At 37.7% G+C, this 41,806-nt stretch carries 41 protein-coding genes and 2 riboswitches; of the genes, 6 read left to right on the top strand and 35 right to left on the bottom strand.

Going from position 1 to position 41,806, the window contains the following annotated elements; genetic code table 11:
* From cpaB to AC4BHP_RS18335, 9 genes are all read right to left on the bottom strand, one after another.
* Positions 1-701, bottom strand: a 701-nt coding sequence (cpaB, locus tag AC4BHP_RS18375) for a Flp pilus assembly protein CpaB (RefSeq protein ID WP_490553691.1), incomplete at its 3' end; no start/stop codon positions are given.
* A 522-nt stretch (positions 702-1,223) separates the two neighbouring features.
* On the bottom strand, positions 1,224-2,102 hold the full coding sequence (locus AC4BHP_RS18370) for an ROK family protein (RefSeq protein WP_490553689.1): 879 nt from the start codon (positions 2,100-2,102) through the stop codon (positions 1,224-1,226).
* 17 nt (positions 2,103-2,119) lie between these two features.
* A complete protein-coding gene (locus AC4BHP_RS18365; protein ID WP_066109866.1) occupies positions 2,120-2,830 on the bottom strand; it encodes a GntR family transcriptional regulator in 711 nt (236 codons plus the stop codon).
* Between the two features lie 100 nt (positions 2,831-2,930).
* Complete coding sequence (locus tag AC4BHP_RS18360) at positions 2,931-4,316, bottom strand: glycoside hydrolase family 1 protein (protein WP_139063889.1); 1,386 nt, start codon at positions 4,314-4,316, stop codon at positions 2,931-2,933.
* Between the two features lie 134 nt (positions 4,317-4,450).
* Positions 4,451-5,761, bottom strand: a complete 1,311-nt coding sequence (gene celB / locus AC4BHP_RS18355) for a PTS cellobiose transporter subunit IIC (RefSeq protein WP_066109871.1) — start codon at positions 5,759-5,761, stop codon at positions 4,451-4,453.
* A 47-nt stretch (positions 5,762-5,808) separates the two neighbouring features.
* The gene (locus AC4BHP_RS18350; RefSeq protein ID WP_066109874.1) at positions 5,809-6,138 is read right to left on the bottom strand and encodes a PTS sugar transporter subunit IIA; all 330 of its coding nucleotides are present in this window, start codon (positions 6,136-6,138) and stop codon (positions 5,809-5,811) included.
* Positions 6,138-6,449, bottom strand: coding sequence for a PTS sugar transporter subunit IIB (locus AC4BHP_RS18345; protein WP_066109877.1), 312 nt, complete (start codon positions 6,447-6,449; stop codon positions 6,138-6,140). The genes AC4BHP_RS18350 and AC4BHP_RS18345 overlap by 1 nt, the downstream gene beginning before the upstream one ends.
* Positions 6,450-6,782: 333 nt before the next feature.
* Entirely contained in the window at positions 6,783-7,274 is a 492-nt protein-coding gene (locus AC4BHP_RS18340; protein WP_140462274.1) for a pyridoxamine 5'-phosphate oxidase family protein, read from the bottom strand.
* Between the two features lie 218 nt (positions 7,275-7,492).
* Positions 7,493-8,326 carry an MBL fold metallo-hydrolase gene (locus tag AC4BHP_RS18335; RefSeq protein ID WP_490553686.1) on the bottom strand — a complete coding sequence of 278 codons (834 nt, stop codon included), beginning with the start codon at positions 8,324-8,326 and terminating at the stop codon, positions 7,493-7,495.
* 283 nt (positions 8,327-8,609) lie between these two features.
* Between AC4BHP_RS18335 and AC4BHP_RS18330 the strand changes: the two genes are divergently transcribed.
* Positions 8,610-9,647: an NAD(P)/FAD-dependent oxidoreductase gene (locus AC4BHP_RS18330; RefSeq protein ID WP_140462272.1), complete on the top strand. Its 1,038-nt coding sequence runs from the start codon at positions 8,610-8,612 to the stop codon at positions 9,645-9,647.
* 515 nt (positions 9,648-10,162) lie between these two features.
* On the opposite strand, the gene AC4BHP_RS18325 is transcribed toward AC4BHP_RS18330, so the two are convergent.
* The 12 genes from AC4BHP_RS18325 to AC4BHP_RS18270 all read right to left on the bottom strand — a co-directional run bounded on the left by AC4BHP_RS18325 (position 10,163) and on the right by AC4BHP_RS18270 (position 22,526).
* Positions 10,163-11,170: a FecCD family ABC transporter permease gene (locus tag AC4BHP_RS18325; protein ID WP_490553684.1), complete on the bottom strand. Its 1,008-nt coding sequence runs from the start codon at positions 11,168-11,170 to the stop codon at positions 10,163-10,165.
* Positions 11,167-12,177, bottom strand: a complete 1,011-nt coding sequence (locus AC4BHP_RS18320; RefSeq protein WP_140462271.1) for a FecCD family ABC transporter permease — start codon at positions 12,175-12,177, stop codon at positions 11,167-11,169. Before AC4BHP_RS18320 ends, AC4BHP_RS18325 begins: the two co-directional genes overlap by 4 nt.
* 70 nt (positions 12,178-12,247) lie before the next feature.
* Positions 12,248-13,171, bottom strand: coding sequence for an iron-hydroxamate ABC transporter substrate-binding protein (locus AC4BHP_RS18315; protein WP_066109895.1), 924 nt, complete (start codon positions 13,169-13,171; stop codon positions 12,248-12,250).
* Positions 13,122-13,967 carry an ABC transporter ATP-binding protein gene (locus AC4BHP_RS18310; protein ID WP_066109900.1) on the bottom strand — a complete coding sequence of 282 codons (846 nt, stop codon included), beginning with the start codon at positions 13,965-13,967 and terminating at the stop codon, positions 13,122-13,124. The genes AC4BHP_RS18315 and AC4BHP_RS18310 overlap by 50 nt, the downstream gene beginning before the upstream one ends.
* A 418-nt stretch (positions 13,968-14,385) precedes the next feature.
* Positions 14,386-14,799 carry a CBS domain-containing protein gene (locus AC4BHP_RS18305; protein ID WP_066109903.1) on the bottom strand — a complete coding sequence of 138 codons (414 nt, stop codon included), beginning with the start codon at positions 14,797-14,799 and terminating at the stop codon, positions 14,386-14,388.
* Positions 14,800-14,892: 93 nt separating this feature from the next.
* On the bottom strand, positions 14,893-17,229 hold the full coding sequence (locus AC4BHP_RS18300; RefSeq protein ID WP_490553682.1) for a universal stress protein: 2,337 nt from the start codon (positions 17,227-17,229) through the stop codon (positions 14,893-14,895).
* Between the two features lie 73 nt (positions 17,230-17,302).
* Positions 17,303-17,860: a potassium-transporting ATPase subunit KdpC gene (gene kdpC, locus AC4BHP_RS18295; protein ID WP_140462269.1), complete on the bottom strand. Its 558-nt coding sequence runs from the start codon at positions 17,858-17,860 to the stop codon at positions 17,303-17,305.
* Between the two features lie 31 nt (positions 17,861-17,891).
* Positions 17,892-19,931 carry a potassium-transporting ATPase subunit KdpB gene (kdpB, locus tag AC4BHP_RS18290; protein ID WP_490553679.1) on the bottom strand — a complete coding sequence of 680 codons (2,040 nt, stop codon included), beginning with the start codon at positions 19,929-19,931 and terminating at the stop codon, positions 17,892-17,894.
* A gap of 31 nt (positions 19,932-19,962) precedes the next feature.
* Complete coding sequence (gene kdpA, locus AC4BHP_RS18285) at positions 19,963-21,636, bottom strand: potassium-transporting ATPase subunit KdpA (RefSeq protein ID WP_490553677.1); 1,674 nt, start codon at positions 21,634-21,636, stop codon at positions 19,963-19,965.
* A 29-nt stretch (positions 21,637-21,665) separates the two neighbouring features.
* A complete protein-coding gene (locus AC4BHP_RS18280; RefSeq protein WP_077248205.1) occupies positions 21,666-21,743 on the bottom strand; it encodes a potassium-transporting ATPase subunit F in 78 nt (25 codons plus the stop codon).
* A gap of 148 nt (positions 21,744-21,891) precedes the next feature.
* A complete protein-coding gene (locus tag AC4BHP_RS18275) occupies positions 21,892-22,278 on the bottom strand; it encodes a hypothetical protein (protein ID WP_148631273.1) in 387 nt (128 codons plus the stop codon).
* Between the two features lie 98 nt (positions 22,279-22,376).
* Positions 22,377-22,526 carry a hypothetical protein gene (locus AC4BHP_RS18270; protein ID WP_490553675.1) on the bottom strand — a complete coding sequence of 50 codons (150 nt, stop codon included), beginning with the start codon at positions 22,524-22,526 and terminating at the stop codon, positions 22,377-22,379.
* A 95-nt stretch (positions 22,527-22,621) separates the two neighbouring features.
* Positions 22,622-22,762, bottom strand: a riboswitch (cyclic di-AMP (ydaO/yuaA leader).
* An 85-nt stretch (positions 22,763-22,847) separates the two neighbouring features.
* A riboswitch (cyclic di-AMP (ydaO/yuaA leader) is annotated at positions 22,848-22,990 on the bottom strand.
* Between the two features lie 365 nt (positions 22,991-23,355).
* Here AC4BHP_RS18270 and AC4BHP_RS18265 point away from each other — a divergent pair.
* The gene (locus AC4BHP_RS18265; RefSeq protein ID WP_148631271.1) at positions 23,356-23,796 is read left to right on the top strand and encodes a general stress protein; all 441 of its coding nucleotides are present in this window, start codon (positions 23,356-23,358) and stop codon (positions 23,794-23,796) included.
* 156 nt (positions 23,797-23,952) lie between these two features.
* On the opposite strand, the gene AC4BHP_RS18260 is transcribed toward AC4BHP_RS18265, so the two are convergent.
* From AC4BHP_RS18260 to AC4BHP_RS18245, 4 genes are all read right to left on the bottom strand, one after another.
* Positions 23,953-24,330, bottom strand: coding sequence for an SLAP domain-containing protein (locus AC4BHP_RS18260; protein ID WP_490553673.1), 378 nt, complete (start codon positions 24,328-24,330; stop codon positions 23,953-23,955).
* Between the two features lie 265 nt (positions 24,331-24,595).
* On the bottom strand, positions 24,596-25,897 hold the full coding sequence (locus AC4BHP_RS18255) for an FtsW/RodA/SpoVE family cell cycle protein (protein WP_490553671.1): 1,302 nt from the start codon (positions 25,895-25,897) through the stop codon (positions 24,596-24,598).
* Between the two features lie 5 nt (positions 25,898-25,902).
* Positions 25,903-26,310 (bottom strand): PadR family transcriptional regulator, encoded by a 408-nt coding sequence (locus AC4BHP_RS18250; RefSeq protein WP_066109930.1) that lies wholly within the window; start codon positions 26,308-26,310, stop codon positions 25,903-25,905.
* On the bottom strand, positions 26,295-26,849 hold the full coding sequence (locus tag AC4BHP_RS18245; RefSeq protein WP_490553670.1) for a sigma-70 family RNA polymerase sigma factor: 555 nt from the start codon (positions 26,847-26,849) through the stop codon (positions 26,295-26,297). The genes AC4BHP_RS18250 and AC4BHP_RS18245 overlap by 16 nt, the downstream gene beginning before the upstream one ends.
* 353 nt (positions 26,850-27,202) lie before the next feature.
* Here AC4BHP_RS18245 and AC4BHP_RS18240 point away from each other — a divergent pair, with 353 nt between their 5' ends.
* A complete protein-coding gene (locus AC4BHP_RS18240) occupies positions 27,203-28,219 on the top strand; it encodes a zinc-dependent alcohol dehydrogenase (RefSeq protein ID WP_490553668.1) in 1,017 nt (338 codons plus the stop codon).
* A 150-nt stretch (positions 28,220-28,369) separates the two neighbouring features.
* Here the strand turns inward: AC4BHP_RS18240 and AC4BHP_RS18235 are convergent, their stop codons facing one another.
* The 6 genes from AC4BHP_RS18235 to AC4BHP_RS18210 form a co-directional block, all read right to left on the bottom strand.
* Positions 28,370-29,086, bottom strand: a complete 717-nt coding sequence (locus AC4BHP_RS18235) for a GntR family transcriptional regulator (protein ID WP_066109938.1) — start codon at positions 29,084-29,086, stop codon at positions 28,370-28,372.
* Between the two features lie 168 nt (positions 29,087-29,254).
* Positions 29,255-31,051: a glycoside hydrolase family 3 protein gene (locus AC4BHP_RS18230; RefSeq protein WP_217491089.1), complete on the bottom strand. Its 1,797-nt coding sequence runs from the start codon at positions 31,049-31,051 to the stop codon at positions 29,255-29,257.
* 93 nt (positions 31,052-31,144) lie between these two features.
* Positions 31,145-32,554, bottom strand: a complete 1,410-nt coding sequence (locus AC4BHP_RS18225) for an MFS transporter (protein WP_066109943.1) — start codon at positions 32,552-32,554, stop codon at positions 31,145-31,147.
* Between the two features lie 326 nt (positions 32,555-32,880).
* Entirely contained in the window at positions 32,881-33,804 is a 924-nt protein-coding gene (locus AC4BHP_RS18220; RefSeq protein WP_066109945.1) for an AraC family transcriptional regulator, read from the bottom strand.
* 434 nt (positions 33,805-34,238) lie between these two features.
* A complete protein-coding gene (locus tag AC4BHP_RS18215) occupies positions 34,239-35,006 on the bottom strand; it encodes an aspartate/glutamate racemase family protein (protein ID WP_490553665.1) in 768 nt (255 codons plus the stop codon).
* Positions 35,007-35,236: 230 nt separating this feature from the next.
* Positions 35,237-36,421, bottom strand: a complete 1,185-nt coding sequence (locus AC4BHP_RS18210) for a Bcr/CflA family efflux MFS transporter (RefSeq protein ID WP_490553663.1) — start codon at positions 36,419-36,421, stop codon at positions 35,237-35,239.
* Between the two features lie 440 nt (positions 36,422-36,861).
* Between AC4BHP_RS18210 and AC4BHP_RS18205 the strand changes: the two genes are divergently transcribed.
* Complete coding sequence (locus AC4BHP_RS18205) at positions 36,862-37,047, top strand: hypothetical protein (RefSeq protein WP_490553661.1); 186 nt, start codon at positions 36,862-36,864, stop codon at positions 37,045-37,047.
* A 287-nt stretch (positions 37,048-37,334) separates the two neighbouring features.
* Here AC4BHP_RS18205 and pth2 read toward each other — a convergent pair whose 3' ends face one another.
* The 3 genes from pth2 to groES all read right to left on the bottom strand — a co-directional run bounded on the left by pth2 (position 37,335) and on the right by groES (position 40,021).
* Positions 37,335-37,715, bottom strand: a complete 381-nt coding sequence (gene pth2 / locus AC4BHP_RS18200) for an aminoacyl-tRNA hydrolase (RefSeq protein ID WP_490553659.1) — start codon at positions 37,713-37,715, stop codon at positions 37,335-37,337.
* A 329-nt stretch (positions 37,716-38,044) separates the two neighbouring features.
* The gene (gene groL, locus AC4BHP_RS18195; protein ID WP_066109987.1) at positions 38,045-39,679 is read right to left on the bottom strand and encodes a chaperonin GroEL; all 1,635 of its coding nucleotides are present in this window, start codon (positions 39,677-39,679) and stop codon (positions 38,045-38,047) included.
* Positions 39,680-39,736: 57 nt separating this feature from the next.
* A complete protein-coding gene (gene groES, locus AC4BHP_RS18190; RefSeq protein ID WP_066109990.1) occupies positions 39,737-40,021 on the bottom strand; it encodes a co-chaperone GroES in 285 nt (94 codons plus the stop codon).
* A gap of 300 nt (positions 40,022-40,321) precedes the next feature.
* Between groES and AC4BHP_RS18185 the strand changes: the two genes are divergently transcribed.
* Positions 40,322-41,053, top strand: a complete 732-nt coding sequence (locus tag AC4BHP_RS18185; RefSeq protein WP_066109993.1) for a CPBP family intramembrane glutamic endopeptidase — start codon at positions 40,322-40,324, stop codon at positions 41,051-41,053.
* Positions 41,050-41,262, top strand: a complete 213-nt coding sequence (locus AC4BHP_RS18180; protein WP_066109994.1) for a YdiK family protein — start codon at positions 41,050-41,052, stop codon at positions 41,260-41,262. Before AC4BHP_RS18185 ends, AC4BHP_RS18180 begins: the two co-directional genes overlap by 4 nt.
* Before the next feature lie 36 nt (positions 41,263-41,298).
* Here AC4BHP_RS18180 and AC4BHP_RS18175 read toward each other — a convergent pair.
* Positions 41,299-41,806: redox-sensing transcriptional repressor Rex (locus AC4BHP_RS18175; RefSeq protein WP_490553656.1), on the bottom strand; the 508-nt coding region annotated here is incomplete at its 5' end.

The following is a 41,806-nucleotide window of genomic DNA, read 5'->3' as shown; positions in this document are numbered from 1 at the left end:
TCCTTCTTTTCTACCGGTTTTTGCTCAACTACTGCCTCTTCTGTTACCACCGGTTCATTTTTCTTTGCGGCTTCAGGAGTCTCCGTAGCCTGACCTACATTTGATTTAATAATCCGGACACTGTCTGCGTAATTCTGCATATGTATTAATTCCGGAGCCTTGTCCAATGGAATCTCCAGTTGAACACCATGAAACTTATTATCTTTTTTGGCTATACGGGCTACTTTTACGTCTTTCATAAATATTTTAGTTTGAGCCTTATTCCCTTCCAATTTATCTGAAACGATAATATCTACACGATCCAATGCTTCCAATGCCTCATCGAATAGGACTCTTTCATCCGACATCATCGAAATCAATCGATTATTTTCTTCTAATACTACAGAGGCTTGTTTAAGAATATTCTTAGAGATGACGTCCCCTTTACTTAGCGGAACGACTAATACCTTATTTTCTAAATCACTGACATTTGTAATATGGTATTCCTCCAAATACTTCTTTGGAATATCTTTTGTCGTAATCATAGTAGGCTTTAATTCCTGTCTTGAAGAAATATCTTCATTAGCTGCATAAACGGATACAACTGTCCCTAAATCATTGTTTAAAGCCTTTACCTTCTGCAATACAAAGAATCCGGCCAAAATAGCTAAAAATAAAGATAATAGCATGAATATAATAGCTTTCCTTTTTGACTCTAACATCGGTTCCCCTCAACCCCTCTTTCCTTTACATAAAATCACAAATATTCACTTTAATAGAAATTATTATAACTTTTTACATAAATTGCAAATAATTTAATAGAATAAGATGTTAATTGGTAAAAAAGTAATATATGACCCCCTCTTTCATATTTTTAAACCTAAATTTGATAATTTTGTGACATTTTTCGTTAAGATATTTTTAAATACCCTTACATTAATTGGATAAACTAGTGCATTTTTACTATTTATTAAAAATAGCATTTGTTTTTTATAGTTATTAAAGTCTAAAAAATTAGGGATTGAATTGTAAATATATTGGGGATTTAATAGCAATCACTTGAAGAGGAGAGCAGAGATATAAAGGTCGTTTACTAATAAAAATAAACAATTTTACCCTTTAATTTTTATATTCGAAAAATAAAACTAGATATGTTGACTCAATAATTTTAACTCAAACTTATTTTCAGCCAGGACTATAGAAGAATCAAAAAAAAGACGTGTCCAACCTGGACACATCTTCCTTTATTTACCTTGAATAGCTTGATCAGCAAGAAGGAGTGAGCCAACTACGCCTGCATTGTCACCCAATCCGGGAGAAACGATATAAGAATCGATGGCTGTATCCAGTTCAGGTAATACAACATATTGATTAAGTAATTTTTTTAAATGGATATAGATAATCGGGAATACATGCTTTTGCTTCATAACCCCGCCGCCTAAAATAATCTTCTTTGGAGATAGGATTAAAATATATTGCATAAGGGCTTGAGCGATATAAAACCCTTCCATCTCCCAAACTTCTTCCCGCCCTTCCAGGTTAACCGCTTTTTGGCCCCAGCGTGCTTCAATCGCGGGTCCCGCTGCTAATCCTTCAAGGCAGTCTTGATGGTATGGACATTTCCCTTCGTAGGTGTCCATTTCATGGCGTCGAACTAGGATATGCCCCATCTCCGGATGAGATAACCCCTGTAGTAACTTTCCGTGCACAACTGCTCCTGCACCAATTCCGGTACCCACCGTAATATACAAACAGCTGTCCAGTCCTTTGGCAGCACCTAAGGTGGCCTCCGCCAGTGCAGCAGCATTTACATCCGTATTAAAACCAATTGGAACAGATAACCGCTGCCTTAATTCCTTAACAATCGGATAATCTCTCCAGGCAAGTTTCGGTGTTGCGGTAATGGAGCCGTATGTAGGACTATCGATATTTACATCAATTGGACCAAAAGAACCTACACCAATTGCATTTAGCTCATACTTTTCAAAAAAAGCGAATACCCGAGGCATTGTTTCCTCAGGTGTAGTGGTAGGAATCGTTATACGTTCCAGAATAGTTCCTGCCGAGTCTCCTACTGCACAAACAAATTTTGTACCACCCGCTTCAATCCCACCTAATAACATGTGAGCACCTCCCATAATTATCTTACTGCTACTGATATGAATGTAAAACGGTCATAGCGATGCCTGGAAAACGAATACTCGAATGGAATACCAATATCTAGATGACCAATTTGTTCTACTTCTAGTATTGGATCATGTTCACCACAATGGAGATATTTTTGATCCAACTCATTAGATTTAGAGGCTCTTATCTTCCTGTGAGCTCCACCTATCTTTAAATTCAACTTATTTTCAATGTGATGATAAATAGAATCATGCAGTACTTCTTCATTGATATCAGGAATCAAGTTGGAGGGCATATACGTTTCTTCAAGCACATACGGCTCATCCTCCACTATTCGTAAACGGATAATATGATAAACAGGTGTATTCATGCTGACTGAAAGGTTTTTGGCGATTTCTTCAGAGGGGAACTGGATATTAAACTCAATTACTTTGCTGACTATTTTTCGATCCTTCATTAAATTGGATAACCCAACAGTCTCATCACTGAGGACATTTACATTGTGATTCTGCATAGAAGATTGGATGATAAATGTACCGTGGCCACGTTTCCGATAAATCATCCCTCCCTGTGCCAAGATATCTAATGCTCTTTTCATTGTCATTCTGCTGCAATTAAATTCGCGGCATAAACTATGCTCATCCGGCATCATTTTATCAACCGGATAATATCCACTTTTAATTCGCTCTCTAATTTCATCTGATATAGTAATATACTTGGACATGCTACACCCTTCTTTTTCTAAACTTGTCTTTTTATAACATTCTCTCTTTCATTATAAAAAGAAGAAGATAGCCAAACAAGACTATCTTCAACTATCTTACTTAAAAACCATTATTTTTAGCTACCTCTTTATACCAATATCCACTTTTCTTAATGGTTCTTTCACCATCTTTATCTAAGTTTACGGAAACAAAACCATAACGATTTTTATAGGCATTTGACCAGGACCAGTTATCCATGAACGTCCATAAATGATATCCTTTTACATTGGAGCCTTCCTGGATTGCAGCATGAACCCATTGAAGATGGCCCTTGATAAAATCAATTCGGTAATCATCCTCAATCATTCCGTCAGCATTACGGAATTTTTCTTCTCCCTCTACACCCATTCCATTTTCAGAAATGAAGCATTCGATATTACCGTAGTTATCTTTCAAATTAATTAGAATATCGTATATTCCTTTTTCATAGATTTCCCATCCACGATGAGGATTCATTTTACGTCCAGGCATAACATAATTATCAAAATAGTGATCCGGCATAAATGGACCATCAGGATTCGGCATATGTTCTTTTGCCTTCACACGGCGCGGCTGATAGTAATTGACTCCAAGCAAGGATACTGTATTATTCTTAATTAACTCCAAATCCCCTTCTTCAATGACTGGCATGAAATCTTTTTCCTTCAGAATTTCAACCAACTCTGCAGGGAATTCACCTTTAACTGTTGGATCAAGGAATGACCGGTTAAAGAATGCGTCACAAATAACAGAAGCTTTTACATCTGCTGGATGCTGACTTCTCGGATAGGATGGGGTCAAATTCAAAACGATCCCAACTTTTCCATCCAGACCAAGCTTCTTATAGGCTGCAATTGCTTTGGCATTTGAAAGAATGGTATGATATGCGACTTGTACAGCATTTCGAAAATTCACTTCATTAGGATAGTGGAAATCATACAGGTATCCGCCTTCTACAGGTACGATCGGCTCGTTATGCGTAAACCATTTCTTAACGCGATCACCAAATGTTTCGAAACAAGTAATTGCATATTGTTCATAAGCATCAACTACTTTCCGATTTGTCCATCCGCCAATCTCCTGCATAGCCATTGGCATATCAAAATGGAATAGCCCAACAAATGGCTCAATATCATTTGCAATCAGTTCATTAATAACATTGTTATAAAATTCTACTGCTTTTTCATTTACTTGGCCTGTCCCATTCGGAAACATTCGTGACCAGGAAATAGACATCCGGAAGGAGTTGTGCCCAATTTCTTTCATTAATGCGATATCTTCCTTATATTTATAATAAAATTGGGATGTCTTTTCAGGTCCAACTCCATTAAAGAAGCGATTTGGCTCAACTTCATACCAATGGTCCCAAATATTTTTACCTTTTCCATCTACATCAGCCGCACCTTCAGTTTGAGTAGCAGAAGCAGCTGACCCCCACCAGAATCCTTCAGGAAATTGATAGTCTATTTGATCGTTAGTAGTTTTCAAAAAAATCCATCCTCTCGTCTCAAAGTTGATTCGTCTGTGTAGCTTAATGAGTAAGGAGACTAGCAGTAAAAGATATCTCCCTTCACTACTAGTCTTCTATTCAATGATATTTTTTATTTTTGTGCAGATGCTGCCGCTTCCGCTTCTGCCTCTTGTTCTTTTTTCACGTTAACGCGGTCAATGACTTTCAGGAATGGAAGCCATATCGCAAATACAATAGCGAAGTTTACTAGCTGTAAAATAGAACCCGCAATCGAGTTAGTTGCTAAATATCCGCTGAATCCAATTGGTACAGTCCATGGAACCGTTACGCCTGTCGGCGGTGGTACAAGACCAGTACTCATGGCAAAATAGGTAACAGCTGTCACAATCATTGGTGCAAGAACCCAAGGGATTAAGATCAATGGATTCATAACAATTGGAAGACCGAAGATAATTGGTTCATTGACATTGAATACACCAGGCAAACCGCCTAATTTAGCTACCTGTTTCATTTGTTTGGATTTAACAAAGACGAGAATGGCCAATACTACTGCCAAGGTCATACCTGTTCCGCCCATCCCTACTGTAAACGTATCCATAAATGGCTTCGAAATAATATGCGGTAACTCTTTACCTGCATTAAATGCAGCTACATTCTCTAAAGCCAATGTATTCCAGATAGGATCCATGACGGAGTTCATGATAATTTGACCGTGGAGCCCAAAGAACCAAAGGATTTGAATAAAGAATACAACAACTAGGGTTGGAATAATGCCACTGCCTAAGCCAGTAAGTGGTTCTTGAATAATCTTATAAATAACATCATGAAGATTTGTATTAAATGCTAAAGTTACGATTCCTTGTATCGCTAGGAAGAAAGTTAATGTAATAAGTGCTGGAATCAATGCCGCAAAAGATTTGGCTACTGCCGGTGGTACACCTGCTGGCATTTTAATCGTAATATCTTTTTGAACAGCTTTTCGGTAAATTTCACCTGCTACAAAAGCAGAAATCATACCAAGGAACATTCCTTTTGCTCCAAGACGATCTAGTGAGAGAACGCCTGTAATTGTTTCTCCCCCTTGTGTTTCAACCACAAACGGAGTCAGGAATAAAAAGGATGCAAGAGCAACTACTCCTCCAAATACAGCCTCAACATCATAGCTTTTTGATAGATAATATCCGATACCGAATACAACAAACACAGACATAATATTCATGGTTGCACTGCTTGCCACACCAAAAGTATCGCGGAGTGTTGTAATCGTGCCGTCACTTAAAAATGAATCCAAGAATGGTAGGTTTAATAGAACGACTACGATGGAACCGAACACGGTCAGTGGAAACGCTAACATAAAAGCGTCACGTAGGACACCTAAGTACCGGTTGTTATTCAGTTTACCTGCGATTGGCATAAGAAATTGACTAATTTTTTCAAACACGGGTCTTCCCCCTCAATTTAGGAATAATAGTAATAACCTAAAACTTTTTAGCCTTTAGCCTTAAAAATTTCCAGTATTTCTTTTACTAACTCTTTCATCGTTAAAGTAGACATCAAATGATCTTCCGCATGCATTAACAGCATAGAGAATTTCGTTTTTTCTCCTGATGCTTCCTTTTGGACCATTTGGAAATGAATATCATGAGAGATACTAAGATCTGCCTCAGCCTGCTTTAATAAGTCATCCGCTTCTTCAACATTACCTTCCCGGTAAACCCTTAACGACTGAATAATCTTACTCCTTGCATTACCGCTGTGTAAGATAAGCTGAAAGCTAACCTGTTCTTCTGTTAGTTGTTCAATTTGCAATTTTTCCATTACTTATCACCTATAAGGGAAATCGCTTGTTCATATGCTTTTTTACCATCTGCCATTCCATACGCCATCATATCGATTACATCCACTCTAATGCCATGTTTGTCTGCTTCTTTTTGCAGGTCAGCTTTAAGGAAACTCATTTGAGGGCCAATTAATACGACGTCTGCATCTGCCATTTCAGCTTTTGCCTTATCCTGACCTACTGCCCAAATTTTTGCATCCTCACCAATTGATTTGGCATGCTGCTCCATTTTAGTAACCAGTAAACTAGTTGACATACCTGAACTGCAAGCTAATAAAATTTTTCTCATATTTAAAACTCCCTTTATAGTAATATGGTAAAACCGCTTACATTTACTATTATAGACAGTTAGATTTAAATGTCTAGTCATTTGATAAAAAATGAATAAATTTTATGAAATTTCTATACTACTAAATTCACAGAATGTTCACTCTGAATGATATAAGATGAGCTATTAATGAGTGAAAGTACCTGAATTAAAGTGCATATTGTTGAACAGCAATCTAATAAAATAACGAACATCGCCTTTAAGATTCCTTTACAATTATCCAAGAAAAAAGGTATAGAAAAAGGGCATACCTACTTTAGGCATGCCCTTTTTCTATGCAATATTTAGTATTTTCTATTTTAATTCAATTGTTTCATTTATATTCTCTGTATCTGATTCATTCTTTGTTAGCTTCTTATATAAATTAACAATGTTTTTAGTGAGATTTCCGGTTTCCCAATATTCTGCTGCTTCTGCTTCTACCTTAATTAAAATGATATTTGGGTCATCCACACTTGTTTCCAGTAGCTTTTCATAGGCTGCATTCCAGAGTTCTTTTTTCTTGTTAATGTCATTTACAATTTCAGCTTTACCTCGAATAGAAACATAGGATCTACCGGCATACGCTACATTGACTTCCGGACGTTCCAGCACCTCTTTATATTTATCTGTTTCTTTCTTTGTAAAAAACCATAGATCCCCATCAAATTCGACTTCCTGAGTTTTCATTGGACGAGAAATCAATCCTTCACTAGTCTGTGTGGTGAGCATTGCAGTATCTACATCTTTAATTAACTCTCTTAATTTCTCCAACTCTTGTTTGTTCTCATTTTGAACATTTGACATGAAATCACCTCTTTGGATTTTATAGGTATTTTACCCTTCCACTAACCTTTTAATCGTGATATTGGTATTTAACCTGTAATTTACCACCTATTAATGACTCTGGGTTTCAAATAGTTGATGGCAGGGCAATACATCATATCCTATAGAGGACTTACATTAAAAAATCCGAATCTGTGGAACTATGCTCAAGACCCCAGATTTATCTATGTTAAATTACTTTATTTTAAAGCGATATTTTCTTCATCATACTTTAAAAGAACCGAATTTATAATATGAATGGAATCCCATTCTCCTTGTGAAAATTTCGTAATAGGATAGTTTCTTGGGAACAGGGATTCTTTGATTTGATATGGTGTTTTCCCCTCTTTATACTGTGTAATCACTTTTTCCTGAATCTCCAACAAATAATCCAGTTTTCTTTGTAATGCGATACGCCCTTTCTTTAAAAAGCCTGAGTGACAGCAATACACCTCTTCAAAATCATAGGTTAAGACATGCTTTAATGAATGAATGATAGCCGGTACACTTTCCTCCCGTAACACAACCTTTGTCCGAGGCTGACAATATAAATCCCCTGTAAACAACTGTCCGGTTTGCCGATTTAAAAAAGATAGGTGATCCTTTGAATGGCCTGGAGTCTCAATCACGTCCCATATAGCATGACGAGAGGCAAATGTTTTACCGATTTCCGTACCCTCAAATGGTTTTCGTCTACCCCAAAAAAGTTTGCGATACAATGGATAATCTGCTTTTTTGCGGCAATAATCAATCATCATCTTATTCATAAGAATGGGTACTTGATACTTCTGCTGTAAAAAAGCTGCACAACCTGTATGGTCTTCATGATAATGTGTTACAACAACCTGATCTATCTCCAAATCATTAAAAAATGGCCAAAATTCCTTTTCAATTGATTGAGCACCCGTATCAATTAAAACTCCATCCACACAAAAAACATACACATTCATATGTACATTAAGTAACGAAATGGTTCCATTCCCCGTCTGCATTCCATTTACCATCTCTGTTGTAAAGCTCTTTTTAGCTATCATCCCACTCCTCCTTACCGCGATTATTCGTTAAATATTATCACATAATGAATCATTATTCATTATGTGATTTACATGTGAGGAAAAATGTTTATTAATTTTAGGATTCTATCTTCTGGCATAGGTGTAGGACAGCCATTGAATAGCTGCTTTCCTACTCCTCTAACTTCCCTGTCGTACATCTATGGCTTGATCAAATTATAAATTCTCATTGATAATGAGAATTATTGTCAATATAATGTACTTAACTACTAGTTCCATCTTTTGTAATAAAGGAGGGTTTTTAATGCCAGATATTTATGATGTAACGATTGTTGGCGGAGGACCAGCGGGTTTGTACAGTGCGTTTTACAGCGGTTTACGAACCATGAAAACAAAGATTATTGAATCTCAGACAATGCTGGGAGGAAAAGTTAATATCTATCCTGAAAAGATGATTTGGGATGTCGGGGGATTGCGTCCTATGCGTGGGGAGGAATTCGTTAAGGATTTGATATCACAAGGATTAACCTTTGAACCTACCGTATGTTTGAATACTAAAGTTGAATATATTACTAAAGAAAATGGATTATTTACTCTTATAACAGATAATGGCGAGAAGCATATATCAAAAACCGTTATTATGGCAAATGGCGGAGGAATTATCTCTCCACAAAAGCTGGATATAGAAGGTGCATCAAAGTACGAGCTTACTAATTTACACTACACCGTTCAGCGAATAGAGCGTTTTAAGGATAAGCATGTCTTAATTTCCGGTGGAGGAAATGCTGCTATTGATTGGGCTGCAGAATTACTGCATGTCGCAGAGAGTGTGACGGTTATTTACCGTAAAGATGAACTGACTGCACACGAGGCTCAAATCAAAAACTTGCAGGAGAACCATGTAGAAATCATCCTCAATGCTACCATTACTTCTTTAGTAGCAAATAAGGAAAACCATGCGATTGATCAAGTGATTTTAGAGATTAATGGTGATAATAGAGCGATTGCTGTTGATGAAGTTTTAATTAATCATGGCTATAATCGCGAAGCTTCTCTCGAATTTGAAGATGGCTTGCAGCCGGAGATGAAGGATGATTACTATTATATCGGTACACCCAAAGGCGTTCTTTCCACAGAAGGAATCTTTGCAGCCGGGGATATTATATCTTACGAAGGAAAAGTAAATTTATTGGTCGGTGCCTTCCAGGATGCTCTCAATGCTGTCAACAGTGCCAAAGTTTTTATTGAACCTTCAGCATACGATACTGCAATGGTCTCATCACATAATGAAGTATTCAAAGAACGGAACGAATTATTATTAAAAGAAGAGCTTGGAATTTAATACAGAATCTATTCTGGAATTTAACATTTAACCATACATAAAGCTGGTAAATACGTAATTTTATCGGCTTTATTTAGACTTTTATCAATATCCCCACCTAAAATGAGGATGACAATAGCCATCCCTTTTTTAAAACTAAATCATTGTATCAATTTTACATATATTCACTAAAGGCACAACAACACATCTATTTTTAGACATCATAATGATCGTTTCTGAATCAACTTCCGTAATCAAAACAGTAATGAGAGTAAATGTTCATTTGCTTTACATCCTACCAGTTCTTCTGACGAGTTAAACATCCAGTTAGTAGAGGAAAAGGGCATTTGGAATAACCAAATAAAAAGAAGCAAGAATGCCGTTAATTAGCATTCTTGATTCTTTTTGCTACAGGGAACAGTAGCTTTATTTTCTGAATTAATATTTACACACAGTTAATGAACGCTATCATTTCCATCCCGATAACAAAACAGTAGAAACCTTTGATAATAAGCAGATTCCCAAGGGATATTCGCTTATTTTTTCAATAATAAATACATAAAATAAGGGGCACCGATAAGGGCAACCATAATACCTGCCGGGAGTCCGTTAGGCTCAATTAGATTTCGGCCGATTGTATCAGCGAATAATAATAACCATCCCCCAATCAAAATGGCAAGTGGGATAAATAATTGGTTTCGTGGTCCTACTAGAGTTTTGGCTATATGCGGTGCCATTAAACCGATGAAGGAGATCCCCCCTGTAACCGAGACAGCGGAAGCAGCCAAGGCAACAGCTGTGATCAGTAAAATGATTCTTTCCTTCTCAATCGACACACCTACACTAATAGCTGCAGGTTCACTAATCCCGAGAAGGTTTAAACGATTGGCTTTGAATAAAGTAAACGGAATAAGGATGACTAACCAAGGGAGCAACGCCCAAATAAAAGGCCAATCTGTTCCCCATATATTCCCTGCTAACCATTGAGCAATAAAATCTACTTTTTCTCGTTCTGCCGATGAAATAAGGACAATCATGGCACCGGAGAGGGCCATCGAAAAACCTATGCCTACTAACACGAGCCTTACCGGCTCCAACCCTGAGTTTTTCGTATATGAAAATAAATAGATGAAACATACGGTGAGGATCGCACCGAAAAACGCGACAAGAGGCAGCATATAAACAAATGAACCTGGTTCAATCGGAAAAAATAGAAAGAAGATAGCTACAGCCACACCCGCTCCAGAATTAATCCCAATAATGCCAGGATCCGCTAAATCATTCCGTGTAATACCTTGTAAAATAGCACCCGATAATGCAAGCGCCATTCCAGCCAACACTGTAATCAGTATTCTTGGTAAACGAATCGAAAATAAAACAAACTCTTCTTTAAACGTGCCCTCTCCAAGTAGTGTTGGAATGAGCCGGTCATAAGATAAAGCAGCTGCTCCCATCCCCATGCTGACAACCGCTGTAGCAATAATGAGAGTCAATAAAACAACAAGAAATAGTCGTTGTTTTTTTAGTAAAGAAGGATGAATCATGAGAATGCTTTCCCTCCTTTACGAACAATTATCAAGAAAAATGGCAACCCTATTGTAGCTACAATAGCTGCTACCGGAGTTTCAAATGGTGCATTTATGGTCCGTCCAAGCGTATCCGCGAAAAGCATAAAAACAGCTCCTGCAATGGCAGACATTGGGATAATAAATCGGTAATCCGTTCCGACGATGGCCCGTACAATATGCGGGATCATTAAGCCAATAAAGGTCATATTCCCGACAAGGGCAACAGATGCACCCGCCAGAAGGATAATGACAACATAAAGGATGAATTTTACTTGTGCCGTGTTTTGCCCCAAGCCAACAGCAACTTCTTCATTTAAACTAAGAATCGTCAGCTGTCTTGCTAAAATGAGCGCCACTAGAATGCCAACTATAATAAAAGGAACAATGATCTGGAGCTGGTCCCAACTAGTTCCAACTAACCCTCCTGAAGTCCATGCTGAAACATTTTTAGATACCTTAAAGTAAATACTTACCCCATCCGCAACCGCATAAAGGAAAGCAGATACAGCAGCACCTGCTAATACGATTCGAAGCGGAGAAAACCCTCCTTTTTTCATAAACCCCATACTAAATACCATGATTGTACCAACAGCTGCTCCAATAAAACAGCCAATCATCAACCCAAAATAATTAATAGATGGGAAAACAACCAGCGTAATTGCCAGCGCCGCATTTGCGCCGGCAGTCAATCCTAGTAAACCTGGATCAGCAAGCGGATTTCTCGTCAACCCTTGCATAATAGCGCCGGCAACAGCTAAAGCTGCTCCTACAAAAATGGCTGCAACTTCTCTTGGAAAACGAATCTCTCGCAGAACAAGAGTTTCATCCGTTTTCACGTTAGAGGTAAGAGCGAGCCATACATCTTTGACAGTCGTATCTGCAGCACCAAAAACCATGGCCGCCACAAACATCCCAGCAAGAACAAGCAAACTGGCAATCATTTTATAGACAAAGGGGACAGAACGTTTCATTTCTTTTGTCATCAGTTACTCATCTTCTCTTTCGTCAGAATAGGGGAAAAGGGATTCCAATTAGAATCCCTCCACCCGAAAATTATTCACCAAGAAATGATTTCTTGAAAAAAGCTAAATGCTTCTCTAATGTAACTGGGTCACTAAAGGAAGCACCGTCTCCTTCCATTTCATATACATGTCCATTTTTAACGGCAGGTATATTTTTATAGGTTTCAGTTTCCTGGAATGATACATCAGCAGCTGCGTATTTACTTAAAATCACATAATCTCCTGCGTATTCAGAGAGTACTTCCGTAGAAAGAGTATAGTATCCATCCTTAGATGTCATCTCTTTTACTTTATCAGGCATTTTCAATTTCATAGCTTGGTAAAGGATTTCTGTTCCGCGTGCCCAATTATCACCGTATACATATAAATTTTTATCAAAAGCTTCTATTACAGATACTGTTGCATCCTCACCGATTTTGGCGCGAATCTCTTCTCCGGCTTCCGCAGCACGTGTTTGGAAGTCATCAACCCAGTCCTCTGCTTCTTTCTCTTTACCTAATAGTTTTCCAATTTCCACATGCTGAGCTAAGTAATCCAATTTGCCCCAAGTATAGGTTACAGTAGGAGCAATCTCCTTTAATTTATCAACGTTTTTAACAGTAGATAACGCAATAATGAGATCAGGATTCAATTCAATGATTTTTTCTAGATTATCCTCTGAAACTTCGGCAACATCCTTTAATTCCTTTTCAAAGGTAGGGTTTGTTTTAGACCAAACGTCAACACCAACTAAATTCACATCCAGTTCAATCACGTTCCCAGTGAATCCTGATAGCATGACAACACGCTGCGGATCTGTTGGTACTTCGACTGGCCCTGTTTCTGATTCATATGTAAATGTTTTTGGCGCTTCTTCTTTTTTTGTATCATTTTCCTTCTCTGTAGATGAACTATTGCTGCATGCACTAATAATTAACACTGAGAGCAGCATAAACGGGAATATCCATTTTTTCATGTTTGGGTTCTCCTTTTAATAAGTTATAAGTAAGGCACATTGGTTTATTTGTTCGTGGATCTCTCCCTATTTGGGCATCAATATGGAATACTTTTCTGAGTACAGCGGGAGTAATCACTTCCTCGCAGGACCCGGCTTTTACAACTCGGCCATCTTTTAAGGCAATCATATAATCAGCAAAACGTGCTGCCTGGTTTAAATCATGCAAGACCATCACAATGGTACGTGCTTGTTCTTGATTCAGTTTTTGTAAAAGCTCTAAGACCTCTAACTGATGAGCCATGTCTAAATAGGTGGTTGGCTCGTCGAGAAAGATGATTTCTGTCTCCTGGGCTAGTGCCATGGCAATCCAAACACGTTGGCGCTGACCGCCTGATAGGGCATCTACCGGACGAAACTTGTAATCTATCGTTCCAGTAACCTCAAGTGCCCAGTCAATTACCTCATAATCTTTTTTAGTTAAACGACCAAATCCCTTTTGATAAGGAAACCTTCCATAGGAAACTAGTTCACCTACTGTAAGTCCGCTTGCACTTTCTGGTGACTGAGGAAGGATGGCCATTTTTTGTGCAAGAATCTTTGTATTATTACTTAAGATACTTTTCCCATCCAAAACGACGTCGCCTGATTGATGAGATATAATGCGTGTAATGGCTTTCAATAAAGTTGATTTCCCACACCCATTAGAGCCAATGATTGTCGTTATTTTCCGGTCAGGTATTTCTACACTGAGATCCTTTACAATTAATTCTTCCCCGTACCCAATGTTCAAACGATCTGTATAGAGGCGATTCATAGTAAACCTCCTTAAAAGGATATATAGCCCAACTTAATTGATAATGATTATCAATACGTAGTTAAATATAATTTCTTTTCCTACTTTTGTCAATCTATTTTTTCAGAAATTACCGAATTATTATTTACCTCGAGAAACACCGACTACATCTTATTGATAAAAAAAGACTGCTCCCTTTTTTACAGGAAACAATCTTTTAAATTCACCTTTTTATGTATGTATGAACTTTTTATAGAATATAGGGCTGTTAAACCGTCAATTCTAAAAGATTACCTTATAATCAAGGCAGTCGTGTTAGAAAGCTTATGTGACTGCTGATTATACTGAACATTAACTTTTGACTCTCTTATTGTATGGTAATAAAATAATTCCTTGCGAAAGGTAATAAAAGTTAAACAGTACACTATTACTATTAATTTTATGCTTTTTTCTCGAAAATCCCCTTAGCACAGTATTCTATGATTTCTCTTCTTCTAATAATTCCAATAAAAATGCCCGCGTCATCAATAACAGGGACAAAATTCTGCTCCATTGCCCTTAAAAGAATACTTTCCATATCAGCATCAATATGAATCGGTTCATTATAACGCTTTGGTTTTATGTCTTTCAGTTTCGTTTTATGGGTGTTTTCGAATGATAAGTCAGGGGTGTTTTTCATTTTCCAGAGTAAGTCCCCCTCTGTTAAGGTGCCAACATATCTTCCATGGTTATCGATAATGGGAACTGCAGAGTACTTGTGAAACTCCATTTTTTCCAACGCTTGTCTCATCGTGGACTCATATTTAACGAAGGCTACTTCTCTTTTTGGGATTAGAAAAAAGGCTATATTCACCGCTTACCCCCTCATCAGTTATTCATCATATACTTCCTGCTCTGCTTTAGAATGCCCGACTGATTAGTTTATATGCTGTTCTAAATTTAGCGGTTAACTTAGTCCCTTCTTTTTATCAGGTTTTTGATCTGCAATAATTAATACATCTAAATGACGGACTAAACGCAATAGCTTTTGGACAACCGAACCTCTTATGATCTCTTCCAATCGTGTCCGTGTCGATTGTCCGATAAACACTTGGGTTGCCTCTTTGTCATTTAATCGTTCTCCCAATTCTTCAACAACTTTTCTTCGGTGGGATGTTTCGTATATTTCAAAAATCCCACCCAGTCTTTCGGTTAAAAACTGCAAGTTCTTCATTTTGGACTGTTCTTCGTCTGTTAGAACAGAATGCTCCCTTACATAACCCACATACCAGTTAGCCTTCAACCGATAAGCAGTTCGAAAACCACGTCGAATTAAACGCTCACTGTTCCCGCGTAAATTTACACAAACAAAGATGACCTCTTGTTTTCGCCACGGTCCTCTTAAAGTACGGTTACGTTCCAATAATTCTAGTCTCTCATCAACATCATCAGCGACTTCACGAAGGGCGAGTTCTCTTAATGCGATTAAATTATACGTTTTAAAAAAATGATTCAGTGCCTGTTCTACTTTTTCCTTTGCGTATATATTCCCCTCCAGCATACGTTGCTGCAACTCCTTTGGAGAAATATCAATAAGCTCAATCTCATCTGCCATTCGGAGAACTTGATCGGGTACTGTTTCCCGTACCCGCACTCCTGTAATTTGTTCAATACTGTCATTTAAACTTTCTAAATGCTGAATGTTCATGGTTGAGATGACCGAAATCCCTGATTTTATAATCTCTTCAACATCTTCATAACGTTTTTTATGATTGCTGCCTGGTACGTTGGTATGAGCCAATTCATCAACTAGTACCACCTCGGGATTTCTCTTTATAATGGCATCTACATCCATTTCTTCAATCACAACATTTTTATAGTTAATTTTCATTCGTGGCATCATTTCCAAGCTTCCGACTTGATCAAGTGTTTCTTTCCTACCATGTGTTTCAAGCAAACCAATTACGACATCTATTCCGTTTTTCTTCAACTCGTTAGCCTCACGCAGCATCGTATACGTCTTCCCGACACCTGGAGCTGCCCCAATATAAACCTTTAATTGTCCACGCTTCATTTTTCCAATCCGCTCTTCCACTTCTCGATTTGATAAGCGACGGTATGGATTGATTTTATTGTCGTCTCCCAACTTAGCAGGTATTACTCTTTTTCCACTTTTATCTGTTCGGTCAGCTACAACCAAGATATCTATGTTTTGCGTACTTCGCAGAATTTTATTAATGACCGAGCCGTTTATGATTTCTTCCAGGCGGCTTCTTTTAGAATGGCCTATTACAATTTTGGTGATTTTCTTGTCAGTTGCATAGGTGACGATTTCCTCGGCTGCATCCGTTCGAGTAATAGAAAATTCTTCAAATTTACCTCCAACTTTATGAACTAACTTTTTAATGGACCTTCTAAAAGTTTGCTCTTCCTTTGAAAGCTTTCTATCCGGTGAAAGGAAACATACGACTAATAGCTCACCACCCAAACGTTTTGCAACTTGTTGTCCTCTACGTACTAAAATTGAGCCATTCCAGTGATATTGAACGGTAACAAGAATTCTCTCCGATGCTCCGGATGGTCCTATCAGCCCTTGCTGTTCTCGATATTCATCCAGTTCGTCATTTACTTCACCTGCTAAATGGCGTAAGGCAAGCTCGCGTAATACTGCCAAATTTGCTCGTTTAAACAATTTCTCTTCTAATACCCGGTCTATGTTGCCATCCTGTAAACGATTAAGAATTTGGTCAGGTGTTACATCCAAAAGCTTAACCTCATCTGCCATCGCAAGGGTGTCATTCGGTACACAATGATCCACCTGTACTTTAATGCCTAACAGTTTTTCAACAATCTCTCTAACTCCATTTAATTCGTAAATGTTCATCGTTGTAATTACACTAATATTGTGGTTCATTAGCTCTATTACATCTTCAAGTCTTGTCTTATGCGGTGCATCTAAGCGATTGCGATGTGACAAGATATCAACAAGAACAACTTCTGGATTCCTTTCTTTAATGGCTTCAATATCTAAATCCTGTTTAACTATTCCGTTCTCCACCCATTCAATTGGTCGAATCGTCTCCAAATCCCCGATTTGTTCATTTGTTTTAGGACGATTGGATGGACTGATTATTCCAATCACAACATCAATCGATCTCTTCTTCAATACATTCCCATCCAATAACATATGATAGGTCTTTCCCGATCCAGAAACCGCCCCGAGAATAATTTTCAGCCTTCCTCGTTTCACTTCATAAATCGATTGTAAAAATTCTTCGGGAGTTTTTCTGCGAAATTCGACCATGCTTTCACCCCTATCTTTCTACAGACAAGAAAAGGAGAGCTGGTATACGATACTCTCCCTTTCTCCTTCTTCCTTATTTCAATCTATCAAGCTCCATATTTAGCTGTAATACATTTACCCGCGGTTCTCCTAATATCCCATATTGCCTTCCATCCGTATTTTTTATAATAAGGGACTCTAATTGCTCTTCATCCATGTCCCTGACATCAGCAATTCTCGGTACTTGAATCTTCGCTGCCATCGGTGAAATATGCGGATCCAAACCTGAACCTGAATTTGTTAAAAGATCTGCCGGAATATCTTCTTTTTGCACATCAGGGTTATTTTCTAAAAATGCCTTTATATCGTTTTTAGTCCGCTCAATCATATCCTCATTAGATGGTGCATAATTTCCTGACCCTGATCCAGAAGCATTATATTCAATAGAAGATACACGGCTCATGAAGTATTTCGCATCCTTAAAACTCTGCCCAATCAATTCAGAACCTACCACATCCCCGTCTTTAGCTTCGATCACACTGCCATCGGCTTTAGCTGGGAAAATCAGCTGTGATACCCCTGTCATCGCCAAAGGATACATGATCCCGCATATAAGAAGTAGTACCAGACTTACCCTCAAATTTTTCAACATGTATACGTCACCTTTACTTTATTAGTTATTTTTAAACAAAATTCATGACCATAAGCAGAGAATCGATTACCTTAATACCGATAAACGGAACAATGACTCCCCCGAATCCAAAAATCGTGAGGTTACGATTTAATAGTTTTGTAGAACTCATCGGCACATATTTAACACCCTTCATTGCCAGTGGTATAAGCAATGGGATGATAATTGCGTTAAAGATGAGAGCGGATAGAATCGCGCTTTGTGGTGTATTTAGATTCATAATATTTAGTGCCCCTATTTGCGGGATTGCTACCATAAACATAGCTGGGATAATCGCAAAGTATTTCGCAACATCATTAGCAATACTGAACGTAGTCAAAGCACCTCTTGTCATTAACAGTTGCTTACCGATGGCTACTACTTCAATGATCTTCGTTGGGTCAGAATCTAAGTCAACCATGTTCGCCGCCTCTTTTGCCGCAATCGTTCCGCTATTCATCGCAAGGCCAACATCAGCCTGCGCGAGTGCCGGTGCATCATTCGTTCCGTCTCCTGTCATCGCTACCAGCTTTCCTTCGGCTTGTTCCTTTTTAATAACGGAAATCTTATCTTCGGGTTTTGCCTCAGAGATAAAATCATCCACCCCCGCCTCACGAGCGATCGTTGCGGCGGTCAGTGGGTTATCCCCTGTACACATGACCGTTTTTATCCCCATTTTTCGTAATTCGTCAAATCGTTCTTTCATTCCCGGTTTGACGGTATCTTTTAAATATATTAAGCCTAGAATTTTATTACCTTCTGCTACTGCAAGCGGTGTGCCACCTTCCATTGCGATTGTTTTTGTTTTACTATCAAGATCCTTTGGTACAGTCCCTCCCTGAGCGGTCACGTACTCTTTAATAGCATCTACGGCCCCTTTTCTAATTCTCCCTCCATCCGCAAAGTCCGTTCCGCTCATCCGTGTTTCCGCTTTAAATTCAACGCCTTCGGAATCAATTTCATGTCCCACAGTTTCTAAAACACCTGATTTTTTTGCCAGCTCAATAATCGAGCGTCCCTCAGGAGTCTCATCATGAAGAGAGCTAGCTTGTGCGGCTTTATTCAGCTCTATTTGATCTGCTTTTCCAACGGACACAAATGCTGTAGCCATCCGGTTCCCATAGGTTATCGTTCCTGTTTTATCGAGAATTATCGTATTAATATCCCCAGCCGCCTCCACTGCTTTACCTGACATAGCAATTACATTAAATTGAGTAACTCGGTCCATCCCGGCGACTCCAATCGCTGAAAGCAGTCCCCCAATCGTCGTAGGAATCAAACAAACAAGTAAGGCTACCAAAGTTGCGATTGGTATAGTCACTCCAACATAGGAGGCGATTGGAACCAGGGTCGTACAAACAATTAAGAATATCAACGTTAAGCTGACGAGCAATGTATTTAATGCAATTTCATTCGGTGTTTTTTGGCGCTTAGCTCCTTCAACCAAATGAATCATACGATCAAGGAAGGATTCACCTGGATCCGTCGTCACTCGAATCTTTAGCCTGTCACTAATTACTCGTGTACCGCCGGTGACTGAGCTGAAATCTCCACCAGATTCTTTAATAACCGGTGCAGATTCACCTGTTATTGCTGATTCATCAACAGAGGCTACCCCTTCTACAATTTCCCCATCGCCAGGAATCAATTCAGTTGCTTTGACAACAACTATATCCCCTTTTCTCAATTCAGTTGATTGGACCATTTTGGTTGATCCATCTTTCAAAAGCAATCTGGCACTTGTATCTTGTTTTGTCTTTTTCAAGCTTTCAGCTTGTGCCTTACCTCTTCCTTCTGCTAAAGATTCCGCAAAGTTAGCGAATAGAATGGTAAGAAGTAAGATTGCACTTACACTCCCGTTGTAAATTGAACTCGCTCCCCCTCCAAATAGGGTGGGGAAAATGGTCAGGATTAGGGTGATAACAAACCCAACCTCTACTACAAACATGACTGGATTTTTAGCCATCAGACGCGGGTCCAGCTTTTTAAAAGCATCTATTAAAGCACGCTTGACTATAGCGTTATTAATCGCCGCTTTACGCTTTGTGTTCATTAGAATACTCCTTTACCTTCTTTTTTCTTTATTAGCGAATCGATAAATACTCCGCAATTGGTCCGAGCGTGATAACTGGGAAGAATGTTAATGCCCCTACGATTAAAACCGTAGTCACCAGAAGAACGATGAATGTGATGTTATCTGATTTAAACGTACCAATCGTTTCCGGAACAGGTTTTTTATTTAGTAACGATCCAGCTACTGCAAGCATGGCAATCATGGAGAAATAGCGGCCAAATAACATCACTAACCCTGTTGATATATTCCAAAATGGTGTATTATCACCTAAGCCTTCAAATCCTGATCCATTGTTCGCCGCAGATGAAGTAAATTCATAGACGACTTGAGTAATTCCATGGAACCCTGAATTCGAAATCGCTGATGACCCCATTTCTGTTGCCAGCGCAATGGCCGATGGAGCCAGAATAATTAGCGGATGTATTAAAATGGTAATGGCGATTAACTTCATTTCTTTCGCTTCGATTTTACGCCCTAAAAATTCAGGTGTTCGCCCAACCATTAATCCTGCTAAGAAAACAGCTAGAATGGCATACATTAAAATATTTACGGTTCCAACACCGTCCCCACCAAATACACAATTCAACATCATTTCCCCCAATGGAACCAACCCTCCAAGCGGGGTTAACGTGTCATGCATATTGTTTACTGTGCCTGTGGTTGCAGCTGTTGTAACTGTTGTAAATAGGGCACTTTGGGCAATTCCAAACCGCACTTCCTTCCCTTCCATACTTCCATCTGATTGAGAAAGGCCGATTTCTCGAAGCGCAGGATTTCCATTTGCTTCACTAAAATAGGCTAATGATAAGAACGCAAGAAACATAATTCCCATCGCACTGAATAAAATCCAACCTTGCTTACGGCTTCTAGCCATATGTCCAAAAGCGATTGGCAGTGAAGCTGGTAGTAAAAACATGGATAAGATTTCAATAACGTTCGTGAGTGGTGTTGGATTCTCAAATGGATGTGCAGAGTTTACACCGAAAAATCCCCCGCCATTAGTCCCTAAATGCTTAATAGATTCCAAAGCTGCAACAGGTCCACGCGCAATCTGCTGTTCGGCACCCTCCAGGGTCGTAGCTGTAATCGTCGGCCCTATTGTTTGCGGAACTCCCTGACCTACTAGCACGATTCCAACCAGGATGGAAAGCGGGATCAGAATACGTGTATGGGCACGGATTAAATCCACATAAAAGTTACCTATGCTTTTTTGCCCTGTCAGGCCTCTCATAAAGGCGATACATAAAGCAATTCCTGTCGCTGGTGTTGTAAACATCAGAAAGATAATAACCATCATTTGTGATAAATAAGATAATCCTGATTCTCCGCTATAGTGTTGTAAATTAGTATTGGTTAAAAAACTCGCTACTGTATTAAAAGATAAGAACGGATCCATTGAAGCAATCCCACTTGGATTTCCCGGTAAAACACCTTGTAGACGAACGATTATATAACATATAGCAAACATTGCTATATTACTAACCAATAAAGCCTTTGCGTATTGCTTCCATTTCATATTCCCTTGCGAAATTCCTGACAGCTTATAAATTATTTTCTCTATTCCGCCAAATGCTCGATCAAGCTTTGTCTCTTCCAAAGAGAAAGCACGGGCTATGTAGCGCCCCATAGGTATAGCAAGCAATAAAAGAACTGCTAATACCAATGCTATTTGTATAAAATCCATTATTCTTTCCCCCATAGTGTTTTAATAAATTAATATCTCTCTGGATGAATTAAGGCATCAACCAAGTAAATCGCAAGTCCACCTACAACAATTCCTATAAAGATCATTTTTCTACCCCTCGTTCCTCAATCACATTGTCACAAAATTTGATAAATCCCCAAAATATTAGAAATGAACCTACTGCTAATCCAATTGAAATAAAATCCACAAGAACCTTCCTTTCATAAAATTAATTTTTTAATCCACAGCTAAAGGTTAAAGGTGATTGGTTAACCAACTATATGAGCTGCTTCCAGGTTTACTTATATAAACAAGTTTGGCGCCGAGCTTCTTGTAAAGCTGATAATCCCTGCTGCATTGTGTCGCAACAATGATTTTTCTCGTACCCAATTTAGAAAAGAAGGTAGTCAATTCAAACCCTTCATTGATGGAATCTGAAATAATATAAACCTTGTTATATACCAAAAATTCCTTTTCCATTTCAATTTGGTTATCTATTCTCCTGTTTCCATTTTCCGTGTTGTAAAGAGATTTAAAATATTGCTTATAAGGCAATACATCAAATGCCCTTGTTCTGAAGCTATTACTAGAAATCACTGACGTATAAAGATTGCCTTTGCCGATAATCAGCACGTTTCCCACTTTTAAATCCCCCTTAATCTCATAGAAGGATAAAGCTGCCCTTTCTATATCCCATATATGTTGATCGAATGATAGAAAGGACACCCCTTATTGTCCTTTTATCTAACTTTAGAGAAACCATTCGGATAATATGAAATATTCATCTGGTTATTCTGGTAAACGATTGAACTAGCTCTTCTTGCATTCTCATCCTCTATTTTTGCTTTTTCCTCGAGCAGCTTGATATCCAGATAACTCATACGAAACATTTGGTTGGTTCCTCCTTATTTTTGTTAAAATTTACCATTCAAAAAGCACAAAAAAGCCCTCTGTATTACACAGTGGGCTTTAAACCAAAGGTAATACCTTCTCTCTTAACGCTTACGAGGTTAGCTGTCGGATTCGGGCCAAAAGAGTAGCCCTACCTTGTTAAGGATTCACCCCAAGTGACATTGTCACAAAAGTGGTTCCCCCGCTCTTTAAAAAGACTCAGCGATTTAAGATATTAACGTATTAAATTGTTAAAATTCAAAAAAGACCACAGAGGTCTACCCTGTGGTCGAAATAACTTCTTCGACTCCCCAGTTACACCATCCTCTCCCTTAACACTTACGAGGTTAGCTGTCGGATTCGGGCCAAAAGAGTAGCCCTACCTTGATTAAGGATTCACCCCAAGTGACAAGAGTCACAAAAGTGGTTCCCCCGCTCTTTAAAGATTCAGCGATTAAGAATGATTTAATTATGAGAGTAATACTACTCCGGTATTTTCCAGTTGTAAAGAGTATGAGTAGCTCATATTCATCCTAAAATACAGAAAAACAGTTAAATATAACCACTTTGATAGCCAAATGATATGAAATCTTTAAATTACTCAGTTATTCACTGTTTTATTTAGAATTAAATTTTATTTTTCTTGATTTTAACAAGATAAAAAGGTGTTTCCTTATGACTCGTTGTCTGGCCCGAACCCATTTTATTATAAATCGAATACTTTAATTTAATAAAAAATAACGATCTATCCAGTACACCCAGGAAAAAGTGTCTAAAGATATTAAAACGGGTAAATAAGTCATATTAAAGAAAATTGGGAGGTATAGAATGGGAGATTATGTGATTAACGTATATGAAAACGAGCAACAAGCAGCAGATGCTATTGAGGAGTTTAAAAAGGAAGGCTATACGACTGATGAAATTTCCGTGATTGCTAACCAGGCAAATGATTTATCCAAGATGTCACAGGAAGTAAAAATATCTACTATGGATGGAGCTATTGCAGGAGCTGCTACCGGAGGGGCACTCGGCATTGCCGGCGCACTCGCAGGATTACCGGCTGTATTGGTCCCAGGTTTAGGGGCAATTTTGGCTGCAGGTCCTGTTTTAACTATGCTCGGCGGTGCGCTAGTTGGAGCCCGATCCAGTGAAGGAGGATTATTAAACTCTCTGATGAATATCGGACTTTCTGAAGAGGACGCTCAACGTTACTCTAATGAAGTCCAGGATGGAAAATTCCTCGTCATACTTCATGCTAAATCTTCCTGATAATAAAAACGGCTTGATGATTCCTACTTGAATCAAGCCGTTTTATATTACCTTAGGAAGTTTAGATCTCTCAGAAACTTTATTTATATTAAAAACTTTTTACTATTTTCGATATAATTTTATTCAACTGATTTTGGTCTTTTTGCCTGTTGAAATTCAAACTGCCTCTAATCGTCCATTCTTAATAGATAGCTGTGTTTTGTAGCTTTCTTTTGGAAATATAAATGTCCATGGCATACTCACTTCATTTGGAATCACAAGCTTAGGTAAGGTAAATTCATTTTCCGCAATAACCTCTCCCTGAATTTTGTATCGTAATCTTGTGTTATTAAATGTAAGCGGCTGATCCGTGAAATTATGGACTAATACGGTCACAAGCAGTGCCTCTTTGTGGTTGATGGCTTCCCGGATAGGAGAGAAAATTACACCTGTGCCGTTTAGATGCTTTGTCTCTACAAATACTTTTTCTATATAGCTTCGGTCCTGGGCAGATAACGCTTTATCCCACGATTTTTCGAACTGCAATTGTTGCATGATTAGAACACTCCTATTGATTCATTACTCCAAAATCCCACTATAATATATGATAAGTTTAACATTAACATAAAAACCCCACCTGTGTTTAACAGATGGGATTATATCATTATCCTCTAAGCATATTACGTCCGCCATTAACCGCGATGATTTGTCCGTTAATATAGCCTGAAATCCTTTTCGTGATTTCCCACTCTTATTTTCTGCCTATGGAAGATGATGTTAATTGGTTTGGTCCGAACCTCGCTTAAAAAGGATGCTAGGCCTAATTGACCTCGCACTCTCTTACTGTCATTACACCATAATGCTTACGCCTGTAAACACTAAGTACAATTCCTATTAAAAACGCATTCAAAATCGTCGACATCCAGCCATAGCTGATAAACGGTAAGTAGATTGTCATAATCGGGACAAACCCGAATATCATCGCAATATTATAGAAAAATTGTAAAGAAAACAGGGCCAGAGCTCCGATAACAAGTAACTTTCCATATCTATTGCGTGCTCCTATCGCAATATACCCCATTCGAATCACAAATAATAGGAGAATAATCAGAACTGCCACGGTGACAACATACCCGAAATGAGAGGTCAGACCCGCCAATGCATAATCGGAATATGTTCCTGGAAGAACATTACCCAGGCCAGCAGAGCTTCCATACCATTTTGCTTCGGTCATCAGCTCCCTTAGTTGCACATACATATACCCTGAACCATCTGCATACTTCTCGGGATTTATATAGGCTGCTATCCGCTCATTCTGATAACCTTTTAAAGAAGGCAAAACGGCTACCAACCCAATTATGAATGCTGTAATCGTACTTGCGGTTATAAATAATGCAGTTTTCTTACTTAAATGGCTCCACCATAACATAATCAAAACTGTCATTCCATAGATAAATGAGATTGCTAGGTCTGGAACCATTAAGAAAAGATAAAAGGAGTAGATAAACAAAAGAAAAAGCTGCCAAACTTTCAATTTCTTATTCTGAAAAAATTGAGCCCAAGCCAGGAAAAAGAACGGCAATGCAATCCAACAATTGAATGAACCAAGCATTGGTATACCAAAATAAGGTTCCCCATTGATTGTATAAGACGGAATTAGCCGTAACCCATAGAGTATAGCTACACCAACCAGATAAAAGGCCCAACCCCATCTTTGCAGCTTCCGATAGTCAAAGTACATAATCCCAATTGCCAGCGCTATGCCTAGCAGACCAAAAATCACTCTATTCCGCATAAATGAATCCTGTATTTCCACTTGTGACGAATCCATTGATAAAATCGGGAGAAATCCAAGCATCATCACTGCTGCTAAAAGGGAAAGAAGCAGCCAATCCACTTTCGGTCGGTATAGCTTGTTCATCTTCTCACCAAGCTTATACGGATCTCCCATTTGCTTAATCGCCTTCTCCTGTGCCTCCGTAGCCGACAGCCCTTTCCCCAGCCAATATTCCTTTGCTTCCTTAAGATGATAATTCAATTCTTTTTCAACACTTACCTTCGCTTCCTTTGAGCGAATTTGCCCGATAACTTCTCCCAAAAAGCGTTCTCTATCATTGACCATTCTGATCACCTCTCCGCCTGTCCTCTCAAGGTAAGACTAGCTAGCCATACTCGTTCATCAGACTTTTCAAGCGCACGTCTCCCCTTGTCGGTCAGCTGATACTTTTTTTCTCCTGATGATCCCCATGAAGCCGTAATGATTCCCGCTAGCTCCTGTTCATGCAAAAACGCATATATAGAACCTTCCTCGTCCTCATACTTTCTTATGCCTCTTACTGCAAGAAGCCTTGTTAATTCAAAGCCTGTCCTTTCCTTTAAAAGAAGCTGGAGGAGGTTAATGAACATATCCTGCTCGCTGAATGATTCTTTTGCGATGGACTTATGAATGCGCTTTTTCATAGTTTCTGAGAAATCTAGCTCCCGCATGCAAGTTTCCTTCATAGCCTTTTTAAGACCCTTCAACCGTTCTTCCATTCGCTATATCCCTCCCAACTATCCTTTAAAAGTGCCTTCGCTCTGCGGAGTCTCGTTTTCACTGTATTGTTATTAATAGATAGTACCTGCGCCATTTCACGAATGGGCATCCCCTCAAAATAATGAAGATAGATGACTTCCCGATATTTAATCGGCAGATGCATAACAGAATGCGCCAGACGTTCTTCTTCATCTTGCCGAATAACCGCTTGTTCAGTGCTATGCCCACTTTCACCAGAATAAATGTATTCATCACTTGAGAGGAAGACATGGTTTTTGTACCAGCTTTTCAAATAATCCTTGCAATGATTAATAGCTATTCTCCACAACCATGTCCTAATTTTTGATTTCCCCTTATATGTATGAAGGGATTGATAGCATTTTACAAAGATATCTTGGGTAAGGTCCTCAGCAAGTTCACGATTCTTCACATAAGAATAGGAGAGTTGTAAAATTTCTTGCCCATATTGGTCCATCAGTTCGTCGATGATGATCTCCTTTTCCTCAATAACGAGGCGTTCCATTGTTATTTCATCCACTATTTCTCCCCCTTCCTAAATATTGACGAGGCTATTCCGTTTCCGGTTTTAGTTTTTTTAAAATAAAGTTCATTTGTTTATTCAGGCTTGATCACATTCGGATAATCAGTCGGTCTCATGGAGATAATCCCGTGTACAAACAATACGCATAGAAATATTGATTACTTGTTTAAAATAGAAATTAAAATTACCGATATATAGATTCAAAACAACATATACATATATTACCACCAACAATAACTTTCTTTAGTAGATTAGTAACATTTTTATTTCTCATTTAAATATTTCCAAATTGCTCTGGTATATTAATTGTCATAAAATTAAGTATACTTATAAAAATTGGGGTGAATGAGATGAAAGCAGGAGTTTATCATGGCTTAAATGATGTACGAGTTGAAGAGTTACCAATGCCAACAATCGGACCGAAGGATGTATTATTGCGTACATTGCGTTGTGGTATTTGCGGTACAGATATTAATATAGTTAAAGCTGGTGCCGGAAATATGGGCATCCGGTTTGAAAAAGAATTCGGTCATGAATTTTTCGGTGAAGTAGCAGAAGTAGGCTCAGAGGTAAAGGACATTCACGTAGGAATGCGCGTCGGGGTGAACCCAATTACCGCTAAACGAGTTGGAAAAGCACTTTCCTGTGAAGCCGGCGGCTTTTCTCAATTTGTGGTCATCGAAGATGCGGCATTAAATTATAACTTATACACTTTTTCAGATGAAGTAACACCTGAAGAAGCGGCATTAATGGAGCCTATGAGCGTTGGTTTTCATGGTGCTTTCTCAACTAACCCTAAACCAGGTGAACATATCGTAGTACTTGGTGCCGGTCCGATCGGATTATCAGCTGCTGCTGGCTTGATTGGTGAGGGTATTAAAGATGTAGTTGTAGTAGATATCAATGATTGGCGTTTAGCTAAAGCTCAAGAATTAGGTGCGAAAACAATCAATACAAGTAAACAAGACTTAGCTACAGCACTTGTGGAGTATTTCGGAACAGTTGATTACTATGGTCATTCAATTCCAAATGTGGATGCTTTTGTTGATGCTGCTGGTGCCGCCCCTTTATTTGAACAAGTATTCAATTTGGCTAAACCTGATGCTCGTTTTGCCATAGTGGCTGTGTACAAGCAAGAAGTACCAATAAGTTTTGGAGCTATGATGGGAAAAGAGCTGAAAATTATTGGTGCAAGCGGATATACACATGAAGATATCGTACGTGTTGTTGATCATATTGAGAAGAAAAAAACACCAATCGCAACAATGGTAACGCAAGTCTATAAATTAGACGACCTTTCAAAGGCTTTTGACACAGCTATCGCTGCCAATGAAACGATTAAAGTTGTTGTAGATCTTACTGATTAATAATTCATCGTGCATTAAAGACACTAAAGACTCTTTAATATTATAAAAATTACAATCGACATTTTTATGTTAATAACTTAAAAAGAAGTCCCTTAAAAGTGCGTAGCTTTTGAGAGGCTTCTTTGTAATTTTTATTACGTTAACGTAAGATCATGTTGTAGCCATGAATATTTTGCGCTCATTCTTCTCGCAGATTTCTTCTTTATACCTTCTCCAATAATCTAGTGGTTTGAATATATGTTTTTTAAGAGTATCTTCCACTCGTTCCATCTCTTTATTCTCAATTATAGAAAGTATATTTCTATGTTCAGCAATCATCTGTTCAAAATGATGTTGGCTAAAGTTAATCATTCGGTGATAATCCATATTCATACGTGAAATTGCTTTCCAAGTATTATCCCTATGATGGCCTCGGAAGATAATCGAATGAAAGCCATCATCTAATTCATTAAATTGTCTAGTCATCTTTTTTGGACTCAGTGTGTTTTGTTGAATCAACAGTATTTCTTGAAGATCAAGATTTCTCCTTAACTGATCAACATTCTCTTCAGAAAAATAATTACATGCTGATTTTAAATATTTCTTTTCTAAGTCAAACCACATAAACGACGCTTCTTCAACCAATTCCAAATTTATTCTTGAAACATATGACCCAACTTGTGGAATAACATCTACAAGATGCTCTTGATGTAGTTTCCATAACGCACTTTTTATAGGCGTACTTGATACTTTTAATGCCTCAGTCAGTTCTCCAACACTCAATAACTGTCCAGGCAGTAATTCTAATGATAATATCCCTTCTTTAATTGCTCTATACGAGTAGTTATTATTATTCTCACCTGGTAACCTTGATAACATTTTCACCATACTTAGTCTCACTCCTATTAGAGAAAACACTGCTAGTCTCTGTTCAAAGCTTTATATAAGTAAAGAAGATAGTTAAATTCCGTCTAACTATCTTCTTACCTACGGCAGAAATGAAATGATGTTTTAAATTACATAATCTAAAAACCTATTATTTATATAAACACTTCATTAAATTCTTGTATCGATAAATCCACAAAATGCATCGACAGGGCTTACACCTTTAAATTCTGAACGTCCTAACAATTTATCAACTATTGCAGATAATGTATGTTCATGACTATCATAGGCATTTATGTATGTCTTAACTTGCGGTACATCTGCTAAATGGAATGGACATTGTAAAGATATAAATATTGTCGGTACTTCATTTACATAGAACGGTATATCTGGAGTTCCCTTTGAAGGATTCCATTGAATACGCTGATCTGTGCTTGGTGGTACGTCTGCTATGTTTATGATTAAATCATACTTACTTGTTAAATCAGATATTGGACGTTTTTGAGCATATACGTTCATGACTGCACCTAACATTTCTTGTGGTGGAAGTTTTAATATCTTATCTATTGCAGATTCATATATTTCAACTTCAAAACCTGCTTTTTCAAGTAATTCCTTCATTAATTCGATTGGCTTTTTCTTACCAACCGACATAGCAGCCATGATTTTACCATAAGCAGATTCTGGTCCTTTTACATCAACAAGTAAAACCCTCTTATTCTTTTCTGGATTGATTGGTAATAATTCCTGCTTATTCTTCACTAATGTAATCGCTTTATCTGATATTTCTGGTGCAACAGCCTTATTTGCTTCTGTTCCGATTTTAGCCATGGCTTCTTCTTTTGGCTGTAAAATTTCAGTTTTAGCTTTTGTGTGTAATCCTAAAGATGCTTTCAATCCTAATATACGAGTTAATGCCTCTTCAAGTCTTTCTTCAGTGATGATTCCTTTTTTATAGCCTTCCATCATCCAGTTGAAGTCTTCCTCCGGGTCATTGAAGAATAAGAATAAGTCACAGCCAGCAGCTATAGCTGTAGGTAACATCTCACTGCGCTTCATAGCAGATGTCATCGCTACCATGTGAGAAGCATCCGTTACGATTACACCATTAAAGTTCAATTTATCTCTTAATAGATTTTGTAAGACGATATTACTTAAACTTGATGGCGTTGCTAACTCTTCAATCGTTGCATCTGGTTTAAAGTGACGTACATATTCCGGTAAAGCGATGTGTCCTGACATGATAGAAGGTAATCCCGCTTCTATTAATCCTCCATATACTTTTCCGAATGTATTATCCCACTCTTCTACTGTTAACGTGTTTGGAGCAAATGATAAGTGATGATCCCTTTCATCTACGCCATCTCCAGGGAAGTGCTTAGCAGCTGGAGCTATACCACTTTCCATTATTCCTCTCATATATTCTAAAGAGTATTCTAAAACTTGCTCTGCTTTATTGGAGTAGCAACGAGTAGATATTACTGGGTTTCTCCAGTTCATATCGATATCAACAACTGGTGCAAAGCTCCAGTTACACCCGATAGCAGCAGCTTCCTCTCCGGATACTCTCCCCAATTCATAAGCATACTTAGGATCATTTGTAGCACCTATTTTTACTTGATGACCTACATATGTACCATCTATACAAGCACCATTTCCACCGCACTCTGTATTTGCAGCTATTAATAGAGGAACCTTACTATTTTCTTGTAAGATTTTATTTTGGTCATATACTTGTTCAGCTGTAGCTGGATTGTAACGAACGGCACCGATATGATAAGTAGCTAACATTCCTTTTAAGTACTCTTCATCGCGGCTGGCTCCCATGTTTACGAATAACTGACCGATTTTTTCCTCGATTGTCATCTCTGCAATTGTATCTTCTACCCATTTAATATCTTTATCTGTTAAATTAAACGGTTTTGCTTTTAAATCTACCATCATTGTTTTTTCCTTTAAGTCGATCATTAACTAAATCCTCCACCGTAAAATATCTAGAATTGGCTCTAATGATTATTCATACCAATTAGAGCCAATAATTCATCCTTAATCTTCAATTCATTAACTATTTGCATTACGTTTTGCTTCTAATTCTTTACTTAATTCAATTGTTTTTTGCTTGTTTAAAGGATACATGAATAAAACAACTGCAATGATTCCGTATAATACACCCGGCACTAATGTACCTAGCATGTAAATACCATCTAATACTTCTTGTGGTTGCGTACCTAATGTAGCATTATAACCAACAGCGGCGATTGCCACCCCACCGATACCACCAGCTACTGCTTGTCCTATTTTTCTAGACATAGAAACAATAGAATAAACCGTTGCATCTTCTCGTAATGATGTTAGGTATTCATGATAGTCAATAACATCTGAAATGAATGCATAAGTAATAAAACTATAGAAACTCATGCCCATCATAGCTAGTGCTACAATAGCGATAAACGGCATTGTTTCAATACCTTTTAAGAAGAATAGCGCAATGTATATAACACTTGCAAATGCCATTCCGACAATTGAGATTTCCTTTTTACCAAACTTTGCAACTAGTGGCTTAACTAATGGAACTGTAATGAACATTGACGCCATTTGAACAAGTCCAATTATACTTAGCGCTGCTGCATTACCGAAATAATCTTTGAACAAGTACGTATTAACTGCCATAACAATAAAAGATGTTAACATAGTCATGAGTGATGCTGTTAGTACCCATAGGAATGGTTTATTTTTCACTAAGCTTTTCAAAGAACGCAGGAAATCACCCTTCTTCACTTCTTTTGCTGGTGCCTCAATACGTTCTGTTGAAAGTTTGTAGCAACCAATATAACAAGCAATTGCTAACACACCGAAGATACAAGCTGTCATGAACATGCGATCTGCACTAATTTTGTTATCAATAAATACAATCATTGGTCCAAGAACATTAATAATAAGACCTGCTAAGCTAGCACCTACTGTACGCCATGTAGACAATGTTGTTCTTTCAACTGGATCAGCTGTAATAACAGAAGCCATTGATCCATAAGGAATATTAACTGTACTGTATAATGTACCCCAAACAATATATGTCACAAATGCCCATGCTAGATAGAATCCATCTGACATTCCAGGAATGGTTGTGAACATTAAAACACCTGTAAATACTAATGGGAATGACATACGCAATATCCAAGGCTTAAACTTTCCATTTTTTGTTGTTGGTCGTGTATCAATAAAACGTCCCCAAGCTACATCAGCAAATGCGTCCCATAGTCGAGCGACCATAAATAATACCCCTACTGTTGCAGCACTAATATGGAAAATATCTGTATAAAATACCATTAAAAATGTACTAGTTAATAAGAAAAAGAAATCGTTTCCAAAGTCACCTAGTAAATAGCCTACTTTATCTCGTAAGCCGAATGGTCTTACCGTACTAGAGTTAAGTTGTTCCTCCTGCTGGAGTACTGGTTCTCTCATGCTCATTTAGTTATCCTCCTTAATCTATCCAACAAATATAATTTGCTCAGTATTGAGCATAATTAACTAAACATATACCTTCTTTTTCTTAAGATAGAAGGGTGTTTACTCTTATGAACGGAACAGCCTTACATTTGCTCAATATTGAGCATAATTTATTAAAGTTTTATTTATAATTTGGTATGTATATTGTGTTCTTCTTTCTTTGTTACATAAATCGAGATATTGCTCAATATTGAGCATATTCAATCAAAGTTACTTATAAATTGGTATGAGTGTTGTTTTCTAACTTTTTGATATAGAAAATTTAGATTGCTCAGTACTGAGCATAATTAACCAAAAGTTTGTCTTCCTTTCATTTTCCGATAACTAGTTGGTGTCATCCCAATTCTCTCTTTAAAAAAGCGACTGAAGTGGGCGGCACTTCCAAAACCCGTCGAGCGGAATATGTCTTCCAGTGATTGATCAAGCTTCATTTCCAATAAATACTTTACCTGAATCAGTCTGCATTCCATTACATATTCCATGACCGTATAGCCAGTAACCTCTTTAAAGACATGGGATACATAGTATTTATTTAGATTAAACTCTTTTGCAATACGTTCTAAGCTGATTTTTTCGCAATAGTGCTGATTAATCCATGAGAGAATATTCTCAGCATGCTGTTTCTTTTCTGTCTTCTTTTGTTCGACGTGCAGCTGTGAACATTGGCTCATTTTATAAATCTTCATCAATAGTTGGAGAAATTCTATTTTCAGTTCTGTTTCTAATATCGAATTTATTTTACCTGTAGATTGAAACTCCTGATCGATTATCTCCAGTTGCTTTGCGAACCATTTAATTTTCTCTGCAACATATTTACCCGAAGCATCAAATCCAGTTCGCAAAATACAGTTATTCAGCTTTTGAAAAGGGTCCAAAAGATTTGGCATGCCCAAAACAGGAAATAACCTCCCTAACCAAGCTGGTGAAAAATGAATGGTACTCCTTACATAGGTATCAGGAGAAACAGTATTTGTCTTATGTAAAGTAAATCTGTCCAAAAGAATGATATCTCCTGGTTGTAAGTCATACATTTTATTATGAATAAAATAATTACACTGCCCCTCTTCAAAGACATAAATCTCATATGTACCGTGTGTTTCAAATTGATTAAATCCAGTCACATCTGTATTTAATCCTTGAAGACGATAAGAAGCCAAAATAGATCCATCTAAAACTTTAGGTTGATAAATATCCTTTGCCCATTTATTCACTACTTTTCACACTCCCGGAAGTCAGCGTTCTTAAAGGGCATTCTTTAGAACACCTACTTATTATACTAGTATATCAATAAATAAAATTCATTACATGAAAGTGCTTACTTTTTTATGTTTTTTGATTTATTTTGCTAATACGTATTGAAATCTAAAATTATATTGATATAGTAAATGTTTGTTTTTCACAATCCCGTTAGAGGTTAGACATTGAAACATAGATTTGTTTGTATAATCTAAGCATGTTGGAAAACTCATCAAATATAAAAAGAGTTACCGTCAAAGTGCTTTCTACTTCCATTTTTTTGACTCATATTGCTCTCTCTTGTTTGCCAAAAGATACAGAAAAATAATAATTTTATAAGGCCAGCAAAGATAAATATTAAAAAACACAAGCTCTTTGGACTTGTGTTTGTCTTCACTCATTCACTTTATTAAATAAATCCATAATATGGGCTTTGGCTATTTGCATAATGTGCCCAGTTAATGAGTGTAATAAAATCATACACAGGTAGCTGCACTGCTTGCTGGATATCAAATGCATAGGGAGGAAGGTCACTGCATTCTAATAAGATGGCTCCGATTTCAGGATGCTTTTCCTTTATCTCAATTGCCTTTTTTACAACCTCATCCCTCAGCTTTTCATTATTAAACGTACCAGTTCCATTAGAAATAGATGAAAACTCTTCTCCCTGACTTAAATCACCAATGACTAAATTAGACCTGTCTGTAACACCGCAAGTTTTTAAAAGAGAATCAGTCAATCCTTTTTCATAGGCTGTTAATATACCGATCTTTTGCCCTGGCTTTAATCCAACCTGAATCATCGGCATTTGAACTAGGCTAGACAGATAAACAGGAATTTCTAATGCATTTGCTATTTGCTTATGAAAGTTTCCAAAGAATCCACAGGCACTGGAAATTACTTTTGCCCCTTCACTTTGAAGCTGCTTTGCTGCTTCAATAATCCCTTTTTCCAGAGTTCTATCATTATTTAAAAGACGCTGACCCGTACAGCCGGGAACCAATTTATAATGAACAGGAAACGGAAAGGTTGAATAATTTGCGACATTGCCGGGAATGACAGGATAGGAATTCTCATCCAAGTACAAAATCCCAACAGAAAAACCTGTTACATAGCGTCCCTTTTTTTGTACAAGCTGGCCTGGATTTGTGCCAGGACCAATATATCCATAATGCATTCAATCTTCTCCCCTTTCTTATCAGAATTAGTCTTTTACAGAAATATGGATTTATGCAAAAAAGACAGCAGAAGAAGCCCGGAAATCTTCACCTTGACCCAATTTAAATTATCCAAAGACTAAGAACAGCGGAAAATAAATTAGGTTTTTGAGATGGGCAATAATCCAAATAAAAAAAAGTTGCCGACAAGACATCATCCTGTGGCAACTCTTTTATTAAAATCAAGCCTTTAATCCGTAATAATTTTTTTTTGCAAACAATAGATCCATAATAACAAGGATAAAACGAGGAAAATCAGCATTGTCATGCTCAAGCCATTAATATAATCTCCCCACTGGAGTGACCCAACCATCATCCCTACACTGCCGATCACTGTAAAGCCAAAGTTCATTAGACTTGAAGCTGCTCCGACATTTGACTTTTGCATAGATAATAGCGTATTTGACACCATCGGTCTGAGATATGTCGTGATAACCGTGAAGGGCACATAGCATACAAGAAATACAAATGGGCTGATGGAACCTACTAAGAAGAGCAGGCAGATAGATATTGTGACAATTACAAATGCGATATTGATCGATTTTTTTATCGAACCGCCACCAACACGCATATAAAGAAATGGTCCAATCAAACCTATACAAGCTGCACCGGCAAAGTAAAGGCTGAAGGCAGATTCTGAGATGCCAAATCCATCTATATAAATATATGAAGCGAGTGTTAGATATGCCATAAACGGTGCCATTAAGAGAGCAACAACAAGCAATAGGCTGGTAAACTTCTTATCCTTCACAATACTTGTAAGCCCTAAGATAGATTTAAATATACTGCCAGATACTCGCTTTTCCTGCGGCAAAGTTTCTTCTAAAAGAAATCCTCCTATAAGTGATACTAGGAATAGAGCAGCTAGAGCAACAAATGTCATCTTCCAGCTGAAAAAGGCTAAAATAACCGCTCCCAAAATAGGCGCTAGCATTGGAGCAAGCAGAACGATCGCCTGCGTGATTGACAAAACATTAGACATCTCTTTTCCTTCGAAGCTGTCTTTAATCAAAGCTGTAGAGATGGCAACCATCCCTCCTGCACCAAATGCCTGAATTGCCCGTGCTGCAATCATGATCCAAATCGATGGCGAAATTGCACAAATGATGCTAAAAGTTAGTGCGACAAGGATACTGCCCAACAGGACTGGCTTTCGTCCGTACTTATCACTCATTGGGCCAAGAATGAGGATACCAATTGCCATAAAAATAAAGAATATCGTCATTGTATAGCTCGTTACTGACGAGGTTGTTTGATAATAGTTTGTCATCTCAGGCAACGAAGGCATATATAAGTCTGTTGCCAGAGGAGGCGTCATCGATAATAGTGCGATGAAAGCAATAAGCCCGCCCTTTTTTAAATATTTTTGTTCCATTGACATCTTCCTATCTTCCTAATGATTACATGGATTATTAGGATTAAATTAAAAAAAATTCAATTACGTCATCATTAGTTTTGTTAACGAAAATAATCCACATTATCTTAGGGTAACAGGAAACTGCTGAGCTGGGCGTATGTAAAATATAGAAATATTGAGGGGGTATCCAAGAGGACTGTTTCAACTTATTAGGTAATACATCTTGAACCTAATAGTCATCTCTAAATTAAAGAGGCTATTCGGATATGCTTTTATCTAAACTATTAAGAAGTGCCTGTACCGCATCTTTTTATATAATTAAAAATTCTAAAAACAACTACTACTCTGGAAAATAACAAAGACTTTTTGCATCCTAACAAGGCTGTTAGTTATAAAAAATCAATAAAAATTTGGTGTATACTCCGTTATAGTTAATCAATAATTTATGAGGTGTTACCATGAATACAATCACAATTGACAATAAAACTAAATCACAACTTAACATAGAATATATGAACGCTGTTTACGCTGTTAGCAGTGCTAAACATCCAGCTGAATATCTATACAAAGTTACTCAATATAAGAAAGCAAAGCATTATAAACAACTCTTAGAAGGCCATTTAAATCAACATCAATGTTCTTAATATTTTTAATATACGTAATGTATATAAAGAAAAAAAAGCGTACCTAGTGTATTGGATCCGTAAGTTAGGACTGCATCGCTACACTAGGAACGCTTCTTTTTTATATTATCCTATTCTGCTATTTAACGAACGTCCAATTCTAAACATACTAATGCCACCCTAAGGATGAAAGTGTGTAAATCTTTAACGAAGTACCTTCCTATCGAGGTTTCGCCATATCTGAGGTACAACACTTTAACTGTGATTTACAATGGGTTGCGTTAGTAAAAACTATATCAATACAAGATTTATAATAATTTTAAATGACCAGTTACTTCATCCACTTTCTCTCTTTCGCCAAGTATAGCAAGACACGTATCTGTTTTAACACCGTTGAACATGGTCAATCCGTTATCGGTGATAAGTCTTACAGGTAATTCTTTTTCTTTCGCAAGATGATAAATCGTATATAATTCATCCAAACTTTCTACATAAACAGTTACTTTTACAAATGTCTCATCAAACCATTTGTTTAGTATTTCTTTGTGGTTTTCATTTCCATTATATTCAATCCACTTTACAACCCCTAAAGAAGCATGGCTTCCTTGGGCTACATATTTCCCTTTTGTCATTTGTAAATCTTTTCTCATCACGATAACCATCTTTGTTGTGCTTGACTTCTTTTCCAAGTTGATATCTCCTTTTCGCATAGAATATGTTGAAATTGTATACCCAACTCCATTTTATTTTTTTATATGCCTATTGGTGCCTATGTGGAGAAAATTCAATGATTAATAGTTAGTGGTAAGGTCTTGGTCAATTCACCCTTTTAAAAAAGGGACTAATATTCATTGTTAGTTTTCTAAGCTATCGCTAATGCTGTTTGCTATAGTGCAGGTTAACTTATGTATTTTTAAATGGTGTCTGTACATCCTTTTTTCACCATTAAAAACCAAAAAAAGAAGCATCCCGCAAGTTTTTCAACTTGTAGGATACTTCTTTAAATGGGGGAAGCAGATTACATCATGCCGCCCATTCCGCCCATACCACCCATGTCAGGCATTCCGCCGCCTGCACCAGCTGGCTCTGGCTTGTCAGCAACAACTGCTTCAGTTGTTAAGAACATAGCTGCAACAGAAGCTGCGTTTTGAAGTGCAGAACGAGTTACTTTAGTAGGATCCACGATACCGGATTCGATCATGTTTACCCATTGGCCATTAGCTGCATTGAAGCCAATGCCGATTTCTTCTTTTTTAAGACGTTCTACAACTACAGAACCTTCAAGGCCTGCGTTGTGAGCGATTTGGCGAACTGGCTCTTCAAGAGCACGAAGTACGATGTTAACACCAGTTTGTGCATCGCCTTCAAGTTCCACAGCAGCCACTTTATTGTACACACTTACAAGTGCAGTACCACCACCGGCTACGATACCTTCTTCAACAGCAGCACGAGTGGAGTTTAGAGCATCTTCAATGCGAAGTTTGCGCTCTTTCAATTCTGTTTCAGTTGCTGCACCTACTTTGATAACGGCTACGCCGCCAGCAAGTTTAGCAAGACGCTCTTGTAATTTTTCTTTATCAAATTCAGAAGTAGTTTCTTCTAATTGGGAACGAATTTGATTGATACGTGCACCGATTTCGCTAGTTTCTCCAGCACCTTCAACGATTGTAGTTGTTTCTTTTGTAACAACAACTTTCGCAGCGCGTCCAAGAGAAGTTAATGTAGCAGATTTAAGGTCACGGCCTAGTTCTTCAGTGATTACTTCACCGCCAGTTAATGCAGCGATGTCTTCAAGCATAGCTTTACGACGGTCACCGAATCCAGGAGCTTTAACAGCTACTGCATTGAATGTTCCGCGAAGTTTGTTCACAACTAGAGTTGCTTGTGCTTCACCTTCAACATCCTCAGCGATTAGCAATAAAGGTTTACCTTGTTGAACAACTTGTTCAAGGACAGGAAGTACTTCCTGGATGTTAGAGATTTTCTTATCTGTGATCAAGATGTATGGATTTTCTAGTACAGCTTCCATTTTATCGGAATCTGTTACCATGTATGGAGAAGAATATCCACGGTCGAATTGCATACCTTCTACTACATCTAGTTCAGTTGTAAATCCTTTGGATTCTTCGATTGTGATAACTCCGTCGTTACCAACGCGTTCCATTGCTTCAGCAATTAGAGCGCCAACTTCTTCGTCAGCAGAAGAAATCGCAGCAACTTGTGCAATGGATTCTTTGCCTTCGATTGGTTTGGAGATTGCTTGTAATTCTTCAATTGCAACAGAAACAGCTTTTTCAATCCCTTTACGAACGCCCATTGGGTTAGCGCCAGCTGTTACGTTTTTCAATCCTTCACGAATCATAGCTTGGGCAAGAACTGTTGCAGTAGTTGTACCGTCACCAGCAATTTCATTTGTTTTGCTTGCTACTTCTGCAACCAATTTAGCACCCATGTTTTCAAACGCGTCTTCAAGCTCGATTTCTTTTGCGATTGTTACACCATCATTTGTGATAAGTGGGGAACCGAATTTCTTTTCAAGAACAACGTTACGTCCTTTTGGTCCAAGTGTAACTTTTACTGTATCAGCTAATGCATCTACCCCACGTAACATAGCGCGGCGAGCTTCTTCACTAAATTTAATATCTTTTGCCATACGTAAATTACCTCCTCGATTTTTTTGTTATGTCTTATTTTTTAATCGACATTTTCGTTAAGCAATAACGGCCAAAATGTCGCTTTCACGTAAAATTAAGTATTCTTTACCTTCGTATTTAATTTCTGTACCTGAATATTTAGAGAAGATAATATGATCGCCTTCAGATACTTCCAATCCTACTCGCTCACCATTCTCAAGGACACGGCCTGTTCCTACCGCTACAATTTTGCCTTCAGATGGTTTTTCTTTGGCAGTGTCTGGTAACACGATGCCGCTTGCAGTTTTTTCCTCTTGTGCGACAAGTTCAATCACAACGCGATCTCCTAGTGGCTTTAACAAGTAAAACTACCTCCTTAAAGTTATCTCCATTTTTATTAGCACTCATCATCGTTGAGTGCTAACACAATTTATAGTTTAAATAAAGAACCAATGATTTGCAAGTAATATTAGTTAAAATTTTTAAATTTTATCACCATTTATTTATCTTACCCAAATAAGGTCTAAATATCCTTTTTATTTCAGTTTGGTAGATGAAGAGAAGGAAAATGTTTCGCAATTGTAACTATGAGGTAAAAACGGTTAAAATTAAAGATATGCGCAATCTAATATCTATATAAAAGATTAAGGGAGTTTTTCTATTTGAAAAAATATTACTGGTCAATTCTCATTACCTATATTGCCATGCAATTTTCTTCTATTCTTGGTATCCCAATTATGCTGGTTTTCTTATCGAACACGAATATCCCCGCGGAACGGATAGAAGTATTGGCTGCAGGGTATTGGATTGTTATAAGCTTTATTCTGGCTTCTATCATTACTCTAGTCCTACTGAGATATGAAAAAAATAATAGAAGCTTAGGCGATCAGGCAAGTGTGGGAGCTTCGATCGGCTGGGCAATTGGCGGAGTATTTCTTGCTTTGTTTTCACAATCTATAGCTGGTAATATCGAACGAATTATTGGTATTCCTACCGGGTCTGAAAATACACAGAATATACTCGGTCTCATTGAGGCAGTACCGCTTGTTATGGTAGTCAGTTCTGTACTTGGGCCATTTTTAGAAGAGATTGTCTTTAGGAAAATTATCTTTGGCACATTACACAAGCGATTGAATTTCTTCCTGAGCGCGTTAATCAGTTCACTGATCTTTGCCGTTGCTCACATGGAATTTGTACATATCCTGCTTTATACAGCAATGGGATTCACATTTGCTTATTTATATGTTAAAACAAAGAGAATCCTTGTTCCTATTTTTGCCCACATTACTATGAATACATTAGTTGTAATCGTACAATCACTTTACAAAGATGATATATTAAAAAATATGGAAGAGCTTAATAAAGTTCAAAGCTTTATCGGAGGTTTGTTATGAGACGTTCACCGTTGTATATGGCAACGACTTACTTAATTTTAGGTGCTATTTTTATATTTTTTGCTGTTCAAAATGTATCACGCAGCGGTTGGGATTTCTTTACCTATTTCCTGATCATACTGGCTACACTTGATGTTGGTTCAGGAATCCGCTTGGTGATGATTCATAAGCAAATAAAGAAAATGAAAAGTGAAAAACCAAAAGAATAACAAAAAAAATCTCGGAGGGAAAACCTTCGAGATTTTTTATTCTGTATCTTCCGTATTTCCGGATGGATAATGTTTAAGAAAATATACTAATGATTGCAATTCGACTGCAAGGTCAATATGATGGACACGAATGCTGTCTGGCACATTCAGACGTGCCGGTGTAAAGTTTAAAATAGCCTTAATGTTCGCAGCCACTAAACGATCTGTAATAGATTGGGCAACCTGTGATGGAACTGTTAAAATAGCTACACTAATATCTTGCTTTTCAAGTTTTTTCTCCAGTTCATCCATATGATAGAGCGGAACATCCCCTATAAGGGTTCCTACTTTATCAGGAGAAACATCAAACGCCATTTCAATCTTTGTATTATTATTTTTCATAAAATTATAATTTAAGAAAGCTGTACCTAGATTCCCGACTCCAATTAGAGCTACCTTTGTAATCTCATCTTGATCGAGAGTTTTTCTAAAGAAGGATAATAGATAATTAACATTGTAACCATACCCTTTTTTACCTAAAGCACCAAAGTACGAGAAATCTCTT

It is taken from the genome of Pradoshia sp. Z4_20 (assembly GCF_058216035.1).
This window is presented reverse-complemented; position numbering and strand designations above follow the sequence as displayed.

Excerpts from the sequence above, each read along its gene's own strand:
- AC4BHP_RS18370 (WP_490553689.1), bottom strand. The coding sequence starts at position 2,102 with ATGTTATTAGGTGGGATTGAAGCGGGTGGTACAAAATTTGTTTGTGCA.
- AC4BHP_RS18365 (WP_066109866.1), bottom strand. The coding sequence starts at position 2,830 with ATGTCCAAGTATATTACTATATCAGATGAAATTAGAGAGCGAATTAAA.
- AC4BHP_RS18350 (WP_066109874.1), bottom strand. The coding sequence starts at position 6,138 with ATGGAAAAATTGCAAATTGAACAACTAACAGAAGAACAGGTTAGCTTT.
- AC4BHP_RS18345 (WP_066109877.1), bottom strand. The coding sequence starts at position 6,449 with ATGAGAAAAATTTTATTAGCTTGCAGTTCAGGTATGTCAACTAGTTTA.
- AC4BHP_RS18340 (WP_140462274.1), bottom strand. The coding sequence starts at position 7,274 with ATGTCAAATGTTCAAAATGAGAACAAACAAGAGTTGGAGAAATTAAGA.
- AC4BHP_RS18335 (WP_490553686.1), bottom strand. The coding sequence starts at position 8,326 with ATGATAGCTAAAAAGAGCTTTACAACAGAGATGGTAAATGGAATGCAG.
- AC4BHP_RS18330 (WP_140462272.1), top strand. The coding sequence starts at position 8,610 with ATGCCAGATATTTATGATGTAACGATTGTTGGCGGAGGACCAGCGGGT.
- AC4BHP_RS18325 (WP_490553684.1), bottom strand. The coding sequence starts at position 11,170 with ATGATTCATCCTTCTTTACTAAAAAAACAACGACTATTTCTTGTTGTT.
- AC4BHP_RS18320 (WP_140462271.1), bottom strand. The coding sequence starts at position 12,177 with ATGACAAAAGAAATGAAACGTTCTGTCCCCTTTGTCTATAAAATGATT.
- AC4BHP_RS18315 (WP_066109895.1), bottom strand. The coding sequence starts at position 13,171 with ATGAAAAAATGGATATTCCCGTTTATGCTGCTCTCAGTGTTAATTATT.
- AC4BHP_RS18310 (WP_066109900.1), bottom strand. The coding sequence starts at position 13,967 with ATGAATCGCCTCTATACAGATCGTTTGAACATTGGGTACGGGGAAGAA.
- AC4BHP_RS18300 (WP_490553682.1), bottom strand. The coding sequence starts at position 17,229 with ATGGTCGAATTTCGCAGAAAAACTCCCGAAGAATTTTTACAATCGATT.
- kdpC (WP_140462269.1), bottom strand. The coding sequence starts at position 17,860 with ATGTTGAAAAATTTGAGGGTAAGTCTGGTACTACTTCTTATATGCGGG.
- kdpB (WP_490553679.1), bottom strand. The coding sequence starts at position 19,931 with ATGAACACAAAGCGTAAAGCGGCGATTAATAACGCTATAGTCAAGCGT.
- kdpA (WP_490553677.1), bottom strand. The coding sequence starts at position 21,636 with ATGGATTTTATACAAATAGCATTGGTATTAGCAGTTCTTTTATTGCTT.
- AC4BHP_RS18280 (WP_077248205.1), bottom strand. The coding sequence starts at position 21,743 with ATGATCTTTATAGGAATTGTTGTAGGTGGACTTGCGATTTACTTGGTT.
- AC4BHP_RS18270 (WP_490553675.1), bottom strand. The coding sequence starts at position 22,526 with ATGTTTCGTATGAGTTATCTGGATATCAAGCTGCTCGAGGAAAAAGCA.
- AC4BHP_RS18265 (WP_148631271.1), top strand. The coding sequence starts at position 23,356 with ATGGGAGATTATGTGATTAACGTATATGAAAACGAGCAACAAGCAGCA.
- AC4BHP_RS18260 (WP_490553673.1), bottom strand. The coding sequence starts at position 24,330 with ATGCAACAATTGCAGTTCGAAAAATCGTGGGATAAAGCGTTATCTGCC.
- AC4BHP_RS18255 (WP_490553671.1), bottom strand. The coding sequence starts at position 25,897 with ATGGTCAATGATAGAGAACGCTTTTTGGGAGAAGTTATCGGGCAAATT.
- AC4BHP_RS18250 (WP_066109930.1), bottom strand. The coding sequence starts at position 26,310 with ATGGAAGAACGGTTGAAGGGTCTTAAAAAGGCTATGAAGGAAACTTGC.
- AC4BHP_RS18240 (WP_490553668.1), top strand. The coding sequence starts at position 27,203 with ATGAAAGCAGGAGTTTATCATGGCTTAAATGATGTACGAGTTGAAGAG.
- AC4BHP_RS18235 (WP_066109938.1), bottom strand. The coding sequence starts at position 29,086 with ATGGTGAAAATGTTATCAAGGTTACCAGGTGAGAATAATAATAACTAC.
- AC4BHP_RS18230 (WP_217491089.1), bottom strand. The coding sequence starts at position 31,051 with ATGATCGACTTAAAGGAAAAAACAATGATGGTAGATTTAAAAGCAAAA.
- AC4BHP_RS18225 (WP_066109943.1), bottom strand. The coding sequence starts at position 32,554 with ATGAGCATGAGAGAACCAGTACTCCAGCAGGAGGAACAACTTAACTCT.
- AC4BHP_RS18215 (WP_490553665.1), bottom strand. The coding sequence starts at position 35,006 with ATGCATTATGGATATATTGGTCCTGGCACAAATCCAGGCCAGCTTGTA.
- AC4BHP_RS18210 (WP_490553663.1), bottom strand. The coding sequence starts at position 36,421 with ATGGAACAAAAATATTTAAAAAAGGGCGGGCTTATTGCTTTCATCGCA.
- AC4BHP_RS18205 (WP_490553661.1), top strand. The coding sequence starts at position 36,862 with ATGAATACAATCACAATTGACAATAAAACTAAATCACAACTTAACATA.
- groL (WP_066109987.1), bottom strand. The coding sequence starts at position 39,679 with ATGGCAAAAGATATTAAATTTAGTGAAGAAGCTCGCCGCGCTATGTTA.
- AC4BHP_RS18180 (WP_066109994.1), top strand. The coding sequence starts at position 41,050 with ATGAGACGTTCACCGTTGTATATGGCAACGACTTACTTAATTTTAGGT.